The organism is Spirillospora sp. NPDC048819 (genome assembly GCF_040650055.1).
In the GTDB taxonomy this organism is placed as follows: Bacteria; Actinomycetota; Actinomycetes; order Streptosporangiales; family Streptosporangiaceae; genus Spirillospora.
On record NZ_JBEZGN010000002.1, the window covers coordinates 508,874 to 565,375 of the forward strand.

At 71.5% G+C, this 56,502-nt stretch carries 52 protein-coding genes and 2 pseudogenes (3 of these 54 cut by a window edge); 22 read left to right on the top strand and 32 right to left on the bottom strand.

Annotated elements, in window-relative coordinates; translation table 11 throughout:
• Together dxr and AB0C35_RS05475 are read right to left on the bottom strand one after the other, a co-directional pair.
• Positions 1-1,041, bottom strand: partial view of a 1-deoxy-D-xylulose-5-phosphate reductoisomerase gene (gene dxr / locus AB0C35_RS05470; RefSeq protein WP_358451125.1) — the 5' portion only. 219 nt of this gene lie to the left of the window's left edge; 1,041 of the gene's 1,260 nt are visible here — the first part of the coding sequence; its start codon is at positions 1,039-1,041; its stop codon lies off the left edge, out of view.
• Positions 1,042-1,098: 57 nt separating this feature from the next.
• Complete coding sequence (locus AB0C35_RS05475) at positions 1,099-2,151, bottom strand: ATP-binding protein (protein WP_358450927.1); 1,053 nt, start codon at positions 2,149-2,151, stop codon at positions 1,099-1,101.
• A gap of 265 nt (positions 2,152-2,416) precedes the next feature.
• Between AB0C35_RS05475 and AB0C35_RS05480 the strand changes: the two genes are divergently transcribed.
• On the top strand, positions 2,417-2,755 hold the full coding sequence (locus tag AB0C35_RS05480) for a hypothetical protein (RefSeq protein WP_358451131.1): 339 nt from the start codon (positions 2,417-2,419) through the stop codon (positions 2,753-2,755).
• 71 nt (positions 2,756-2,826) lie between these two features.
• Here the strand turns inward: AB0C35_RS05480 and AB0C35_RS05485 are convergent, their stop codons facing one another.
• From AB0C35_RS05485 to AB0C35_RS05500, 4 genes are all read right to left on the bottom strand, one after another.
• Positions 2,827-4,032, bottom strand: coding sequence for an ABC transporter substrate-binding protein (locus tag AB0C35_RS05485; protein WP_358450929.1), 1,206 nt, complete (start codon positions 4,030-4,032; stop codon positions 2,827-2,829).
• 493 nt (positions 4,033-4,525) lie between these two features.
• A complete protein-coding gene (locus AB0C35_RS05490) occupies positions 4,526-4,876 on the bottom strand; it encodes a hypothetical protein (RefSeq protein ID WP_358450931.1) in 351 nt (116 codons plus the stop codon).
• A gap of 398 nt (positions 4,877-5,274) precedes the next feature.
• Positions 5,275-6,780, bottom strand: a complete 1,506-nt coding sequence (locus AB0C35_RS05495) for a CoA-acylating methylmalonate-semialdehyde dehydrogenase (protein WP_358450933.1) — start codon at positions 6,778-6,780, stop codon at positions 5,275-5,277.
• Positions 6,777-8,084, bottom strand: a complete 1,308-nt coding sequence (locus tag AB0C35_RS05500; RefSeq protein WP_358450935.1) for an aspartate aminotransferase family protein — start codon at positions 8,082-8,084, stop codon at positions 6,777-6,779. Before AB0C35_RS05500 ends, AB0C35_RS05495 begins: the two co-directional genes overlap by 4 nt.
• A 148-nt stretch (positions 8,085-8,232) precedes the next feature.
• Here AB0C35_RS05500 and AB0C35_RS05505 point away from each other — a divergent pair, with 148 nt between their 5' ends.
• The 3 genes from AB0C35_RS05505 to AB0C35_RS05515 all read left to right on the top strand — a co-directional run bounded on the left by AB0C35_RS05505 (position 8,233) and on the right by AB0C35_RS05515 (position 11,933).
• Positions 8,233-9,849, top strand: coding sequence for a PucR family transcriptional regulator ligand-binding domain-containing protein (locus AB0C35_RS05505; RefSeq protein ID WP_358450937.1), 1,617 nt, complete (start codon positions 8,233-8,235; stop codon positions 9,847-9,849).
• Positions 9,850-9,908: 59 nt separating this feature from the next.
• On the top strand, positions 9,909-10,697 hold the full coding sequence (locus tag AB0C35_RS05510; RefSeq protein ID WP_358450939.1) for an alpha/beta hydrolase: 789 nt from the start codon (positions 9,909-9,911) through the stop codon (positions 10,695-10,697).
• A 105-nt stretch (positions 10,698-10,802) separates the two neighbouring features.
• Complete coding sequence (locus AB0C35_RS05515) at positions 10,803-11,933, top strand: glutamate--cysteine ligase (protein WP_358450941.1); 1,131 nt, start codon at positions 10,803-10,805, stop codon at positions 11,931-11,933.
• Here the strand turns inward: AB0C35_RS05515 and AB0C35_RS05520 are convergent, their stop codons facing one another.
• The gene (locus AB0C35_RS05520) at positions 11,934-12,749 is read right to left on the bottom strand and encodes a helix-turn-helix domain-containing protein (RefSeq protein WP_358450942.1); all 816 of its coding nucleotides are present in this window, start codon (positions 12,747-12,749) and stop codon (positions 11,934-11,936) included.
• 64 nt (positions 12,750-12,813) lie between these two features.
• Positions 12,814-13,311: a WYL domain-containing protein gene (locus tag AB0C35_RS05525; RefSeq protein ID WP_358450944.1), complete on the bottom strand. Its 498-nt coding sequence runs from the start codon at positions 13,309-13,311 to the stop codon at positions 12,814-12,816.
• A gap of 231 nt (positions 13,312-13,542) precedes the next feature.
• On the opposite strand from AB0C35_RS05525, the gene AB0C35_RS05530 reads away from it, so the two are divergent.
• From AB0C35_RS05530 to AB0C35_RS05565, 8 genes are all read left to right on the top strand, one after another.
• Positions 13,543-14,766: a hypothetical protein gene (locus AB0C35_RS05530; protein WP_358450946.1), complete on the top strand. Its 1,224-nt coding sequence runs from the start codon at positions 13,543-13,545 to the stop codon at positions 14,764-14,766.
• Positions 14,763-17,219 carry a tetratricopeptide repeat protein gene (locus tag AB0C35_RS05535; RefSeq protein ID WP_358450948.1) on the top strand — a complete coding sequence of 819 codons (2,457 nt, stop codon included), beginning with the start codon at positions 14,763-14,765 and terminating at the stop codon, positions 17,217-17,219. Before AB0C35_RS05530 ends, AB0C35_RS05535 begins: the two co-directional genes overlap by 4 nt.
• Positions 17,216-18,538, top strand: a complete 1,323-nt coding sequence (locus AB0C35_RS05540; protein WP_358450950.1) for a protein phosphatase 2C domain-containing protein — start codon at positions 17,216-17,218, stop codon at positions 18,536-18,538. The genes AB0C35_RS05535 and AB0C35_RS05540 overlap by 4 nt, the downstream gene beginning before the upstream one ends.
• Positions 18,535-19,875, top strand: a complete 1,341-nt coding sequence (locus AB0C35_RS05545) for a VWA domain-containing protein (RefSeq protein WP_358450952.1) — start codon at positions 18,535-18,537, stop codon at positions 19,873-19,875. Before AB0C35_RS05540 ends, AB0C35_RS05545 begins: the two co-directional genes overlap by 4 nt.
• Positions 19,876-19,877: 2 nt before the next feature.
• Positions 19,878-20,759: an FHA domain-containing protein gene (locus tag AB0C35_RS05550; protein WP_358450954.1), complete on the top strand. Its 882-nt coding sequence runs from the start codon at positions 19,878-19,880 to the stop codon at positions 20,757-20,759.
• Positions 20,756-22,273: a hypothetical protein gene (locus AB0C35_RS05555; RefSeq protein ID WP_358450956.1), complete on the top strand. Its 1,518-nt coding sequence runs from the start codon at positions 20,756-20,758 to the stop codon at positions 22,271-22,273. Before AB0C35_RS05550 ends, AB0C35_RS05555 begins: the two co-directional genes overlap by 4 nt.
• Complete coding sequence (locus tag AB0C35_RS05560; protein WP_358450958.1) at positions 22,261-23,157, top strand: glutamate ABC transporter substrate-binding protein; 897 nt, start codon at positions 22,261-22,263, stop codon at positions 23,155-23,157. The genes AB0C35_RS05555 and AB0C35_RS05560 overlap by 13 nt, the downstream gene beginning before the upstream one ends.
• 174 nt (positions 23,158-23,331) lie before the next feature.
• Positions 23,332-24,549: a hypothetical protein gene (locus AB0C35_RS05565; RefSeq protein ID WP_358450960.1), complete on the top strand. Its 1,218-nt coding sequence runs from the start codon at positions 23,332-23,334 to the stop codon at positions 24,547-24,549.
• Here AB0C35_RS05565 and AB0C35_RS05570 read toward each other — a convergent pair.
• Positions 24,513-25,172, bottom strand: coding sequence for a hypothetical protein (locus AB0C35_RS05570; protein ID WP_358450962.1), 660 nt, complete (start codon positions 25,170-25,172; stop codon positions 24,513-24,515). The two genes, AB0C35_RS05565 and AB0C35_RS05570, sit on opposite strands and share 37 nt — an antisense overlap.
• Positions 25,173-25,298: 126 nt before the next feature.
• Here AB0C35_RS05570 and AB0C35_RS05575 point away from each other — a divergent pair, with 126 nt between their 5' ends.
• The gene (locus AB0C35_RS05575) at positions 25,299-25,817 is read left to right on the top strand and encodes a PH domain-containing protein (protein ID WP_358450964.1); all 519 of its coding nucleotides are present in this window, start codon (positions 25,299-25,301) and stop codon (positions 25,815-25,817) included.
• A 19-nt stretch (positions 25,818-25,836) separates the two neighbouring features.
• Here AB0C35_RS05575 and AB0C35_RS05580 read toward each other — a convergent pair whose 3' ends face one another.
• The 6 genes from AB0C35_RS05580 to AB0C35_RS05605 all read right to left on the bottom strand — a co-directional run bounded on the left by AB0C35_RS05580 (position 25,837) and on the right by AB0C35_RS05605 (position 32,862).
• Positions 25,837-27,246: an FAD-dependent oxidoreductase gene (locus AB0C35_RS05580; protein ID WP_358450966.1), complete on the bottom strand. Its 1,410-nt coding sequence runs from the start codon at positions 27,244-27,246 to the stop codon at positions 25,837-25,839.
• Between the two features lie 52 nt (positions 27,247-27,298).
• On the bottom strand, positions 27,299-28,003 hold the full coding sequence (locus AB0C35_RS05585) for an ABC transporter permease (protein WP_358451126.1): 705 nt from the start codon (positions 28,001-28,003) through the stop codon (positions 27,299-27,301).
• 134 nt (positions 28,004-28,137) lie between these two features.
• Positions 28,138-29,001, bottom strand: a complete 864-nt coding sequence (locus tag AB0C35_RS05590; RefSeq protein ID WP_358450968.1) for an ABC transporter permease — start codon at positions 28,999-29,001, stop codon at positions 28,138-28,140.
• Positions 29,001-30,245, bottom strand: coding sequence for a spermidine/putrescine ABC transporter substrate-binding protein (locus tag AB0C35_RS05595; RefSeq protein WP_358450970.1), 1,245 nt, complete (start codon positions 30,243-30,245; stop codon positions 29,001-29,003). The genes AB0C35_RS05590 and AB0C35_RS05595 overlap by 1 nt, the downstream gene beginning before the upstream one ends.
• Entirely contained in the window at positions 30,242-31,393 is a 1,152-nt protein-coding gene (locus AB0C35_RS05600; RefSeq protein ID WP_358450972.1) for an ABC transporter ATP-binding protein, read from the bottom strand. The genes AB0C35_RS05595 and AB0C35_RS05600 overlap by 4 nt, the downstream gene beginning before the upstream one ends.
• A 35-nt stretch (positions 31,394-31,428) precedes the next feature.
• Positions 31,429-32,862 (bottom strand): gamma-aminobutyraldehyde dehydrogenase, encoded by a 1,434-nt coding sequence (locus tag AB0C35_RS05605; protein ID WP_358450974.1) that lies wholly within the window; start codon positions 32,860-32,862, stop codon positions 31,429-31,431.
• Between the two features lie 159 nt (positions 32,863-33,021).
• Between AB0C35_RS05605 and AB0C35_RS05610 the strand changes: the two genes are divergently transcribed.
• Together AB0C35_RS05610 and AB0C35_RS05615 are read left to right on the top strand one after the other, a co-directional pair.
• Complete coding sequence (locus tag AB0C35_RS05610; protein WP_358450976.1) at positions 33,022-33,483, top strand: Lrp/AsnC family transcriptional regulator; 462 nt, start codon at positions 33,022-33,024, stop codon at positions 33,481-33,483.
• 88 nt (positions 33,484-33,571) lie between these two features.
• Positions 33,572-33,832, top strand: a complete 261-nt coding sequence (locus AB0C35_RS05615) for a DUF1778 domain-containing protein (RefSeq protein WP_358450978.1) — start codon at positions 33,572-33,574, stop codon at positions 33,830-33,832.
• A 280-nt stretch (positions 33,833-34,112) separates the two neighbouring features.
• Here the strand turns inward: AB0C35_RS05615 and AB0C35_RS05620 are convergent, their stop codons facing one another.
• Positions 34,113-34,544 carry an HIT family protein gene (locus tag AB0C35_RS05620; protein WP_358450980.1) on the bottom strand — a complete coding sequence of 144 codons (432 nt, stop codon included), beginning with the start codon at positions 34,542-34,544 and terminating at the stop codon, positions 34,113-34,115.
• A gap of 1,917 nt (positions 34,545-36,461) precedes the next feature.
• On the opposite strand from AB0C35_RS05620, the gene AB0C35_RS05625 reads away from it, so the two are divergent.
• Entirely contained in the window at positions 36,462-37,115 is a 654-nt protein-coding gene (locus AB0C35_RS05625) for an ATP-binding cassette domain-containing protein (protein ID WP_358450982.1), read from the top strand.
• Positions 37,112-37,801 (top strand): hypothetical protein, encoded by a 690-nt coding sequence (locus AB0C35_RS05630; protein ID WP_358450983.1) that lies wholly within the window; start codon positions 37,112-37,114, stop codon positions 37,799-37,801. The genes AB0C35_RS05625 and AB0C35_RS05630 overlap by 4 nt, the downstream gene beginning before the upstream one ends.
• A 110-nt stretch (positions 37,802-37,911) precedes the next feature.
• On the opposite strand, the gene AB0C35_RS05635 is transcribed toward AB0C35_RS05630, so the two are convergent.
• From AB0C35_RS05635 to rlmN, 3 genes are all read right to left on the bottom strand, one after another.
• Positions 37,912-38,739 (bottom strand): DUF1963 domain-containing protein, encoded by an 828-nt coding sequence (locus tag AB0C35_RS05635; protein ID WP_358450985.1) that lies wholly within the window; start codon positions 38,737-38,739, stop codon positions 37,912-37,914.
• Between the two features lie 63 nt (positions 38,740-38,802).
• Complete coding sequence (locus tag AB0C35_RS05640) at positions 38,803-39,309, bottom strand: DivIVA domain-containing protein (RefSeq protein ID WP_358450987.1); 507 nt, start codon at positions 39,307-39,309, stop codon at positions 38,803-38,805.
• Positions 39,310-39,375: 66 nt separating this feature from the next.
• On the bottom strand, positions 39,376-40,521 hold the full coding sequence (rlmN, locus tag AB0C35_RS05645) for a 23S rRNA (adenine(2503)-C(2))-methyltransferase RlmN (protein ID WP_358450989.1): 1,146 nt from the start codon (positions 40,519-40,521) through the stop codon (positions 39,376-39,378).
• Between the two features lie 134 nt (positions 40,522-40,655).
• Here rlmN and AB0C35_RS05650 point away from each other — a divergent pair, with 134 nt between their 5' ends.
• The gene (locus AB0C35_RS05650) at positions 40,656-41,801 is read left to right on the top strand and encodes a suppressor of fused domain protein (RefSeq protein ID WP_358450991.1); all 1,146 of its coding nucleotides are present in this window, start codon (positions 40,656-40,658) and stop codon (positions 41,799-41,801) included.
• Positions 41,802-41,878: 77 nt separating this feature from the next.
• Here AB0C35_RS05650 and AB0C35_RS05655 read toward each other — a convergent pair whose 3' ends face one another.
• The 5 genes from AB0C35_RS05655 to rpsB form a co-directional block, all read right to left on the bottom strand.
• Entirely contained in the window at positions 41,879-42,958 is a 1,080-nt protein-coding gene (locus tag AB0C35_RS05655; RefSeq protein WP_358450993.1) for a phosphatidate cytidylyltransferase, read from the bottom strand.
• Positions 42,958-43,515, bottom strand: a complete 558-nt coding sequence (gene frr, locus AB0C35_RS05660) for a ribosome recycling factor (protein ID WP_358451128.1) — start codon at positions 43,513-43,515, stop codon at positions 42,958-42,960. The genes AB0C35_RS05655 and frr overlap by 1 nt, the downstream gene beginning before the upstream one ends.
• 89 nt (positions 43,516-43,604) lie before the next feature.
• The gene (gene pyrH, locus AB0C35_RS05665; RefSeq protein ID WP_358450995.1) at positions 43,605-44,306 is read right to left on the bottom strand and encodes a UMP kinase; all 702 of its coding nucleotides are present in this window, start codon (positions 44,304-44,306) and stop codon (positions 43,605-43,607) included.
• Positions 44,307-44,565: 259 nt separating this feature from the next.
• Positions 44,566-45,402, bottom strand: a complete 837-nt coding sequence (gene tsf / locus AB0C35_RS05670; protein WP_358450997.1) for a translation elongation factor Ts — start codon at positions 45,400-45,402, stop codon at positions 44,566-44,568.
• Positions 45,403-45,486: 84 nt separating this feature from the next.
• The gene (rpsB, locus tag AB0C35_RS05675; RefSeq protein ID WP_358450999.1) at positions 45,487-46,500 is read right to left on the bottom strand and encodes a 30S ribosomal protein S2; all 1,014 of its coding nucleotides are present in this window, start codon (positions 46,498-46,500) and stop codon (positions 45,487-45,489) included.
• Positions 46,501-46,892: 392 nt separating this feature from the next.
• Between rpsB and AB0C35_RS05680 the strand changes: the two genes are divergently transcribed.
• Complete coding sequence (locus AB0C35_RS05680; protein ID WP_358451001.1) at positions 46,893-47,588, top strand: M23 family metallopeptidase; 696 nt, start codon at positions 46,893-46,895, stop codon at positions 47,586-47,588.
• A 478-nt stretch (positions 47,589-48,066) separates the two neighbouring features.
• On the opposite strand, the gene AB0C35_RS05685 is transcribed toward AB0C35_RS05680, so the two are convergent.
• Positions 48,067-48,978, bottom strand: coding sequence for a tyrosine recombinase XerC (locus tag AB0C35_RS05685; protein ID WP_358451003.1), 912 nt, complete (start codon positions 48,976-48,978; stop codon positions 48,067-48,069).
• Positions 48,979-49,132: 154 nt separating this feature from the next.
• On the opposite strand from AB0C35_RS05685, the gene AB0C35_RS05690 reads away from it, so the two are divergent.
• From AB0C35_RS05690 to dprA, 3 genes are read left to right on the top strand one after another with little or no spacing between them, the layout of a single operon-like run.
• The gene (locus AB0C35_RS05690; RefSeq protein WP_358451005.1) at positions 49,133-49,486 is read left to right on the top strand and encodes a YraN family protein; all 354 of its coding nucleotides are present in this window, start codon (positions 49,133-49,135) and stop codon (positions 49,484-49,486) included.
• The gene (locus AB0C35_RS05695) at positions 49,487-51,037 is read left to right on the top strand and encodes a YifB family Mg chelatase-like AAA ATPase (RefSeq protein WP_358451007.1); all 1,551 of its coding nucleotides are present in this window, start codon (positions 49,487-49,489) and stop codon (positions 51,035-51,037) included.
• Complete coding sequence (dprA, locus tag AB0C35_RS05700; RefSeq protein WP_358451009.1) at positions 51,037-52,209, top strand: DNA-processing protein DprA; 1,173 nt, start codon at positions 51,037-51,039, stop codon at positions 52,207-52,209. The genes AB0C35_RS05695 and dprA overlap by 1 nt, the downstream gene beginning before the upstream one ends.
• On the opposite strand, the gene AB0C35_RS05705 is transcribed toward dprA, so the two are convergent.
• Entirely contained in the window at positions 52,203-52,517 is a 315-nt protein-coding gene (locus AB0C35_RS05705; protein WP_358451011.1) for a DUF2469 domain-containing protein, read from the bottom strand. The genes dprA and AB0C35_RS05705 overlap by 7 nt on opposite strands.
• Positions 52,514-53,236: a ribonuclease HII gene (locus AB0C35_RS05710; protein WP_358451013.1), complete on the bottom strand. Its 723-nt coding sequence runs from the start codon at positions 53,234-53,236 to the stop codon at positions 52,514-52,516. Before AB0C35_RS05710 ends, AB0C35_RS05705 begins: the two co-directional genes overlap by 4 nt.
• A 533-nt stretch (positions 53,237-53,769) precedes the next feature.
• Complete coding sequence (gene lepB / locus AB0C35_RS05715) at positions 53,770-54,675, bottom strand: signal peptidase I (RefSeq protein ID WP_358451015.1); 906 nt, start codon at positions 54,673-54,675, stop codon at positions 53,770-53,772.
• A 234-nt stretch (positions 54,676-54,909) separates the two neighbouring features.
• On the bottom strand, positions 54,910-55,260 hold the full coding sequence (rplS, locus tag AB0C35_RS05720) for a 50S ribosomal protein L19 (protein ID WP_089312872.1): 351 nt from the start codon (positions 55,258-55,260) through the stop codon (positions 54,910-54,912).
• A 118-nt stretch (positions 55,261-55,378) separates the two neighbouring features.
• Positions 55,379-55,924: pseudogene (locus tag AB0C35_RS05725) on the bottom strand (tRNA (guanosine(37)-N1)-methyltransferase TrmD); the annotation flags it as partial.
• Positions 55,925-56,257: 333 nt separating this feature from the next.
• A pseudogene (locus AB0C35_RS05730) lies at positions 56,258-56,502 on the bottom strand (tRNA (guanosine(37)-N1)-methyltransferase TrmD) (its annotated part continues 1 nt past the right edge of the window); the annotation flags it as partial.
• On the bottom strand, positions 56,500-56,502 hold the final stretch of the coding sequence (gene rimM, locus AB0C35_RS05735) for a ribosome maturation factor RimM (protein ID WP_358451017.1). 510 nt of this gene lie beyond the right edge of the window; the window shows 3 of its 513 coding nt (coding positions 511-513); its start codon lies off the right edge, out of view; its stop codon occupies positions 56,500-56,502. The gene rimM and the pseudogene AB0C35_RS05730, both read right to left, overlap by 4 nt.

Genomic DNA, 56,502 nt, shown 5'->3' on the forward strand with positions numbered 1-56,502 from the left:
CTCGTTCGCGGCGTTGTAAACGGCCGGGAACGTCCCGCCCAGCTCACCGGCGCGCCGCGCCAGCGCGACCGCGGGGAACGCCTCGTCGTCGAGCGGGAACAACTCCCAGGTGTGCGCCCTGGTCCAGTCGACGCCGGGCGCGGCGTCCGGGACGCGGTCCGGCCAGTCGATGCCGAGCGCGATCGGCAGCCGCATGTCGGGCGGGCTCGCCTGCGCCAGCGTGGAGCCGTCGGTGAACTCGACCATCGAGTGGATCACCGACTGCGGGTGCACCATGACCTCGATCCGGTCCATCGGCACGTCGAACAGCAGGTGCGCCTCGATGACCTCCAGCCCCTTGTTGACCAGCGTCGCCGAGTTGATCGTGACGACCGGGCCCATGTCCCACGTCGGGTGGTTCAGCGCCTGCTCGGGCGTGACGGCGGTCAGCTCGTCGCGGCTCCGGCCGCGGAACGGGCCGCCGCTCGCGGTCAGCACCAGCCGCCGCACCTCCTCGGCGCGTCCGCCGCGCAGGCACTGGGCGAGCGCCGAGTGCTCGGAGTCGACCGGGACGATCTGCCCCGGCCGCGCCCGTTCCTTGACCAGGGGGCCGCCGATGATGAGCGACTCCTTGTTGGCCAGGGCGAGCGTCCGGCCGGCGTCCAGCGCGGCCAGCGTGGAGGCGAGGCCGAGCGCGCCGGTCACGCCGTTCAGCACGACGTCGCACGGCCACGCCGCGACCTCGGCGACGGCGTCGGGGCCCGCGACGATCTTCGGGATGGCGAAGTCGCCGGAGGCGTAGCCGTGCCGCTTGGCTTCGGCGTAGAAGGCCAGCTGCAGGTCCTGCGCGGCGGACGCCCTGGCGACGGCGACGACCTCGGGCCGGAATTCCAGCGCCTGCTCGGCCAGCAGATCGACGCGCCCGCCGCCGGCCGCGAGGCCGGTCACCCGGAACCTGCCGGGGTTGCGGCGGACCACGTCCAGCGCCTGGGTGCCGATCGAACCGGTGGAGCCGAGCACGACCAGCTCGCGGACGGGCGCGTCGGGGCTTGAAGGAGACATCACCGTTCCATTGTCGGGCATGCCCGCGCCCCGGTCCCGTTCCGGCCGCGACTCGGCTCAGCGGAATCCGGTGAGGGGGAGGCGGAGGATGAGGCGGGCGCCGTGGACGCCGTCGCCGACGTAGAGGCGGCCGCCGTGGGCGGCGGTGATCTGCCGCGCGATCGACAGCCCGAGGCCGCTGCCGCCGTCGGCGCGGCTGCGGGCGGAGTCGAGCCGGGCGAAGCGCTCGAAGACCCGGTCGCGGTCGGCGGGCGGGATGCCGGGTCCGTCGTCGCGGACCTCGACGACCGCCTCGCCCGGCTCGGCCCGCACCTCGACCTCGATCAGCGTGACGGCGTGCCGCTCGGCGTTGGCGAGCAGGTTGAGCAGCACGCGGCACAGGTGCAGCCGGTTGGCCTCGACCATCAGGCCCGATTCCGCCTTCACCGTGATGGGCACGGACGGGTCGCGGCGGCCGACCTCGGCCTCGACCAGCGCGCCGATGTCCACCGGCTCGTGGGCGGGCGTGTCGCCGGAGTCCAGGCGGGCGAGGACCAGAAGGTCGTCGACGATCCGGTGCAGGCGTTCGATGTCGTCCAGCGAGTGCCTCAGCGTTTCGGCGGGGTCGCCGTCCTCCGGGGCGTCGAGGGCGAGTTCGATGCGGGTCCGCAGGCCCGTGATCGGGGTGCGGAGCTCATGGGAGGCGTCGGAGATGAACGCGCGCCGCCGCAGGAACGCGTCCTCCAGCCTGGCGAGGACCACGTTGACGCGGCGGGCGACGCCCTCGACGTCGTCTCCGGTGGACGGCACCCGGACCCGGCGGCTCAGGTCGGACCCTTCGAGCCCGTCCAGGTCCGCCTGGAGCCGCTCCAGCGGCCGCAGCGCGCGGCGGGCGGAGCCGCGGCCGCCCCAGCCGAGGATCGCGAGGGCGGCGGCGCAGAGGACCGCCATGACGGCCACGAGGACACCGGTGCGGGGGACGTCGGCGAGCAGGTGCAGCGCGACGGCCGCCACGGCGACCGCGGCCACCAGCAGGGAGCCGGCCGCGCCGATCGCCGTCAGCGTCCCGCGCGCCCGTGCGGAGCCGGGCCCGTGCGGCAGGACGCGCGACACGGCATTCCGGACCGACATGTCTCCTTTGTACGCAATATCATTCCAAGGAAGAGCAAAGCACCTGGTCGGCGACCGTATGCGCATGGTCTGCATACGCCCTGGACTTGCGGCGTCCCCGCTTCGCCCCGCGCAGGCCCCGTCTGGGCGGCATAGCTCAGATGACCTTGGACGGGTGGGCGACACGTAAGCCTTTGCCACCCTTTTCACCTTCGGTAGCGGTGACAACACCCTTCCCGGCCTATAAAGGAGGCACGTGACGTCGACTCCCGTCAGGGGGAGGGACATGGGCCAGACAGGCGAACCGACCGTGGACCCGGGCGGGCTGACCACAGCCCAGCGCCTGGGCGACGCGTGCGTCGTCTGCCGCAAGAAGTGGCCCCGGCCGCGCGTACGCGTCGGCCGCCTGCCGGATTCGACCGGGGTGTTCGCGTGCGATGACTGCGCACCCGCCCCGCCGGTACCCCGCGCACGGCGGGGCTCCCGGGGGCCCGTCACGGATGCCGGACGGCCGGCCGGGGAGCGGCCGCCCGAGCGGACGGCGGCGCTGGACGCCGTCGTCATGGAGGTCTCTCCAAGGAGAAGGGTGACCCGGGCATTCGGGGGGAAGTCCGGGACCACCTGACAGGCGCGCCCGGCTGGGGGCGGCCGGGCGCGCCGGAGAGACTCCTCACGATCGCCGAGGGACGCAGCGCACTAAAGCTTCGTGGCCTCGATCCACGTCTTCTTCCACTCGGCGTAGTCGGTGCAGTCGTTCTTGTCGGACTCGTCGTCGCAGTCCTTCGCCGGCGCGTGCGCGAACTCGATCTGGTCGAGGTAGTCGCGGTCGCCGACATGGTAGGCGGCGCAGAAGCCGGGCTTGAGCCGGTCGCCGGAGCACGCCTGCGGATTGGCGGGCGCCACCCCGGTCCACTCCGCCACCTGCTGCTGGACGTCCGGCGACGCGGTCCACTGCAGCCACTGGTACATGCAGTTGGGGTGCTCCACCCGTGCGCCGATCATCCACGCGTCCATCCAGCCGGTCACGCCCTCGGACGGGACGACGCCGCGCACGGGCCGGGCGGCGCGGTTCAGGACGTCCACGTGGTAGGGCCATCCCTGGCCCAGCACGGCCCGTCCGCCCGCGAACGCGCTGACGGCCTCGGCGGGCCGCTCCCAGTAGTCCCCGACGTGGGGGCGCTGCTCGGCCAGCACGCGCCCGGCCGCCTCGAGCTGCCCGGGGGTCAGCGAGTACGGATCGTCGATCTTCAGTTTGGGCCTCGCGCCCTTGAGGTAGAGCGCGGCCTCGGCGATGGACAGCGGGCTGTCGCGCATGATCAGCTTCCCGGAGTACCGGCGGGCCTGCCCGGGACCGAACAGCGCGGCCCAGCTCGCCGGCGGCGGGACGGCGCCGGTGTCGTACATGAGCAGGTTCGAGCCCCACACGTACGGGATGCCGTACTGCCTGCCGTCCCGCCTGAGCAGGCCGCGCAGCTTCGGCTCCAGCTTCTTGTAGCCGTCGACGAGGTCGGTGTTGACGGGGGCGACCTGGTTCTCGGCGATCAGCCGCCCGGCGACCTCGGGCGGCGCGGCGACGCCGTCGTAGCGGCGGTCCTCGTCGCGCATCAGGTCGGCCATCTCCTCGGGCGTCTGGACGACCTTCAGCCCGATCTTGCAGCCGGTGCGCTCCTGGAACGGGGTGACCCAGTCGACGCGCGGGTCGCTGGTGCCGCTCTCGATCGATCCGGGCATGGTGACGAGGTTGAGCATCCCCTCGCCCGGCCCGAGGGTGCTCGCCGCCTTGGCGACGCCGACCGGCTCGTCGTCCTCGCCGCTGCAGGCGGCGAGGCCCGCGGCGGCGAGCGCGGTGGCCGCCGCCAGGGCCGACCACATCCTGACCCGCGCCGTGGCCTTCAGCCGCATGTCGCTCCCGATCCGTGCCCGGGGCCCTCCCCCTCGTGAACGGGCCCGTCGGCGAGCGTAGCGTCTCCGCCGCGGCGGGGAGGCCCGTACCCGCCCCGGACGGCGGTCCGCGCCGCCCCCGGCCGCCATTCCGGCGCGTCCCGGCGCGCGGGCACGAGCCGATCGCCGGTTTTCTTCGATTTCCCCTCCGACTCGCGGCGGCGCGCACGGCGCTTACCGTTGATCGCGACCCGGTGTTTCCGGTTCCGTTTCTCAAAGGTAAGGCAAGTGTGTCCATTGACCGGCGATTCCCGCCCGAGTTTCCGCGGCCGATTGCCACATCGGTGTTTTCGGACGGGTTGTTAATGGAGAAACCGCCACGACCCCGGGGGACGGTGGGTGCCGGCGTCCGCGCCATACACGGAGGTTGCTGGAGAGGGATATGGCGGGGACTGCCGTCCTTCCCGGGGCCGCGGCGGCACCGGCGGGCGTGGCGAGGTTGGGGAACAGCGGATCACCTTGCAGTGCTGCCTGGCCACGCGATCGCCGGTACCCGGCCGAACGGCGACGGTGTGACGCCCTCGAGACGGAGGAGATTCGAGGGACGTCGCACGTCAGGCCGGGTGTCGCGGGACGTCCGCGGACGATCGTGCTCGATCAGGGGGCGGCTCGTTGCGGCGTGCTTGACCACCTCGATCCGTGCGATGAGCCGTTGCGGGGTGTCGGCTTCCAGGAAGTCGCCGACGTCGCGGTCCTTCGGCGGCAGTGCCCACCAGTGGCCGGTGAACAGGCCGAACCAAATGGTCCAGCCCGGAAATCGCCTTGCGAGCGCGTCCACCTCTGCTGCGTGGTCGGCTGCGGTCATAGCGCGGCTCTCCTGCACATCGGCCCCACCGGACTCGGGCGGCTCCGGACCTCATGTTTCTGACTGCGGACCCTGACTTATTATTTCGCCTCATTTAATGCAGACAGTCAGATTGTGTCGCCCGCCACAGAGCCCGTCAATGGGTGTTGGCATTATTCGTCGTCCGCCGCCGGACGAAAATTGACGACGAAAAGCGACGGGCGTGGGAAAATCCCGTACCTCCCCGACCTGGGCGTTCTCACGGTGGGCGAACGGTTCTCACGCCATGCGATCCCGGCCCGCTCGGTTTGATAGCTTTTGCCACTTTCTGGGCGATTCGCCGTTTTCCACACGGACGAACGTGCGGCCGGTCATGGCGACCGGCCGCACGTTCGGGCGATCCGCAGGAAGGACGGGGTTCAGCCGCTGGTGGGGAAGCCCAGGTTCACCCCGCCGTGGCTTGGGTCCAGCCAGCGCGAGGTGACCGCCTTCGTCCGGGTGTAGAAGTGGACGCCCTCCATCCCGTGGGCGTGGCTGTCACCGAACAGTGAGTCCTTCCATCCGCCGAAGGAGTAATAAGCCATCGGAACCGGGATCGGCACGTTGACGCCGACCATCCCGACCTCCACCTCGTTCTGGAAGCGGCGCGCCGCCCCGCCGTCGTTGGTGAAGATCGCGGTGCCGTTGCCGTACGGGTTGGCCGAGATCAGCTCCATGGCCTCCTCGTAGGAGCCGGCCCGCACCACCGACAGCACCGGGCCGAAGATCTCGTCCTTGTAGGCGTCCATCTCCGGGGTGACGTGGTCGAGAACGGTGGGACCAAGCCAGAACCCGTCCCCTGCGCCGCCGAGGACGTCCAGGGCACGGCCGTCGATGGCGAGCGCGGCGCCCTGCGCGACCCCGCCGTCCAGATAGGACGCGACCTTGTCGCGGTGCGCCTGCGTGACCAGCGGCCCCATGTCGGACTCGGGGTCGTCGCCGGGGCCCACCTTGAGCTTCGCGACCCGCTCGCGGACCTTGGCCATCAGCTCGTCCCCGACCGGGTCGACGGCGACGACGACGGAGATCGCCATGCACCGCTCCCCCGCCGAGCCGAACCCGGCCGACACGGCGGCGTCCGCGGCGAGGTCGAGATCGGCGTCCGGCAGCACGAGCATGTGGTTCTTCGCTCCGCCGAGCGCCTGCACCCGCTTGCCGTTCGCCGCCGCCGTCGCGTAGATGTACCGGGCGATCGGGGTGGAGCCGACGAAGCTGACCGCCTTGACGTCGGGGTGGTGCAGCAGCCCGTCCACCGCGGCCTTGTCCCCGTGGAGGACGTTGAACACCCCGTCAGGCAGCCCCGCCTCGGCCCACAGCTCCGCGATCCGGACCGACGCCGACGGGTCCTTCTCCGACGGCTTGAGGACGAACGTGTTCCCGCACGCGATCGCCACCGGGAACATCCACATCGGCACCATCGCCGGGAAGTTGAACGGGGTGATCCCGGCGGCCACGCCCAGCGGCTGCAGGATCGAGTAGGCGTCCACCCGCGTCGAGACGTTCTCGGAGAAACCGCCCTTGAGCAGGTGCGGGATCCCGCAGGCGAACTCGACGACCTCCAGGCCGCGGGCCACCTCGCCCGCCGCGTCCGAGACCACCTTGCCGTGCTCGGACGAGATCAGCCGGGCCAGCTCGTCCCGGTGCCCGCTCACCAGCTCGCGGAACCTGAACAGCACCTTGGTCCGCTGCGACAGCGAGGTGTCCCGCCAGGCGGGGAACGCGGCCTTCGCCGCGGCGACCGCGGCGTCGACCTCGGGCTGCGCGGCGAAGTCGACGGTCCCGGCGAGACGCCCGGACGCCGGCTCGTAGACGTCGCCGCGCCGCTCGGCCCCGCCGGCGTGCGGCTTGCCGCCGATCCAGTGCGTGACGTGCTTGTTCTCGGTCATGAGGTGGCTTCCCCGTTCACCGCGTCGAGGGACGCGGTCAGGATGCCGAGGCCCTCGGCGGCCTCGGCGTCGGTCAGGTTCATCGGCGGCGCCATGCGCAGCACGTTTCCGTACAGGCCGCCCTTGCCGATCAGCAGTCCCCGCTCGCGGGCCGCCTCCATCACCGCCGCGGTGATCGGCGGGCTCGGCTCCCCGGTCCCCGGGTCGGCCAGCTCGATCGCGAACATCAGGCCCTTGCCGCGCACGTCCTTGACGATGGGGAGGCGGCCCGCCGCCTCCTGCAGCCCGCCCATGATCGTGGCGCCCTGTCTCGCCGCATTGGCCTGCAGGTCGTGGTCCAGGACGTAGTCGAGGGTCGCGTTCGCGGCGGCCGTCGAGATCGGGTTGCCGCCGAACGTGGAGACGCCGAGGGCGTGCAGGGAGTCCATCAGCTCGCCCCGGGCGACGACGCCGCCGATCGCGAACCCGTTCCCGAGGCCCTTGGCGAACGTCATCATGTCCGGGGTCACGCCGTGGTTCTGGATGCCCCAGAAGCTCTGGCCCGTCCGTCCCCAGCCCGTCTGGACCTCGTCGGAGATGAGCAGGATCCCGGACTCGTCCAGGACGGTCTTGTACGCGGCGAACAGGCCGTCCGGCGGCATCGTGAACCCGCCGACGCCCTGGATCGGCTCGGCGATGAGCGCGGCGACGTCCCCGCCGGTCGCGGTGGCGAGGACGTGCCGGAGGTCCTGCACGCACGCGTCGATGTACGCCTCGTCCGACATGCCGGCGAACTGCGGGAGGTGCCGGTCGGCGCCGTGCAGGAAGTGCACGTTCAGCGGCGAGTAGGACACGTTCGTCCAGGCCCGGTTGCCGGTGATGCCCGTCGTGCCGAACGACCGGCCGTGGTAGCTCTGCCGCATCGCCAGGACCTGGTCGCTGCGGCGCGCGTACGCGGCCAGCAGCAGCGCCGTCTCGTTGGCCTCGGTCCCGGAGTTGGCGAAGAACACCTTCGCGTCCGGGATCCCCGACAGGCGGGCGATCTTCTCGGCCAGCTCGACCTGCCCGCGCAGCAGGTACGCGGTGGAGGTGTGCACGACGCCGGTGGCGAGCTGCCGCTCCACCGCCTCCCGCACCTCCGGGACGTCGTAGCCGAGCATGTTCGTCAGGATGCCGGTGAAGAAGTCGAGGTAGCCGTTGCCCTCGGCGTCGGTCACACGGCTGCCCTTGCCGCCGACGATCTCGATGGGTTCGGTGTAGTTGAGCGCCATCCACGACGGCAGGACCGCCTGGTGGCGCCGGAGCAGATTCGCATGTTCCGACATGCCTCAAGTCTCGTTCCCGCAGGCCGCCGGGGCCACCCGCAGAGTGTCACGACCCTGCGCCCGCGCTTAACGCTCTGCTGGCGGGCTGACATCCTGTAACGGCGGACCGGTCGCTCCTTGACATCCTGTCGGGATATCCTCGTGGTCGATGCTGCCTACCGTCGACGACGTGCTCCGGCTTGAGGCGGTCCGCCGCGGACAGCCTCGCGTCGTCGCGGGCGCCGACCGCACCGGCAACCGGGTCCGCTGGGTGCACGTCGCCGAGGTGACCGACATCGCGCACCTGCTGCACGGCGGCGAACTCGTCCTCACCACGGGGATCGCGCTGCCGGACGAGCCCGAGCCGCTGCGCGCCTACATCGGCGAACTCGCCGACGTCGGGGTGAGCGGCCTCATGATCGAACTGGGCCGCCGCTACGCCACCGCGCTGCCGCCCGCACTGATCGCCGCCGCCGAGGACCACGGCCTCCCCGTGATCGTCTTCACCCACGAGCCCGCGTTCGTGGACATCACCGAGTCCGTGCACGCCCGGATCGTGCAGGACCAGTTCGCCGAGCTGCGCGCCTCCGAGCAGCTCCACGAGATCTTCACCCAGCTGTCGGTCGAGGGCGCCTCCACCGACGAGGTCGTCCGGCAGGTCGCCGCGCTCGGCGGGCACCCGGTCGTGCTGGAGAACCTCGCCCACCAGGTGCTCGCCGCCGACGCGGGCGGCGCCGACCCGTCCGAGCTGCTGTCGGCGTGGGAGACCCGCTCCCGCCCCGTCCGGCCCGGCCGCCGCACCGGCTACGACGCGACGTCCGGCTGGCTGGTGACCATGGTCGGCGCGCGCGGCGAGGACTGGGGCCGGCTCATCATCGACCTCGGCGCCCCGCCGTCGCCCCGCGAGACCGTCCTGATCGAGCGGGCCGCCACCACCCTCGCCCTCGGCCGCCTCCTCGACCGGCACGCCGAGAGCGTCGAACGCCAGGCGCATGGGACGATCATCGCCCGCATCCTCGCGCACGCCTACTCCGACCCGCAGGAGGCCGCCGCCCGCGCCCGCGCGCTCGGCGTCCCGCTGTCCGGCCGGCGGCTGCTCGGCGTGGTGCTCAGGCACCGCGGCCCCGGCACGCCCGCCCCGCCGGTCGGGGAACTGTCCGCCCTCGCCGAGACGGCCGCCGCCGCCTGCAAGGACGCCCGGCTCGCCGCGCTCGTCGGCGTCCTGGACGAGGGCGGCCCGCACGCCCGCGTCGGCGTCCTGGCCTCGCTGCCCGCCCGCGCCGACGTGGAGACGGCGCTCACCGAGGTCGCCACCCGCGTCCGCAAGCGGTCCGGCGACACGGTGATGGCGGCCGGGTCCGTCGTCGAGACGATCCGCGACGTCCGCCGCTCCTTCCTGGAGGCCGAGCAGGTCGCCGACGTCGCCGCGCGCGGCTCCGGCGCCCGCCTGTACTACAGGCTCCCCGACCTGCGCCTGCGCGGCCTCCTGCATCTGCTCCGCGACGACGCCCGCGTCCAGACGTTCGTGGAACGCGAGCTCGGGCCCCTCCTGCAGTACGACGCCCAGCGAGGCAGCGACCTCACCCGCATCCTGGAGCTGTACCTCGAATCCGGGCGGAACAAGGCCGTCGCCGCCCAGCATGCCCACCTGTCCCGTCCCGCCTTCTACGAGCGCCTCCGCCGCATCGAGCGCGTCCTGGACGCCGACCTCGACGACGTGGATTCCTGCGTCTCCCTCCACGTCGCCCTCCTGGCCCTCAGCTCCGTGCGCTGGGAGCGCCCCTGACACCGGATTGGCCGGTGAAGGCCGTCCGGGACGGGCCTTCCCCGCATACGCTTCACTCCATGACGGACGCTGCGTTGCATGTTCATCGGTACGGGGATCCGTCGGGCCCCCCGGTCGTCGTGCTGCACGGGGTCAGCGGGCACGGGGCGCGCTGGCGGCGGACCGCCGAGCGGCATCTGGCGGACCGGCTGGTCCTGGCGCCCGACCTGCGCGGGCACGGGCGATCACCGCACGAGCCGCCGTGGACGGTCGAGCGGCACGTCGCGGACGTCCTCGCCGTCCTGGACGCGGAGGGCATCGAGCGGGCCGACCTCGTCGGGCACTCCTACGGCGGGATGATCGCGCTGCATCTGGCGCGGACGGCGCCGCGGCGGGTACGGCGTCTTGTCCTGCTGGACCCGGCGATCGGGCTGGACCCGGCGGAGGCGGCGAGGGAGGCGCGCGGCCACATGGCGCCGGTGTCGTTCGCCGACGTCGCCGAGGCCCGGGCCGCCCGCGCGGCGCGGTGGCCCGAGGCGCCAGGCGAGGCGGTGGACGACGAGGTCGCCGAGCACCTCGAACACGAGCCGGATGGCCGGCTGCGCTGGCGGTACGAGCCGGCCGCCGTCGTGACCGCGTACTCGGAGATGGCCCGCCCCCACCTGACCCCGCCCCCGGACATGCCCACGCACCTGGTGATCGCGACGCGGGCCGACCTGGTGCGGCCCGAGTTCGTCGTCGACTGCCGCGCGGCGCTCGGCCCCGGCCTGGTGATCACCGAGATCGAGGCCGGGCACATGCTCTACACCGACCGGCAGGAGGAGACCGGGACGCTGCTCGCCATGTGGCTGGGCGACGGCGTCCGGTGATCTCCGGCGCGGGGCGCCCGCGACCGGCCCGCCCCGGCCGGCGGCCCGGCCCGGACGTTGCCGTTCCGGGTTGTACATCGGCGCGCTGACGGGCAGGAACACCTGGTGACCGTTCACCTGGGTCCCCGTACGTTCGGGGTCGAGGAGGAGCTGCTCCTCGTCGACCCCGTGACGGGCGTGCCCCAGTCGATCTCCGGTTCCGTGATCCGGTACGCGCAGCGGCACGACGAGCTGTTCCTCACCGGCGGGCGGCGGTCGAAGCCGCTGGAGACCGAACTGCAGCGCGAGCAACTGGAGACGGCCACCCCGGTGTGCACCTCGCTGGGCGAGCTGTCCGACCACATCAGGTCCGCGCGGCTGGCGGCGGCGCAGTCGGCGGCCGGTGTCGGCGTCGCGGTGGCCGCCCTCGCGACGTCCCCGGTCGTCGTGCGCCCGTCGCTGACCCCGTCGCACCGCTACCGCCGGATGGCCGACGTCTACGGGACCACCGCCGACGAGCAGCTCACCTGCGGCTGCCACGTGCACGTCGGCATCGAGTCCCCCGACGAGGGCGTCGCCGTCCTGGACCGGATCCGGCCGTGGCTGCCCCCGCTGCTGGCCCTCAGCGCGAACTCGCCGTTCTGGCAGGGCTCCGACACCGGCTACGAGAGCTGGCGGCACCAGGTGTGGGGACGCTGGCCGTCCAGCGGCCCGACCGAGCTGTTCGGCTCGGCGAAGGCGTACCGGGCGACGGTGGAGGCCCTCCTCGCGACCGGCGCGCTGGTCGACGAGGGCATGATCTACTTCGACGCCCGGCTGTCGCGGCACTACCCGACCGTGGAGATCCGCGTGCCGGACGTGTGCCTGGACGCCGGCGACGCCGTGCTGATGGCGGCGTGCGTGCGGGCCCTGGTCGACACCGCCGCCGGCGCCTGGCACCGGGGCGAGCCGCCGGACCCGGTGCGGGCCGACCTCATGCGGCTGGCGATGTGGCGGGCCGGGCGGTCGGGGCTGCGCGGCGACCTCGTCCACCCGTCCACCCGGTGCGCCGCCCCCGCCCGCGAGGTCGTCGGCGCGCTCCTCGATCATCTGAGCCCGGCGCTGGAAAGGTCCGGCGATCTGAAGGCCGTCACCTCGATGCTCCACGACCTGCTGGAACGCGGCAACGGCGCGCAGGTCCAGCGGGCCGTGCACGCCCGGACCCGCGACCTCACCGCCGTCGTCGCGGCGGCCGCCGACCGCACCGTGGACGTGTAGTCAGCGCCTGCCGAGCAGCCGGCGCAGGCCGGGGTCCGCGGCGAACAGGCGGTCCAGCTCGGCGGCGCCGACCCGGTCGGCGAGGATCTGCAGGACGATGTCCTGCCGGACGTACTCGGCGGCCATCAGGGCGACGGCCGGGTCGGCGGTGTAGATGCCCCACGCCGCACCCTCCCCGAACCCGCCCACGACGGCCTCGCGCCGGTCGCCGACGACCACGATGAGCCGGTACCCGAGATCCTCCAGAACGGCCTCGGGCGCCGAGTAGCGGTGCTCGTGGACGTTCCCGGGCCCGTCGAACGGTTCCTTTCCGAACGACACGACCGACACCTCGACGTCCCGGTCGGCGGCCGCGAGCAGGGGGCCGCGCAGCACCCGCATCTCCTCCGGCCAGATCGACGCGAACAGGTCCCGGCGCGCGCCCGCGACGACGTCCCCGGCCCGGTCGAGCATCGCGTCGGCGTCCTTGAGGTTGTGGATCAGGTGCCCCTCGGGCGCGGCGGCGACCGCCGGCAGCGCCGACCGCAGCGCGGACACCGACCCGTCGAACTCGCGCCGCATGCGGTCCAGCAGGGACTCCGGAGGCAGCGGGAGGTACTCGGTGGCGTCGGACGACCCGCGCACCTCGTACGCCGCCCCGCGCGACACGAGCTTGCCGAGCGTCTCGTACACGGTGCTGCGCGGCACCCCGGAGCGCTTGGCGACCTCGTACCCGTTGACGGGCCGCCCCGCCCCCACCAGCGCCACGTAGGCCTTGGCCTCATACCCGGACATGCCGAGCCGCTGCAGATGAGCCAAGACATCCTGAACACTCACCGCCGCAATGCTACGCCCGCGGCGCGGCGGGGTTCCGCGCGCGCCGCGGGCCGGCCGGCGCGGCTCAGGCGGCCTTGCGCTGGAACGGCAGGTAGCGGTCGGCGCGGCGGGGGCGGGCGAGGAGGCCGGTGGACTCGACGGCGAGGATGCGGTCGAAGCGGAAGGCGCGGACGCCGCGGCGCATGCGGCACCAGCCGACGAGGTACCAGTGGTCGCGGTGGACGAGGCAGGTGACGGGCTCGACCTCGCGGATCGTGACGTTGGCGCCGGCGTCGCCGTAGCAGAGCCGGACGACGCGGTGCTCGGTGATGGCGGCGGCGATCACGCGGGCGCGGTCGGAGGTGGAGGCGTCCAGCGGCGTGGTGAGGGTGCCGAGCGTGGTGGTGACCACCTCGTCGGCGGGGGTGGCGTCGAGGAGGGCGTGCAGGGCCCGGCGCGCGGTCGTGGCCTGCGGGCCGGCGCCGAGGTGCGCGAGGGAGAGCGCGAGGGCGGCGATCTCCGCCGCGGTGAGCGCGGTGGGTGCGGTGGGCGCGGTCTGGGGGTGCGTCGCAACGTTCGCCATGGTTCGATCATACGTTCGAACACTGACATTTTGCAGCGTTCGGGCACGGCCGGATCGGGTCGTGTGACGCAGTTGGGGAGCCCGGGGGACGATGATCGGTTACATGGTTGAGAACGCGACCGCGCATGGTGAAAACTTGGACACCGAAACGTGCTCAACTTGGGGGAAACGGGGCGGACATGGGCCATCGGCGGACCGGCCTTGAGTGACGCGCGCATGGGCCGGCCTCCGATGAGCCGTGACGAGGTGGACCGCACGCTGGCGCGCCTCCGCGACGAGAAGGAGCGCATCAGCACGGCACTGCTCGAACTGGAGGTCCACCAGGGCTACCAGTTACTGGAAGGGGCGGCACTGGACGGCGAGACGTTGCGCGTGCAGTCCGAAGTGCGTGCGGGCATGGCCTCGCTGTGGGGCCTGTTCGATCTCTACGGGCGGGCGCTGGGCGCCGCCGAGGATCTCCGCGCCCGGCACCCCAAGCCGGGGCAGGCGCAGCTCACCGAGCTCACCCGGCTGCTCGCCGGTCCGTCGGTCGAGCTGCCCGTCACCGAGGTGCCGCTGGAACGGCGGACGCTGCTGTCGGTCCCCTCAGGGGAGAAGCTGACGCTGCGGGCCGCGGTCGAGCGGATGACCCCGCTGTACGAGGAGGTCGCGCAGGCGGTCGCGGCGCTCGACACGGTCTGGTCGGCGCTGCTGTCGCGGCTCGCCGAGGTGGAGGCCGAGCGCCGGGCCGCGGAGGACCTGCTTCACTCCCTCGGCGGGGCGGAGCCCGAGCTCGACCGGCTCCGCGCCGAGCTCGACGCCGTCGCCGCCCTCGTGCGCGGCGACCCGATGGCGCTGGCGCGCGGCGACCGCGCCGACACCGGGCGGCTGGACGTGATCCGCACCGGCCTGGCGGAGGTGCGCCGCGGCCTGGAGGAGGCGGAGCGGGTGCGCGACGGGTTCGCCGACCGCCTCCGCGGCGTCGCCGCCGTCCTGGACCTGCTGCGCGGCACGGAGGCGGAGGCCCGCCGCCTCCGCGACGAGGTGCTCGCCAAGATCGCCTCACCGGTGCTGCCCGACCTGCCCGACATGTCCGCCTCCCTCGCCGACCGGCTCGCCGCCGTCGGCCGTCCGGGACAGGGTGCGGCGGCGGCGCGCGGCGGCGGCTGGACCGATCTGGCGGCGCGGGTCGCCGATCTGGAGAAGGCGGCGAACGGCGCGCTGGAACGCGCCCGCGAGACCGCCGGTGTGATCCGCGGCCTGCTGGACCGGCGCGAGGAACTGCGCGGCCGGCTGGAGGCCTACCGGGTGAAGGCCGCGAGGCTCGGGCACGCCGAGGACGCCGAGCTGGCCCGGATCTACGACCGGGCCCGCGGAATGCTGTGGACCTCTCCCTGCGATCTCCGGAAGGCGACCGTGACGCTGTCGGAATACCAGCAGGCCATCAACGCGCGGGCGAAGGGAACGAATCGATGAGCCAGTGCGCCGAGCCGGGCTGCGGCGGAACCGTCGACGGCGGATACTGCGTCCTATGCGGCGTGGCCGCCTCCACGAGCCCGCCGTCCACCCCTCCCCCGCAGCCCGCTCCTACCCCGCCGAACGGGTGCATGCAACCCGGCTGCACCGGGACCATCTCCGACGGCTACTGCGACGTCTGCGGCAATCCCCCGGCGAGCGCCCCGAGCGTGCCCGCCCCGCGCCCTCCGGCCGCCGTGCCCGACGACGGGTGCCGCCAGCCGGGCTGCACCGGGACGATCATGGACGGCTACTGCGACGTGTGCGGCTCACCGCCCGCCCACACGACCCTCACGTCCCGCGGCGGCACCGCGGGCACGGCCGGAAGCTCCGCCACCGGCGCCACGCGGACGGGCAGCACCCGAACCGGGTCGGCGCGCTCCTCCGGACGCCGCGGAATGCTCGGCGCGGGGCTCGTCGAGGTGCCGCGCGTCCCGTACCGGGACCCGTCCACCGCGGTCATGAGCAACCCGCAGGTCGCCGAGGGCAAGCGGTTCTGCAGCAACTGCGGCGAGCAGGTCGGCCGGGGACGCGGCGACCGGCCGGGACGCACCGAGGGATTCTGCGCCAAGTGCGGCACCCGCTTCTCCTTCACCCCGAAGCTCAACCCGGGCGACCTCGTCGGCGGGCAGTACGGGGTGCTGGGCTGCCTCGCCCACGGCGGCCTCGGCTGGATCTACCTGGCCAAGGACAGGAACGTCAGCGACCGGTGGGTGGTGCTCAAGGGCCTGCTGGACAGCGGCGACGCCGACGCGATGGCCGCCGCGGCGGCCGAGCGCGCCTACCTCGCCGAGGTCGAGCACCCCAACATCGTCAAGATCTACAACTTCGTCCAGCACGACGGCGACGGCTACATCGTCATGGAGTACGTGGGCGGGCAGTCCCTCAAGGACATCCTGCTCCAGCAGCCGCAGGCGCGCGGCGAGAAGCACCTCCCCCTCCCGCAGGCCATCGCGTACGGGCTGGAGGTGCTGCGGGCGTTCGAGTACCTGCACGCCCAGGGCCTCGTCTACTGCGACTTCAAGCCGGACAACGTGATCCAGTCCGCGGAGGAGCTCAGGCTGATCGACCTCGGCGGCGTGCGGCGGCTGGACGACCCGGACGGCGCCATCTACGGCACTGTCGGCTACCAGGCCCCGGAGATCGCCGACGACGGTCCGTCCATCTCGTCCGACCTCTACACGGTCGGCCGCGCGCTGGCCGTGCTGAGCTTCCCGTTCCGGGGCTACACCAGGACGTACGTCGACTCCCTTCCGCCGCGCGCGGAGATCCCGCTGCTCCAGCGGTTCGAGTCGTTCGACCGCTTCCTGCGCCGCGCCACGCACAAGGACCCGGCGGAGCGGTTCCAGGACGCGGGGGAGATGGCCGAGCAGCTCACCGGTGTGCTGCGCGAGGTCCTGGCCGCGCAGGGCGGTGCGCCGCCTCCGGCGCCGTCCGGGCTGTTCGGGCCGGAGCGGTTCGCGACGCGGATGGCGGGCGGCGAGTCGGACGAGTCCGCGCTGCCGCCCGTCCCGCCGGCCGTGGCCGCGGCGGCGCTGCCGGTGCCGCTGGTCGACGGGTCCGACCCCGCCGCCGCGTTCGTCTCGGGGCTGTCGGCGCTGGAGCCCGAGCAGGCCGCCGAGGCGGCGGCGAACGCCCCGGTCCGCACCCCCGAGGTCAAGCTGGCGCAGGCCCGCGCCCAGATCGAGCTCGGCCGCCCCGACGAGGCGGGCGGGCTGCTGGACGAGGTCGCCGCCGACCGCCCCGGGGACTGGCGGATCGACTGGTACCGCGCGGTCGCGCTGCTCTCCCAGGGCCACGTCGACGCGGCCGAACCGCGCTTCGACCGGCTGTACGGGCTGCTGCCCGGCGAGGCGGCGCCCAAGCTGGCCCTCGCCTACTGCCGCGAGCCGAAGGCGCCGGCCGAGGCGGTCCGCCTGTACGAGATGGTGTGGCGGACCGACCAGAGCTACATCAACGCGGCGTTCGGCCTCGCCCGCGTCCATCTGGCGGCGGGCGACCGGCGCGCGGCGGTCGCCGCGCTCGACTCGGTGCCGAAGATCTCGATCCGGTACGTGCCCGCCCAGGTGGCGGCGGTCGCGACGGCGGTGCGGGGCCGTCCGGCGGCGGAGCTGACGGCGGCCGAGCTGGTCGCCGCGGGCGGGCGTCTCACCGCGCTCGACCTGGACGCCGAACGCCGCGACCGGCTCGCCGCCGAGGTCCTGGAGGCCGCGCTCGACTGGCTCCTGGACGGTCCCGGCGCCACGGGCGGTGCGCAGGGCGGCTCCCTGCTCGGCTCCCCGCTCGCCGAGGCGCCGCTGCGCCAGCTGCTGGAGGGGACGTACCGGGAGCTGGCACGGCGCACCAGGGACCGGGACGAATGCCGCCGGCTCGTCGACTCCGCCAACGCCGTACGCCCGAGGACGCTGCTGTGACAGACGATCAGAACGGGGCGGACCCGGTCGGGGCCAAGGCGGCGGAGCTGTCGTGCCCGTCCTGCGGCGAGATGGTGTATCCGGGGGAGATCTTCTGCGAGGAGTGCGGCCACCGGGTCGCCGACGCGCCGCCCGCCGAACAGGCCGGCACGGGCTCGGCGGAGGGACGACCTGACGCCACGATCAGGCAGAGCTCGTCGTCCGCGGGCCGGCGGGCGGGCGGGCGGCCGTGCCCGGGCTGCGGCGGGACGGCGATCGACGCGGACGGCTACTGCGAGACGTGCGGGCTGCGCCAGCCCGCGGAACGCGACCACGTCGAGATCGAGCTTCCGGCGGCCGGCGACGGGAACGGGGCCCGGCCGGTGATCGCGGCGGGCGCGAGCGATCGCGGCCGGCGCTACCCCCGCAACGAGGACGCGCTCGCCATCGCCGCCCACTCCGCCGGGGTCGCCGCCGTGGTGGCCGACGGCGTCGGCTCCTCGCAGCGTCCCGAGGACGCCTCCCGCACGGCCGCCGACACCGGCGCCGCCGAACTGGTGGCGCTGCTCGACTCCGGCGAGGACCCCGAGGACGCCACCCGCGGCGCGGCGCTCAGCGCGGCCGCGGCGGTCGCCGCGCTGGCCACGTCGCCGTCCGACGCGCCGTCGTGCACGTACGTGTCGGCGGTGACGCGCGGCCCTGCCGTCACCGTCGGCTGGATCGGCGACAGCCGCGTCTACTGGCTGTCCGCCGACGGCGCCGTGGACCCCGGCGAGGGCGGCGCGGACGGCGCGCGGGAACCGGGCCCGGACGAGGCGGCGGGCCCGGACGAGGCGGAGGTGAGCACCGGCGACATGGCCGAGCTCGGCCCGTCCCGCCGGCTCACCGAGGACGACTCGTGGGCCGCGTTCATGGTCGCCCAGGGCTCGCTGACCGAGGCGGAGGCCGAGGAGCACCCCAACGCGCACGTCATCACGGCGTGGCTGGGCGCCGACGCCGGGCAGGTCAGCCCGCACGTGGCGACGTTCCGCCCGGCGGGCCCCGGCACGCTGCTGGTCTGCAGCGACGGCCTGTGGAACTACTTCCCGGCGGCCCGCGACATCGCGGCGCTGCTGGCCGCCGGCCCCGGCGCCGTGAACGGGACGGGCGGTCCCGCACCGGATCCGGGGCACGACCCGGCGGCCGACCCGCTCGGCGTCGCGCGGGCGCTGGTGCGCCACGCCCTGGACGCGGGCGGCCGAGACAACATCACGGTCGCGGTGATCCCGCTGCCGTCCCCCACCGCCCCGCAGAGCCGCATCCATGAGAGCACCCCGCAGAGCACGGAGCAGCCCCGATGAGCGAGCAGCCACAGTTCACCGTCAAGATCGACCAGAACAAGTTCCTGCCCGAGGGCGGCCGCGAGGTGCACGCCATCGTGTCCGTGGAGGCGACCGCCGAGGGCGGCGTCGCGGCGGCGGCGTCCACCGCGAAGGCGTCCGAGGTCATCATCATCGACACCTCGGGCTCGATGTCCTACCCCGACACCAAGCTGCGCGCGGCGGTCGCGGCGGCGCAGGTCGCGATCGACACGCTCCGCGACGGCGTGGAGTTCGCGGTCATCTCCGGATCCAACACCGCCTCGATGGTCTACCCGCAGCACGGCGGCCTCGTCGCCGCCGACGCGCAGAGCAGGCAGAAGGCCAAGCGGGCGCTGAACGGACTGAAGGCGTCCGGCGGCACCGCGATCGGGTCGTGGCTGCGGCTGGCCGACGAGCTCTTCGACGACGACCGGGGCGGCATCCGGCACGCGATCCTGCTGACCGACGGCAAGAACCAGCATGAGACGCCCGAGGAGCTCGACGCGGTCCTGTTCCGCTGCGGCGGCCGGTTCGTCTGCGACTGCCGCGGCGTCGGCACCGACTGGGAGGTCGCCGAACTGCGCAAGATCGCGTCCGCGCTGCTCGGCAGCGTCGACATCGTCGCCGACCCGGCGGGCCTCGTCGCCGACTTCCAGGCGATGACGGAGGCGGCGATGGGCAAGGCCGTCGCCGACGTCGCCCTGCGGGTGTGGACGCCGCAGACGGCGAGCCTGCGGTTCGTCAAGCAGGTCATGCCCTCGGTGGAGGACCTGACCGGCAAGCGCGTCGAGTCGGCGCCGCAGGCGGGCGACTACCCGCTCGGCGCGTGGGGCGCCGAGAGCCGCGACTACCACATCTGCGTGGAGGTCCCGCCGGGCGAGATCGGCAAGGAACTGCGCGCCGCGTGGGTCAAGCTGGTCGTGCCGGGGGCGCCCGGCGAGGAGGCGCAGGTCCTCGCGAGCGGCAACGTCCTCGCCCAGTGGACGGACGACGAGGTCCAGTCCACGAGGATCAACCCGAGGGTGGCGCACTACACCGGGCAGGCCGAGCTGGCCTCCGTCATCCAGGAGGGGCTGCAGGCCCGCAAGGACGGCGACCTCGACACCGCGACCGCGCGGCTCGGCCGGGCGGTGGTGCTCGCCGACGAGGCCGGCAACGACGCGATCACCGCGATGCTGCGCAAGGTCGTGGACGTCGTCGATCCCGCGACCGGCACCGTCCGGCTCAAGCGCAACGTCGACAAGGCCGACGAGATGGAGCTCGACACCCGTTCCAGCAAGACCGTCCGGACACGTAAGGACGAGACCCTGACCACTCCGCGCCCGGGCAAGCACTGAACATGGCGAACTGCCCCAACGGACACACCTCACAGTCGCCGGACTACTGCGACGTCTGCGGCGAGCGCGTCAGCGCCGCCTCGTCCGGCCCCGGCTCCGGCTCCGGCCCGGGCGCCTCGCCCGGCCCGCCCGTACCGCATGCCCCGCCCGCCCCGCCCGGCGGAGGCACCGGCGGCGGAGCGACGGCCTGCCCGGACTGCGGGACGCCCGGTACCGACCGCTTCTGCGAGGCGTGCGGCTACGACTTCGCCACGGGCGGCGGCAAGCCCACGCCGAAGACGGCCCCGGCGAGGCCGTCCCAGCCGGCAGCACACGTCCCGGGACCGCCCGGCCCCGGGCCAGCACCCGGTCCTCCGCCGCCCGCGCCTCCCGTCCCGCAGCCGCCCGTCCCCGCCCCGCCGGTACCGGCACCGCCCGTGCCCGCGCCTCCGGTGCCGGCTCCGCCGATCCCCGCGCCGCCCGTCCCCGGGACGGCCTGGACGGCGGTCGTGACGGCCGACCGCGACTACTACGACCGGGTCATCGCCGAGGAGGGCCCCGACTCGGCGTCGCTCACGTTCCCGCCGTACGCGCCCCCGAGGAGCATTCCCCTCGTCGGACAGCAGATCCGCATCGGCCGGCGCAGCTCCTCCCAGCCGTCCCCGCCCGAGATCGACCTGCGCGAGCCGCCCGAGGACCCCGGCGTCTCCCACGTCCACGCGGTCCTGCTGGCCAAGCCGGACGGCACCTGGACGCTGGTCGACCCCGGATCCACCAACCGGACCTGCATGAACGGGTCGACCGAGCCCATCCCCTACAACGTGGAAGTCCGGCTCTCCGACGGAGACAGGATCCACGTGGGCGCATGGACCACCATCACCATCACCCGAGGCGAGGCGACATGACGGCCGTTCAGCCGGCTCCCGCGACGGGCCGGCAGCCCGCCCCCGCCCCGCAGCCGGGCCCGCCCGACCGGCGGCGCCCGTCAGGGCTGCTCAGGCGGGCCCCCGGCGCGCCGCCGTCGCGTGTCGCCAGGATGCTGCCGCGCACGGTCGCGACCCGCCTCCGGACGCTGACGGCGCTGGCGATCGTCCTGCTGGTGGCGCTGCTGGCGATCACGTGGGCGGCGATCGCGAACGCGCGCGATGGCGTGCGGGTGATCGGGCACGACGCCGGCCCGCAGGTCGTCGCGACCGGCGACCTCTACTTCCAGCTCACCGACATGGACTCCCAGCTCGCCAACGCGCTGCTGATAGGCGGCGCGGCGGGCGACGGCCGCGAGAAGGCGCTGGCCCGCTACGACGACAACCGGCTGAAGGCGGGCGACGCGCTGCTCAAGGCGGCCAAGCTCGCCGACGAGAGGACCGAGGAGAACACGGCCCGCGACGTGCTCGACGCGCTGGGCCGCTACGAACGGCTCGCCGGGCAGGCCCTGATGCTGGACCGGCAGTCCGACCGCGCGTCCGGCCCGCCGTCCAAGGAGGTCATCGACCTTTACCGGCAGGCGACCGACCTGATGAAGCTGGATCTGCTGCCCAAGGCGTACAACCTCACGCTCGACAACGGCACCCTCGTCCGGCACACCTATGAGGACAAGCGGTCGGCGGTCCTCAGCGGGCGCACGTGGATCATCGCGATCGGGCTGGCGCTGCTCGCCACCCTGGCCGGTTTCCAGTTGTACCTGTCCAGGCGTTTCCGCCGGCTCATGAACATTCCGCTGGCGCTGGCCACGCTCGGCTCACTCGTCCTGGTCGTCGCGGGCGCCACCATGCTGTCCGGTCAGGCGGACCATCTCCGCAAGGCCAAGGAGGACGGCTTCGACTCGATCCTCGCCCTCGCGCGGGCACGCGCCATCAGCAACAGCGCGAGCGCCGACGAGACCCGTTTCCTCCTCGACCCGGAACGGGCCGACGCCTACGAGCAGGTCTATCTGAGCAAGTCCCAGACCGTCCTGTACCTGAAGGCCGGCAATCTGACCGAGTACAACCAGGCCGTGCAGAACAAGCTGTCCTGGGAGCCCGGACGTGCGCCGTTCCTGGGCTTTCTCGGCACCGAGGCCAACAGGCCCACGGAGCCTGGAAAGGAGCGGGCCGAACTGGTGGACGGCCTGAACAAGGTGCTGCGCGACTACCAGAAGGTGCAGGCGAACGACCGGCGGATGAGGGACCTCGTCCACAACGAGCAGGGCGCCCAGGCCGTGGCCGCGCGCAATACGGCCGCGGCGGACTTCGCCAAGTACGACCGGTCCCTGCAGGAGCTGATCGGGATCCACCAGAAGGCGTTCGACGAGGCCGTGAAGGACGGGGACGACGGGACGAGCGGCTGGTACGCCGTCCTCCCGGCCGCGGGCGTCATCATCGCCCTGCTCGTGCTGGTCGGAGTGCGTCCCCGCCTCGCGGAGTACCGGTGGTCGAGGTGACGACACCGGCCGCACGTCCCGCCGGCTCGGTGAAGCGGGCGGCGGCGGCGGTGCTGGCGGCGGCGTCGGTCGTCGCCGCGGCGGCCTGCGGCACGGCGGACGCCGCGGCGGGCTCCCTCGTCGGCGAGGAGTTCCTCACCATCGGCGTCCAGACGGACCAGCCGGGCCTGGGCCGCCAGATCCCCGGGGCCGTGTCCGGCCGCTACGACTCCTACGACGGCTTCGACGTCACGGTGGCCAAGGAACTCGCCAGGAATCTGGGATTCCCCGCCAGGAAGGTGTCGTTCTCGCCGGTGCCTTCGGAGAAGCGTGAGGAGGCGATCGTGTCCGGTGAGGTCGACCTCGTCGTCGGCAGCTACTCGATCACGCCCGAACGCAAGACCATGGTGGGGTTCGCGGGGCCGTACTACGTCGCCCACCAGGACATCCTCGTCCGCAAGGCCAATCCCGCCTCGATCCGGAACCTGCACGATCTCGGCGGAAAACGGCTCTGCTCGGTCGCGGGGTCGCAGTCGTTCCACCGCGTGCGCACCGAGCAGAGCGTCTCCGCGGTGCCCGTCCAGGCCAAGGGGTACACCGACTGCCTGAACAAACTGATCGCGGGCGAACTCGACGCCGTGTCCACCGACGACCTGATCCTCGCCGGCCTCGCCTCCATGGCGGCCAAGACGGGCGACTACATGAAGCTCGTGAACGAGCCGTTCTCGGACGAGCGGTACGGCGTCGGCCTCGAGAAGGACGACGTGGACGGCTGCGAGGCCGTGAACGAGGCGATCACGAAGATGTACCAGGACGACACGGTCCGGCTGCAGCTGAACCGATGGTTCGGCCCCACCGGGCTTGAACTCACCACCACCGTCCCGCAATTCGAAGGCTGCATCTGAACCGGCCGTCACCGACGGCACGGAATTGCTCACGGAATGGCGTGAGAAGGGCCGTGAGACCGGCCGGTCACTGAGATCAGTCGGTTACGTAAGTTCCGGTCGGCCCGCGTGATCGTAAGTTATGGTCGCGATCAAAACCCGGTCCGGTAATCACCGTCACGCCCGAGGAGTGCAATGACGACGGTCATCCTGGTGGTGATGTGCGTCGTGGTGGGGGCGCTCGAACTGTACGCGGGCAAGCAGAGCCGGGATCAGTCGAACGCCTTCACCCGCCGGATCGACGAGCTGAACGAGCAGGTCACCAAGCAGAACAACGTCCTGGTCACGGTGGGCGAGCAGCTCACCGCCGAACTGTCGCGGGTCAAGCAGGACGTGCTGCCCGCGCTCGACACCCGGCTGCGGCAGAACACCGGGCAGGTGGAGGAGCTGGCGGGCCTCGTCCACCAGGCCGACGACTTCCTGCGGACCCAGGCGGGCCGGCTGCGCGACCTGGAACAGCAGCGGATCACGCTCGCCGCGCTGCGCCGCAAGCTCGGCGACGTGGAGACGTCGGTCCGCGCCGTCACCCGGGCGGGCGGCGACGAGGTCGAGGGCAAGGTCGACACCGCCCTCGACCGGCTGGCCGACCTGGAACGCGGCGGCGAGGAGATCCTGGCGCTGCAGCGCACCCTCACCCGGACGCTGGAGGACGTCGAGGACGTCGTCGCCGAGCTGCTGCAGTTCACCGAGGGCGAGCTGGACGAAACCGTCACGGCGGCGCTCACCGGCCGTCCCCGCGCCCACGGCGACGCCGTCACCGCCACCGGGCGGCTGTGGACGCGCGACGACCAGCTCGACGACATCCTCGGCGAGATGTACGAGCGGTGCGTGCGGGCGAGCCGGCTGAACGTCCGCTTCCGCACGGCCGAGGGGTCCGACGGCCCCGCGCCCGGCTCCCCCGAGCGCCGCCGGTACTTCCTCGGCGGCCAGGCCGCCGAGGACCTCGCGGGGTCGTTCAGCGCGCTGCTCATCTCGACCGGCGCCGACCTGCCGCGCAACGGGCTGCGCAACGGCCTGCAGGAGGGCGCGCCGGGCGGCGGGTCCAGACGCGGGCCGGCCAGGGTCGAACCGGGCGTCCCGCCGGGCGTCGAGCCGGCCCGGCCGCCCGAGGACGAGGCGGCCCTCAAAGCCCTGCTGCGGACGCTGTCGGAGTGTTCGGGCGCCGTCGCGCAGATCGGCCCGCTCATGGCCGTCAGGACGCGTGAGGAGCTCCTGTGCGCCGTGCTGACCGCCGCGCAGTCACTGGAGCTGGAGAGCGACGAGGTGTTCTGGGACCCGGCCGCCGCGACCGTCCGGCTGCGGCGCCTGCCGTCCCATCAGCTGTGGGACCTCACCGGCTGGGCCGCCCCATAAGGCGTGGCGCCCCCGTAGACCCGCACGGTCCGCTCCGCCGGGCCGCCAAGCCGCACGTACAGCGGGCAGGTGAGGTCGCGCGTCACCGGGTCGACCTCCGCGCAGAGCCCGATCCCGGCCGCGCGGTCGAGGAACACCGCGTTCTCCACCGCCCGCGCCCCCCGGACCGCGTACGGGACGGAGTCGGCGTCGCCGGTGTCGAACAGCTCCTCGAACGTCAGCCGCCGCGCGAACCGCATCAGCCCCCCGGCGTCCACGACGCGGCTGCCGATCGCCGCCGCCGGGCCCGCGACGACGATGCCGAAGCTCGGGTTCTCCCGGCCGCGGACGTAGATCTCCCGGTCGGGCTCCAGCCCCTTGCGCCGGTCGGGGACCTGCACACCGAACCCGGCGTCGCCGTTCAGGTACGCGGGCGGCCCGAACCCGGGCGCCGCACCGTCCCGGACGCGCAGCGCGCCCGCCGGCATCTCCCAGCCGGGCAGGTACACGCCGAGGCCCCGCAGCAGCAGCCGCCAGATGGGACGTCCCGTCACGTCCGGCGCGAACTCGCCCCGCGCCCCCCGCGTCCCGCCCGCGTCCGCCCGGCCGTGCGGCTCCGCCGCGGGCTCCCTGACGCCGTCCATGCCGATCATCATCAAGCCGCCGATCCCCCTTCGACAAGGCCCCGAATCCCTTACCGCGCGGCCCCTGCGGCGGCGGGACCGCGTCGGCTACCGTTGGACCAACCGGATCATGACGAGGACGCCGCCGTGAATCTGCAGGACATGATGGTGCAGCACGACAACTCGTCGCGCACCGTCGACAAGTACCTCATGTCCCATGAGGGGCGCGTCATCGCGGTCCGCCGCCACCCGGCGGTCCTCATCCCGCCGGTCGCGATCGTCGTCGCCGGGCTCGTCCTGTGCGGCGCGGCGGGCGCGGTCGCCGGCCTGATGTGGATCTGGTGGCTCTGGCTGCTCACGATCGGCTACCTGCTCTGGAAGGTCATCGCCTGGTCGCTGGAGTTCTTCCTGGTCACCGAGCACCGGGTGATGGTGATCAAGGGGGTGCTCAACCGCAGCGTCGCGATGATGCCGCTGTCCAAGGTCACCGACATCACACTGAACCGCTCCATGGCCGGGCGGATGCTCGGCTACGGCGAGTTCGTCACGGAGTCCGCGGGCCAGAAGCAGGCGATCCGCAACATCGGGTTCATGCCGTACCCGGAGCAGCTCTACCTCGAGGTGTCGTCCGTCATCTTCGGCACCATCGACGAGTCCCCCGACTAGCCCTCGAGTTCGCCGCCGATCAGGAGTCGAAGCCCAGGCCGAGGCGGTCCAGGGTGCGGAGCCAGAGCCCGCGGCGTCCGGCGTTGCGGTCCGCGCGGGCGATCTCGCGGCGGGTCAGTTCGATGACGCCGTACCGGAACGGCTCCGGCGGAAACGGGACGGGCTTGGAGCGCACCATCTTCAACCGTGTCCGCTCGGTCTCCTCGCCGGGCGCCAGCCCGACGTGCAGAAGGTCGAGCATGACGTCGGCCCCGAAGCGGGTGGCTCCGACACCGAGGCCGGTGTAGCCCGCCGCGTATGCGAGCCTGCCGTCGTAGGCCGTCCCGAAGAACGCGCAGAAGCGGCTGCACGTGTCGACCACACCGCCCCACGCGTTGGTGAAGCCGACGTCTTCGAGCTGGGGGAACGTGCTGAAGAAGTGCCGGGCGAGAGTCGCGTACGTCGCGGGGCGGCGTTCCAGGTCGGGACGGAGCCCGCTGCCATAGTGGTAGACGGCGTCGTAGCCGCCCCACAGGATCCGGTCGTCCGCGGTGAGCCTGAAGTAGTGGAACTGGTTGGCGCTGTCACCGAGTCCCTGACGGTGCTGCCAGCCGATGGCCTTGCGCTGGGCGGCGGTGAGCGGTTCGGTGACGAGGGCGTAGTCGTAAACGGGGACGACGAAGCCCCGAACGCGCCTCAGAAGCGACGGATACGGGCCGGTGCCGAGGGCGACGCGCCGGGCGGTGACCGTCCCGTGCCGGGCGGCCAGCCGCAGCCCGCCACCGTCGGAGCGCAGACCCGTGACGCGGGTGTTCTCGAAGACGCGCACGCCGAGGGAGCGGCAGGCGTCCGCGAGGCCCCAGGCGAGCTTGGCGGGATGCACCATCGCGACGGCGTCGCGGTCCCACAGCCCGGCGAGGAAAGCCGGCGAGTCGACCTCGGCGCGGACGGCGTCGGGGCCGAGGAGAATGGGCTCCCAGCCGAGTTCGTACGCCTTCTCCGCCTCCTCTTCGAGCGCGGGGACCTGCCACTCCTCGGTCGCGACGCTCATCTCGCCGGTGGGTTCCCACTCCGCGTCGATGCCGTACCTCGCCAGTGCGTCGGCGATGGCGCGCAGGTTGTCCCAGCCGAGGCGTTCGAGCGTGTGCATGTCGTCCGGCCAGCGTCCGAGGCCGTTGTCCAGCCCGTGGGTGAGGCTCGCGGCGCAGAACCCGCCGTTGCGCCCGGACGCGGCTCCGCCGATCCGGCCCGCCTCCAGGACGACGACGTCCAGGGACGGGTCGCGTTCCTTCGCGAGCAGGGCCGTCCACAGGCCGCTGTACCCGCCGCCGACGACGGCGAGGTCGCACGTCCGCGCACCGGCCAGGGCGGGGCCGGCTTCGGGACGGGCCGGGTCCTGGAGCCAGAACGGCTCCGGACCGGCGTCCGCGAGCGCCTTCACCACGTCCACGTCGTCCTCCGCTCCCCCACGATGATGCCTCTGCTCCGTCGCCTGCGGTCCATCAGCGGGACGCGCGGAACGTGCGCCGCGCCGAGAGGACCGCGATCACGACGCCGACCGCGAAGATGAGCGTCCCCATCACGTTGACCTGCGGCGGCGTCCCGGTCCTGGTCGAGCCGTAGATCCACAGCGGGAACGTCACGGTGGCGCCGCTGGTGAAGTTGGTGATGATGAAGTCGTCGACGGACAGCACGAAGGCGAGCAGCGCACCCGCCAGCACCCCCGGCATGATCATCGGCAGGGTGACGAGGCGGAACCGCGTCCACGGCCCCGCCCCGAGGTCCTGCGCCGCCTCCTCCACCGCGGGGTCGAGGCCGACGACGCGGGCGCGGACGGTCACGGCCACGAACGCGACGGAGAACATCACGTGCGCGACGAGGATCGTCAGGTAGCCGCGCGGCAGGTTGAACGTGACGAACATCGACAGCAGCGACGCCCCCATCACGATCTCCGGGCAGGAGATCGCCATGAACAGCAGGAGGTTGGTCGAGCCCTTGCCGCGGAACCGGTACCGGCCGAGCGCGAGGCCCGCGAACGTCCCGAGGACCGTGGTGATGAGGGTGCTGAGCAGCGCGATGGTCAGGGAGTTGACGACGGCGGCGGTGAGGTCGCTCCTGTCGAACAGCCGCGCGTACCACTTGAGCGTGAAGCCCTGCCAGCGGAAGTTCTGCTTGCCCTGGATGTCGTTGAACCCGAACAGGATCATGATCGCGATGGGCAGGATCAGCCAGGCGATCAGCAGCAGCGTGTACAGGTGCAGGCCGGAGATCCGCGTCCAGCCTCTCCGGCGCGTTCGCGGCGCGGCGGGACGTTCCGGCGCGGCCTTCCCGAGTGTCGTCGTCATCGTCTCGCCGCCTCCAGGACGTCCTGCGTACCGAGGGTGCGCGCGTAGAGGAAGATGCCGACCAGCAGGATCGCCATCAGCGTGAACGACAGCGCCGACGCCGTCGGGTAGGCGCTGTTGTTGAAGTACTCCGTCTGGATCACGTTGCCGATCATGGTGTTCTGCGGGCCGCCGAGCACCTCGGCGTTGACGTAGTCGGACGACACCGGCACGAACGTCATGATCACGCCGGCGAACACGCCGGGCAGCGACAGCGGCAGGATGATCCGCGCGAACGCCTGGACGCGGCTCGCGTACAGGTCGTAGGCGGCCTCCACGACGCGCGGGTCGATCCGTTCCAGCGCCACGTAGATCGGCAGAAGCATGAACGGGAGGAAGTTGTAGGTGAGCCCGGACACGACCGCGACGCCGGTGTCGAGCAGGTGGAAGTCCTTCGGGAGGATGCCGTGGTTGCGCAGCGGTCCGAGTATCGGGCCGTTGTCGGTCAGGACGAGCTTCCAGGAGACCGTCCGCAGGATGAACGACACGAAGTACGGAAGCAGGAGCAGGAACAGGTACGTCGACTTGTGGCGGCCGCCGCGGAACGCGATCCAGTACGCGGCCGGGTAGGCGATCGCGATGCAGGCGACCGTCGCCAGCAGCCCGTACCAGAGCGACCGGACGAACTTGTCGCCGTAGGTGCTCAGGCCGTCCGCGTAGTTCTGCCAGTGGAGCGTCTGCCGGAACCCGTCGATGAGGTTCCCCGTCTGCAGCGACAGCGACACCATCAGCACCATCGGGACGAGGAAGAACGCCGCCAGCCACAGCCCGCTCGGCAGGATCATGAGGTACGGGGCGAGCCGCCCCCGCCCTCGCGCCATCACGAGCCCTTGGAGATCGGCTCGAAGATCTTCTGGTACTCGGCCTCCTCCGCCTGGGTGAGCCGCCGGTAGTGCCGCAGCCGGGCCAGATCGGCCTCCGTCGGGAAGATCAGCGGGCTGGTGCTGAGCCTGGTCAGGTCCTTCTTCTCCTCGCCGGCCGCCTTCGCCGCCTTCTGCGCGAGGATCCGCTGGGTCGCGGGGACGGGCGGCATGTAGTTGATGTACTCGGTCAGCGGCGCGTTGTTCGCCGGGACGTAGAGCCAGTCCATGAGGGTCAGCGCGTCGACCGGGTTCTCCGCGGTCTTCGGGATGCACAGGTTGTCGGTCCAGATCGTGCCGCCCTCCTCGGGCACGACGAACTTCACGTCCGGGCTCGTCAGGCTGTAGACGTCGCCCGACCACGCCATCGTCAGCCACACGTCGCCCTTGCTGACGGCGTCGACGTAGTCCTGGCTGTAGTACTTGCGGACGATGCCGCCGTCGCGCTGCTCGCGCAGCTTGGCGGCGGCCTTCTCCCAGTCGGCCTTCGTCGACTTCTCCGGGTCGATGCCGAGCAGGAACATCCCGAAGTTCCCGAGTTCCTGCGAGTCGCCCATCATGCCGACCCGGCCCTTGTACTTGGCGTCGAACAGCTGGGCGATGCCGGTGATCTCGTCCTTGACGTACTTCGTGTTGTACGCGATGCCGGTGATGCCCGACTCGTACGGGACCGTAAAGGTGTTGCCGGGGTCGTAGGACGGGTTCTTGAAGCGCGCCCCCGCGTTGGCGGCGAAGTTCTTCAGCCTCGAATGATCGAGCGGGGCCAGGTAGCCGAGCTGGCGGGCCTTCTCCAGCTGGATCCCGTTCGTCATGACCATCAGGTCGAAGTCGATGGACTGCCCCGCGGCCAGCGGCGCCTGGATCTTGCCGAACCACGGGCCCATCTCCTGGATGACCTCCTTGTAGGTCACCTTGATGCCCGTCTCCTTCTCGAACGCCTTGATGGTCTCGCGGTCGTCCTGCATGTATCCCGGCCAGTTCGCCCAGTTCAGGCTGCCGTTCTTGACCTTGCCCGACCAGTACTCCTGGACGTCGTTCCTGCTGACCTTCTCCTTGCCGCCCTGCCCCTGCACCCCGCAGGCCGACAGGGCGAGACCGGCGCCCGCGGCGCCCATCAGCCGCAGGACGTCCCGGCGGGACGCCTCGGAGAACGCGGAACGCGGCCGTGTGAGTCCGCGCAGGAAGGCGGGGTCGATGTGGCTCACTGGGGGGCTCCTATGGCGTACGAGTGGCGCGGATCCCACGACAGCCAGACGCTGTCGCCGCGCACGGCGATGTCGTCGGCGGACGTGGCGTTCTGCAGGAACACGACGACGTCGGCGCCCGCGGAGGTGGTGATGTTGTAGTTCGTCGACGTCCCGAGGTAGACGACCTCGGTCACGGTCCCCCGGACGCCGCACAGATCGTCCTTCGGCTTCGCCATCCCTATGCCGATCTTCTCGGGACGGACGGTCAGCTCTAGCCGCTTGCCCGCCGCGACGTCCAGGCCGTCCCGCACGGGCACCTCGATGCGGCCGTCCGGCCCGTAGGAGATCACCGCGCTCTCCGGCCCGGTCTCGGTGACCTCCCCGCCGAGCAGGTTGGACGTCCCGATGAACCCCGCCACGAAACGCGTCGCGGGATGCTCGTAGATCTCCCTCGGCGTGCCCAGTTGCTCGATCAGCCCGTCGTTCATGACGGCGATGCGGTCCGACATCGTCAGCGCCTCACCCTGGTCGTGCGTCACGTACACGAACGTGATGCCGACCTCCCGCTGGATGCGTTTCAGCTCCACCTGCATGGCCTGGCGGAGCTTCAGGTCCAGCGCGCCGAGCGGCTCGTCCAGCAGCAGGGCGCTGGGCCGGTTGACCAGCGCCCGGGCGAGCGCCACCCGCTGCTGCTGGCCGCCGGACAACTCGGCGGGACGGCGCCGCTCCCGTCCCGCCAGGTCGACGATGCCGAGCATCTCCGCGACCCGCCGCGTGATGTCCGCCTTGGGGACGCCGCGCCGGCGCAGGCCGAACGCGACGTTCTCGAAGACGCTCATGTGGGGGAACAGCGCGTACGACTGGAACACCATGTTCACGTCGCGCCGGTTGGGGGGCACACCGGTGACGTTCTTCCCGTGCAGGTGGATCTCGCCGGCCGTCGGCTCCTCGAAGCCGGCGATCATGCGCATGGTCGTCGTCTTACCGCAGCCGGACGGGCCGAGCAGCGAGAAGAACTCCCCCTGCGCGATCGTCAGGCCGATGCCGCGGACCGCTGCCACGGTCTCGCCATAGGCGTGGTAGGCCTTCTCCACTCCCGTGAGCTCGATGGCGGGAACTGCGCGCCCCTGATCGTCGCGTGCCGGGGCGGGCTGGGTCTCGGTCATGGCCGGGTTCCTTCACGGACTCGGTTCGGCGGTGCTCAGCCGCCGATGTAGTGCATGACGTGCTTGACTCGGGTGTAGTCCTCGATTCCGTACATCGACATGTCCTTGCCGTAGCCGGAGTGCTTGAAGCCGCCGTGCGGCATCTCCGACACCAGCGGGATATGGGTGTTGACCCATACCGCGCCGAAATCCAGGGCCTTGCTCATGCGCATGGCACGACCGTGGTTCTGCGTCCACACACTGGCGGCGAGGCCGTAATCGACGCCGTTGGCCCACTCGATGGCCTGCTGTTCGTCCGTGAAGCTCTGGACGGTGATGACCGGTCCGAACACCTCGTTCTGGACCATCTCGTCGTCCTGCTTGAGGCCTCCGACGACGGTCGGCGCGAAGAAGTAGCCACGGTCCCCGACACGCCCGCCACCGGTCAGGACCCGTGCGTGGCTGGGCGCCCTGTCGATGAACCCCTGGACGCGTTCAAGCTGCCCTTGGCTGTTCACCGGCCCGTAGAAGGCGTCGGTGTCACTGGGAGGACCGACCACGGTTCCCTTGGCCGCCTCCGTGAGCGCTTCGGTGAAATCCTCGTGCAGCCGCTCTGCGACCAGGACACGCGTCGCGGCCGTACAGTCCTGCCCTGCGTTGAAGTACCCGGCCTCCGCGATGCCCGCCGCCGCCGACTCGATGTCCGCGTCATCGAACACGACCACCGGAGCCTTGCCGCCCAACTCCAGATGGACGCGCTTGAGGTCCTTGGCCGCCGCCGCGGCGACCTCCATCCCCGCCCGCACGCTCCCGGTGATGGACACCATCTGCGGTGTCGGATGCTCGACCAGGGCCCGTCCCGTGTCCCGGTCGCCGCAGACCACGTTGAACACGCCGGGCGGCAGGAACTCGGCCGCGATCTCGGCCAGCATCAGCGTGCTCGCCGGCGTCGTCTCCGATGGCTTGAGCACAACGGTGTTTCCCGCCGACAACGCCGGCCCGATCTTCCACACCGCCATCATCATGGGGTAGTTCCAGGGCGTGACCTGCGCGCACACACCCACCGGCTCCCGCCGGACCGAAGACGTGTGGTCCGCCATGTACTCACCGGACGCCCGGCCCTCCAGCACACGCGAGGCCCCCGCGAAGAACCGGAGGTTGTCCACCATCGCGGGCATTTCCTCGTCCAGGGTCATCTGGAGCGGCTTGCCGGTGTCGCGGCTCTCCACCGCAACGATCTCCCTGGCCCGCGCCTCCACCGCGTCCGCGAACCGCAGCATCGCGAGGCTCCGCTCCCCCGGCGTGGCGTCCCGCCACGCGGGGAACGCCTCGGCGGCCGCACGGAACGCCGCGTCGACGTCCTCGGCACCGGACACGGGCGCCTCCGCGTACGCCTCACCGGTGCTGGGGTCGGCCACCTCCAGCATCCGCGCGTCCTTGGCGTCCACGTACCCGCCGCCGATAAAGTTGCGCAGCCGCTCGCCACTCATGCTCAGGTCCCTTCTGGGCACCGCCGTGCCCTGTTGGCCCGACCCTTACAGACGATTCCCTCCAGTACAAGTGATTCCGTTGTTACGATCGAGTTTCACAACTAATTCACTTGACCCAGCAGCCTCATACCCTCGATGCCGCAGCTAGGAGACCCACCGATGGAACGCGCAGCCCGCGTCCAGCTGGACGAGACCGCCAAGCAGATCATCGAGCAACTCCAGCAGGACGGCCGCCGCTCCTACGCCGCCATAGGAAAGGCCGTCGGGCTCTCCGAGGCCGCCGTCCGCCAGCGCGTCCAGAAACTCCTCGACACCGGCGTCATGCAGATCGTCGGCGTCACCGACCCCCTCATGCTGGGCTTCTCCCGCCAGATGATGATCGGCGTCAAGTGCGAGGGCGACCTGGAGAAGATCGCCGACGAGCTCGCCGGCCTCGACGAGATCGACTACGTCGTCATCACCGCCGGCTCGTTCGACATCCTCCTCGAACTCGTCTGCGAGGACGACGAACGCCTCCTCGAACTCCTCGGCCGCATCCGCGCCGTCCCGGGCGTCGTCTCCACCGAAAGCTTCGTCTACCTCAAGCTGCGCAAGCAGACCTACTCCTGGGGCACCCGCTGACGGCACCCGGCGATTCTCCTTCTCAGTGGGGATGTTCTGACAACACCTCCCGGCGTACTTTTAGATGCCGCAAGGAAGGAGACCGGCCATGTCTGAGTCGGTTCGCCAGGACCTTCCCGCCAGCCAAGCCGACGACCACATCGCCTTCCGGACATCCGCGGAACAGATCCTCGTGATCCGTAAGGCGGCCGAGCTGATCGGCTGGACGGTCACCGACTACGTCCTGTCCGCTGCCCTGGACCGGGCCGAACGCGACCTGTACGAACACGCCGCCGCCCTGGAGGCCGCGGCCCCCGCCGACCCCGACCCGACCGACCCCTACGTAGCCCTACTACTGGCCCTGACCTGACCCACTCACACAGCCCAAAGCGCACCACCCACCCAGTACCACCACGGCAACACCACCGACCCATGCCAGCTCGGACCGTCGTGCTCGTTCGAGGCATCATGCCGATCCGCGACGTCAAAACGATCCGGGACGCCATACCGGTCCGGTGCGTCAAGGCGATCCGGGGGGTCATGACGTGTGGGTCGGGACGCGACGGTGACGCGATTACTGCGCGTGGTTCATCGACTCTCGCGTCAGATGACAGGGCGCCGCTTCACACCTGTGCGATCCAGCCACGCCATCATGCTGGGCCGGCGACGGCGCCGGACAGGCGCGCTGCGTACTCGGCGGCTTCGGCATCCGAGTCGTATTTCTGACGCGGCCAGAAGAACCCGCGGAGCCCGTCCTTGCGGTTGCGCGGCACCACATGAACATGCAGGTGCGGAACGCTCTGACTGATCCGGTTGTTCATCGCCACGAACGACCCGGCGGCACCGAGCACCGACTCCATCGCCACCGCGAGCCGCTGCGCATGCCCGAAGAACGAGCCGAGCGATTCGGCGGGCAGGTCGGTGAGCGTCTCGATGTGCGTGCGCGGAACCAGCAGCGTGTGCCCCTTGAACAGCGGCCGCATATCCAGGAACGCCACCACGTCCGGCGCGTCCATCACCACATGCGCGGACCGCTCCCCCTCAACGATCTCGCAGAACACACAACCCACCGCACCACCCATACCGACATTCTCCCCGCCTCTCCCACCCCCCGACCACCCAAACCCGCCCACCCGACACCAAGCACGGAGCGCGGGACACAAAGCGCAGCCACGAAGCACAGGAAACCGGCCACCGGGAAGCGCGGCACGGACCTAGCGGCATGCACCCTCGAGCGCGGACCTCACGGCACGGACCTCACGGCACGGACCTCACGGCACGGACCTCACGGCACGGACCTCGAGCGCGGAGCGCGAGGCGCGGACGTCGCGGCGCGGACGTCGCGGCGCGGACCTCGAGCGCGGAGCACGGAGCAAGGGACATGAAGCGAGGAGCGCGAGGCGAGGAGCGCGAGGCGCGAGGCGTAGGGACCGGGGTCACAGCACGGAGAGCCGGGCGACGAAGTGCGGGGGCGGGGCACAGGAGGCGCGGCACGGAGCACAGGGCACGGGGCCCGAAGCACCGCATTAGGGCGCGCGGCACAGAACGCGCGGCACGCGGCACAGAACGCGCGGCACAGGACGTGAAGCGCGCGGCGCGGCCACGGAGCGCAGGGCAGAGGGCGCGGCACGGGGCGCGGGACGCGGGGCACGGGCGCGGAACACGGGCGCGGAACACGGGCGCGGAACGCAAGGCGCAGGGGGCGCGGGGCGCGGCACGTGGCATGGGGGCTCGCCTTGGGCACGTGCCGCGAAGCGCGGGCGCGGGGCGCGGAACACAAGGCACAGCGGGCACGGCGGGCACGGCGGGCCAGGCGGGGACGCGCGACGCGTGGCGCCGGGTGCGGGACACGGGCGCGGGGGCGCGCGGCGCAGGGCACAGGAGGGCGGGCGCGGGCATGGAGCGCGGAACGCAGGGCACAGGAGCCACGGCACGCAGCACGGGACGCGAAGCGCACAGCACGGGACGCGAAGCGCACAGCACGGGACGCGAAGCGCACAGCACGGGACGCGAAGCGCACAGCACGGCCACGGAGCGCAGGGCACAGAGGGCGCGGCACGGGACGCGGAGCGCGGGAACAAAGCGCTGGGCACAGGAGCGCGTACACGGGCACGGAATGCAGGGGCACAGGAGCCACGGCACGCGGCACGAGACGCGAAGCGCACGCACGGGACGCGAAGCGCACGCACGGGACGCGAAGCGCACGCACGGGACGCGAAGCGCACGCACGGGACGCGAAGCGCACGGCACGGGACGCGGAGCGCACGGCACGGGCAGCGGAGCGCAGGGCACAGAGGGCGCGGCGCGGGACGCGGGGCGCGGGAACAAAGCGCTGGGCACAGGAGCGCGTACACGGGCACGGAATGCAGGGGCGCAGGAGCCACGGCACGCGGCGCGGGACGCGAAGCGCACGGCAAGGCCGCGGAGCGCACGGCACAGAGGGCACGGCACGGGACGCGGGACCCGGGACGCGGGCACCGGGCGTCGGACGTCGGACGCGAGGCACGGGGCGCCGGGTCGCCAAACGTAGGCGCGGGGCGCGGAGCACGGGCCACGAGACGCGGGCACCGGGCGCGGGGCACGGGGCGCCGGGACGCCAAACGTGCGTGCGGAGCACGGGCACCGGGCGCGGGAGGCGAAGCGTGGCACGGAGCGCGGGACGCGGAGCGCGGGGCACGGGACACGGGTGCGGCACGCGGCACGGAGCGCGGGACGCGAGGCACGGAGCGCCGGGACGTCAAATGTGGGTGCGGTGCGCCGAACGCGAGGCGTTGGGGGCACGGCGCGCGGCATGGGGCGCGGAGCATGGGCACGGAGCGCGGGGGTGCCGGGGGTGCGCGGCACGGGGTTAGGGGCCGGGTGACGGGGGCGCTGGAGGGCAGGGTGGGGGTTGGTGGTTAACGGGGTTCTTACGTGTGGGGCGCTAGTCTGCGGGTCTCATGCGGTTGGAAGGTGTGGCCTTTCGTTACCGCCGGCGGAGTCCCTGGGTGCTCAGGGACGTGACGTTGTCACTCCCTCCCGGCGGCGTCACCGAGGTGACCGGACGCAACGGCGCCGGAAAGTCCACCTTGCTACGCGTGATCGCCGGCCTGCGCAGGCCGCGCAGAGGCGTCGTCAAGGACAGACCCGGCCGGGTGGGATACGCGCCCGAGCGCTTCCCGGTGGACCAGCCGTTCACCGTCCGCGCCTACCTCGGCCACATGGCCGCGATACGCCGCGTCCCCGCTGATGCCGTCGGCACATGGGTGGAGCGGCTCGGGTGCGGTCACCTCCTCGATGTGCGGCTCCCCGAGCTTTCGAAGGGCAGCGCGCAGAGGGTCGGGCTCACACAGGCCCTCATGGGCGCCCCGGATCTCCTCATCCTGGACGAGCCGTTCGCCGGACTGGACGCGGCGACACGCGACGCGTTGCCCGCGTTGATCTCCGAACTCGCTGCCGGAGGCACCACCGTGGTCGTCAGCGACCACCAGCGCTGCATCGAAGCCCTCCCCGGCATCGACCGGCTGCACGTGGCCGACGCAACGGTCACTTACCACCCGTCCGCTGGGACCCCATGGACCCTGCTGGAAGTCGAGGTCCCCGAGGACGAGGCCGATACCGTGGAGACCAAGCTGCGCGCGGACGGCTACCGGGTGCGAAGGCCCGAGCGATGATCGCGCTCGTCCGGTTTCAGGTCGCGGGCTACGTCCGCTCGCTGCGCGTTCTGCACCCTCTGATCGTCGTGGCGCTGGTCGTGGTGCTGGTCCTCGCCCATGGCCCGGGCGGGCCGGACGCCGCAGACCTCGCCGTCGGGACGCTCGGGGACGTGGCGGCGTTCATGTTCCCGATATGGGCATGGGCGGCGCGCGCCCTCCTCGACACGCAGCCGGACGAGCAGCGACTCCTGACGGCCACCGCGGCACGCCGCCCTTCCATGCCAACGTGGGCCGGGCTGCTATCGGCCTACAGCGTGAACGTTTGCCTGAGCGTCGTCGCATTGGCGGTTCCTCTCATGCAGGCGATTCAGGTGGGTTCGCCCGGTCACGCCATCCTGATGGGTTGTGTTCTCAACCTCCTGGTCGCCGTCCCGGCCACACTGGTGGGCGCGTGGACGAGCAGGGCGCTGATCCCCGATCCCGGTATCTCCCTGCTCACCCTTCTTGGCGCTGTCACGGCCCTGGTGCTCCTCGGCATCGGACGGTTGGCCTGGTTCTCCGTCCCGATGATCGAGTGGCTCCGCGCAGCGCATGCCGGCCCCCGCGAGTTCACCTCGGACTTCCCCTCCATCGCCCTCCACTTGGCACTCTGGTCCGGGATCGTCGGCGCCGCCTACATCGCAGTCGCCCGCCAGCGTCCCTAACCCCCTCAGTGCGCCGACAACGCCCGCCACCGCCCCCAATCCCCCCACGCCGCCAACATCGCGCCACCCCCGGCGCCCCTGATGCGGCCAAGCACCTGACGACTGGTCCCTCATATGGCTTGGAGGGTCAGCCAGGCTTGTTCCAGGGGGTCGTCCGGGCGGGCGCAGAAGTAGACGCGGCCGGGGTCGCCCCAGTACCAGCCGAGACGGTGGTCGGAGTCGAGTTGGAGTAGGAGGCGCCAGTCCTCTACGGCGCGTTCTTCGTCCGGGGACAGTGGCGGAGGGCCGAGGGTGTTCAGGGGACGTCCCGTCGAGGCGTACAGGCAGTCGGGGCCGATCGGGCGCTGGACGAGGGTCGGCCAGCCGCCCAGTTGGTGAGCGGGCAAGTCGTTGGGCCAGCTGTGCTGCAACCAGACGGCGTGCAACTGCTCGTAGACAGGCAGGAAACCGGTGTAGACGGCCTCCAGGCGGCGCACGGCGGGTTCCTGGGGTGAGGGCAGGGAGAGGAAGGGGGTGGCGTGGAGGCGCGTTTGCGGATACGTCAAGGCGCCGGATGGCGGAGCGGCTCCTCTGAGGTCACCGGTGAAGATGCGCCAGCCGTCCCGCTGCGTGGCCGCGTCGCCCCAGGGGCGGGGTGTTTCGCTCGCGTAGTAGAACGCGGCCTTGCCGGACGTCGGGACGCCGGCGATCTCACCGAAGCGGACGAGGCCGGCGAAGTCGATCGCGCCGAGGAAGTCGAGGGGACGGCCGTTCCACTGCGGCCAGGGCTCGCCGGCGGGCAGCATCGGGGCGCCGCCGAGGTGGACGGGCACGTCGCCGTCGGGACCGAGCCGCAGCGCCGGCCTGGTCAGGGACACGAGGGCGGCGATGATCTCAGGGGTGAGGAAGACGGCGAAGAGGGACCGGAGCCGGCGGTAATGTGCCGCGAGATGTTCCATGCACGTAGCGTTGCGCGGCGGGGCAGCGGCCCGCCGTGTGCGGCGAAATTGTGGATAACTTCGTCAGCGGCGTTCGAGGGCGCTCGCGAGCTGCAGGAGGAAGCGGTCGACCTCCTGCTCGTCGTAGCCGGGCCCGAGGCGGACGACGCGGAACGCGCTCTCCCGCACGTCGCGGGCGGTCACCGGCGGCGCTATGCCGCGCAGGCCGGCGACGATCCGGTCCAGGAACGCGTCCACGTCCCGGACGTCGTAGCCGGAGCGCAGGCCCGCGCCTGAGAAGCGGGCGTTCTGGATCCAGTTGATCAGCCAGGCCGGTTGCGCGCGGGGACGGCCGGGACGTTCGCCGATCGGGGCCATGGCCTGCAGTTCCCTGATGCACTCGCGCACCAGTTCGTCGACGGCGCGGGGCTCGTAGCCGCGCAGCACGACGTCGAAGCGGGTCTCGCGCACCTCGTCCGCGGACATCCGCGGTCCGCCGTTCAGCGCCTGCGAGATCCTGCGCAGCAGCGCGTCCACCTGGTTGCGGTCGTAGCCGCGCAAGACCACCGGCAGCCGCGTACCCGTCTTCACCGGCACCGTGCTCCTCAGCCCGCATCCCCGCGGCCGCGAGGCGCCAGCGACACGCCCGCGGCGCGCTCAGTCCTTGGTCGCCGCGGCCAGCTGGCCGCAGGCCCCGTCGATCTCCCTGCCCCGAGTGTCGCGCACCGTGACCGGGATCCCGTGGGCCTCAAGGCGCCGGACGAACTCGCGCTCGTCCTCGGGCCGCGAAGCGGTCCACTTGGAACCCGGCGTTGGGTTCAACGGGATCAGATTGACGTGTACGAGATTCCCGCGCAAGAGCCTGCCGAGAAGATCGGCCCGCCACGCCTGGTCGTTGATGTCCTTGATGAGGGCGTACTCGATCGACACTCGGCGTCCGCTGCGGCCTGCGTAGGCCCATGCGGCGTCCAGGACTTCGGCGACCTTCCAGCGGTTGTTGACGGGTACGAGGTCGTCGCGAAGCTCGTCGTCGGGCGCGTGCAGGGACACTGCCAGCCGCACGGACATGTCCTCGGCGGCGAGTTTCTCGATCGCGGGGACCAGCCCGACCGTGGAAACGGTCACCGAGCGCTGGGAGATGCCCAAGCCGGCGGGCGCCGGATCGGTGATGCGGCGTACCGCGCCTATGACGGCCTTGTAGTTGGCCAGCGGTTCCCCCATCCCCATGAAGACGATGTTGGAGACACGTCCGGGACCGCCTGGGATGCGGCCACGGGCCAGTGCGCGCGCGCCGGCGGCGACCTGTTCGACTATCTCGGCCGTGGACAGGTTGCGGGTGAGTCCTGCCTGGCCGGTCGCGCAGAACGGACAGTTCATGCCGCATCCCGCTTGGGACGAGACGCACATCGTGGCCCGGTCCGGATAGCGCATCAGCACCGATTCGAACAGCACGCCGTCGAACGCCTTCCAGACGGTCTTCAGCGTGGTGCCGTCGTCGCAGTCCATCTCGCGCACCGGTGTCAGCAACGGCGGCAGCAGCTCGGAAACGAGACGATCGCGGACGGAGGCGGGCAGGTCGGTCATCTTCGCCGGGTCGTCGACCAGGCGGGCGAAGTAGTGGCGCGACAGCTGGTCGGCGCGGAACGGTTTCTCGCCCAGCTCGGCGACCGCCGCGCGGCGTTCCGCGGAGGTGAGGTCGGCGAGATGCCTCGGCGGCTTGCCGCGCCTCGGGGCGGCGAAGACGAGCTTCGCCGGTGTCTTCTCGGGCGCGGAGCCGGTGGCGGCGGGCTGGGTGCTAGACATGGTCCTTCCAGTGTCGCAAACACCGGCCCGTGCCTCGTCCGTCTGCCCCGTGCACCGTCCGTCCGTAGGCACGCATCTTTACCCGTACCACGACATTCCTGCACATGACCTTGTCTGCGACTAAGGTCTCGATCATGTCGGTTTTGCGCAGGGGTTCCGCCTCGTCCCGGGGATCCGCGGCGACGGTCGTCCACGCCGCGGCCAGCCCGTACGGCAGCCGACGGCTCACCATCGAGACCGACGGCGACGTCACCGCCGCCTACCTGAAGGACGCGCGAGACTCGGTGGTCGGGGCGGCCTGGGTCGGGAACCACCGCAAGGCCCCGCCGGAACTGGACCAGTCCCGCCTGGACGCCGGCCGCGCCCCCCTCCTGCCCGAATCCCATGTTCGCCACCCCGCCGGACGCAAGGCCCTGGACGCCGAGAGCCTTGAGGTCGTCTGGTTCGAGGAGGGCGACGGCGTCGCCGTCCTTGAGGCAGGGGACCCGCTTTTCGTGATCCCCGGCTGGTCCGACATGGGACGCGGCATCCCCGGCTACGCACGTGACGCCACGCGGCAGAGCCCGTTCGCCTTCCCCCTGGACGAGGAGATCGAGGACTTCGGACCCCGCATCGACCGGGCCCGCGAGCACTGGAAGATGTGCCGCGCCGACGACGCCTGGGCGGAGTTCCAGCAGTCGGTGCTCGGCCACCTGCTGCAACGGCTCGGGCCAGGTGGCCACTACTGGCACGACGTCGGCCGGCAACTTGGCAGCGGACGTACGGGCGTGGCACCGACGGTGGGCGTGTCCGAACGTCCTGCGCGGGGCGACCGTGCGTTCACCGTGCTGAGCACGGTCGGAATGTGCCGCCAACGGATGCCCACCGTCGAACTGTACGAGGACGACGTCGCCCCATACGGGCGGATCGAACTGGCGGTCGCGAGCACTCTGCCCAGCCAGCGGGCGGGCAGCATCTTCCCGTGGCTGTCCCAGTACCCATGGCGGTCGGTGACGTGGTTCGCCCCCGGAGACGTCGTCAAGTGGTACCACGAGGCCCGCACCTTCCCTCTCGGCAACGACGAGACGAAGTGGGAGGGTGTGCTCCTCCTGGACGATCCGAGCCGTATGGCGGGCCCTGAGGCTCCCGGGCTGACCGGCATGAACATCAACGGCGACCCCGTCCGGTGGCTGTGGCTCGTGCCCATCACCGGCGAAGAACACCGCTACGCCAAGAACGAAGGGTCGGACGCGCTCATCCGGCGTCTCGCCCAGCAGGGCCGTTCCTGGGTGGTCTCCTGAGGGACAACGCGTCGGGCTCCGAGCGAACGGCCCGGCTCCAACGCTCCAAGTGAACGGCAGGACTCCGGACGAGCGTCCTAGCTGGGGACGAACAGTTCCAGGAGAAGCCACACGACGGGGGCCGTCGCGACGAGGGAGTCGAGGCGGTCCATCACTCCGCCGTGGCCGGGAAGGAGCGTTCCCATGTCCTTGATCCCGAGGTCCCGTTTGACCATCGACTCGACGAGGTCGCCCGCGGTCGCGGTGACCACGGCGGCGAGGCCGACCAGCACGCCCTGCCAGATCTGGCCGCCGTCCAGCAGCCACCACACCAGCCACCCGCCGACGAGCATGCACATGAGCGCCGAGCCGGTGAGGCCTTCCCAGGTCTTCTTCGGGCTGATGGTGGGCGCCATCTTGTGCTTGCCGAGGAACGACCCCGCGAAGTAGCCGCCGGTGTCGCTGGCGACCGTGATGGCGATGAAGATGACGGTGCGGTGGTCACCGTCGTCCGGGCGCATGAGCAGGGCGACGATCCCGCCCATCAGCACCAGATAGCCCGTCAGGAGAGCCCCGGCGGCGACGTCCCGCACGTATCCGTCGGCGCCCTCCATCATCCGCGTCATCAGCAACGCGAGGATCGTGAGGGAGACCGCCGCGACAGTGGCGGTGGGCCCCCACACGTAGGACACGACCGGGGTGCCGACCATGCCCGTCGCGACGGGGATGAACGGGACGCCGATGTCGCGGCTCTTGAACGCGTCGGTCAGCTCACGTATCCCGAGGAAGAGGAACACGATCATCACGGCAAGGAAGATCTCCTTGACCGTGTAGAGAGAGAGCAGCACCAATGCGCCGAGAGCGGCGCCCACGACGATGGCGAGCGGGAGGTTACGGCCGGTCTTGCTCTCGCGCTTCTCCTCGGGCGCCGCAGAGGACGCACCTTCGGAAGCCGCATCGTCAGACGCCGCGTCAGCGGGAGACTCGTGCGCGCGGGACACGCCGGCGTTGGACGGGTGTGCGCCCGCAGAGGGGGTGGGACCGGAGGGATCGGGGCCGGAGGGGGTGGGGCCGGAGGGCGAGGTGTCCTCGGGGGAGGCGCCAGGTACATGCCCGGCCATGTCGGCCTCCGGCTCATCCGGGGAACCCGAGGGCTCCCCGGCGTCGTCGATTTTCATCAGACTTCGAGCAGTTCGGCCTTCTTGTGCTCGAGCAGTTCGTCGATCTGCGCCACGTAGCGGTGCGTGACGTCGTCGAGCTCCTTCTCGGCACGGTGGACCTCGTCCTCGCCGGCCTCGCCGTCCTTGGCGAGCTTGTCGAGCGTGTCCTTGGCACGCCGGCGGACGTTGCGGATCGCGATCTTGCTGTCCTCGGCCTTGCCGCCCGCGACCTTGACGTACTCCCGCCGGCGCTCCTCCGACAGTTCGGGGAAGACCACCCGGATGACGTTGCCGTCGTTGGTGGGGTTCACGCCCAGATCACTGTCGCGGATCGCCCTCTCCACCGCCTGCATGGACGACTTGTCGAAGACCTGGACGATGACCATCCGCGGCTCCGGCAGCGTGAACGACGCGAGCTGGTTGATCGGCGTCTGCGTCCCGTAGTACTCGGCGGTGATCTTGTTGAACATCACGGGGGTGATGCGGCCGGTGCGGATGGCCTGGAAGTCCTCCTTGGCGACCGCGACCGCCTTCTCCATCTTCTCCTCGGCTTCGAGGAGGGTCTCGTCGATCACTGTGACTCCCATGTCATCTGGTCGGCCCTGATCCTACGGTTCCACATTGCGTTCCGTGCCGCGTCACGCATTGCGGTTCCAGGCTGTGGTCAGCCCTCCGCCGGGCTGACCAGCGTGCCGATCTTCTCACCCCGGACTGCCCGGACGATGTTGCCTTGCCCCATGAGGTCGAAGACCACGATGGGGAGCGCGTTGTCCATGCAGAGGCTGATGGCCGTGGCGTCCATGACCTTCAGACCCCGCTGTAGAACTTCACCGTAATCCAAGCGGTCGAACTTGACCGCGTCTGGATTTTTCCTTGGATCTGCATCGTAGACACCGTCCACCTGAGTGGCCTTCAGTACGGCTTCGGCGCCTATCTCCAGCGCGCGCTGGGCGGCCGTGGTGTCGGTGGAGAAGAACGGCTGTCCGAGACCCGCCCCGAAGATGACGACGCGGCCCTTCTCCAGGTGCCGGATGGCGCGCCGCGGAATGTACGGCTCGGCCACCTGGCTCATGGTGATGGCGGTCTGCACGCGGGTGTCGAGGCCCAGCTTCTCCAGGAAGTCCTGCAGGGCCAGGCAGTTGATGACGGTGCCGATCATCCCCATGTAGTCGGCACGGCCGCGGTCCATGCCGCGCTCGGCCATGACGGCGCCGCGGAACATGTTGCCTCCGCCGCAGACGACCGCCACCTGCACGCCGTCGCGTACGGCCTCGGCGATGGCCTCCGCCACATGCTGGACGACCTCGGGATCGATGCCGAGCGGGTCACGGCCGGCGAAGGCCTCCCCCGAGAGCTTCAGCAGCACCCGTTTCCAGCCCGCGCGTGGCGCATGCTGGGCGGACGCGTGCCCGCCGGTCTCACGCCGCCGACCGGTCTCGCGCGTACCCGACGAGGTGCCGCCGGACGCGGCGCCGCCGGACCCGTTCCGGTCGGACGCGCCCTGATCGGCGACGTCCCGATCGGACGACGAGGCCGCCGTCGCGCTAGTGGTCGTCTTGTCCGGCACGTCGGCGGCCTCCTCGTTGCTTCGCGGTATCTGTCGGGTACCCGTCTCCAGAGTGCCCCTACGCCTGCCCGACCTTGAACCGGGCGAAGCGCACGACCTTCACGCCGGCCTCGTCGAGAACCTTCGCGATCGTCTTCTTGTTGTCCTTCACGAAGGTCTGCTCCGGGAGCACGAGGTCGCGGAAGTAGGCGTTCACCCGGCCCTCGACGATCTTCGGGATGGCCTGCTCGGGCTTGCCCTCGTCGCGGGTGAGCTGCTCGGCGAGCGACCGCTCCTTCTCGACCACCTCGGCGGGGATCTCGTCGCGGGTGAGGTACTTGGGGGCCATCGCCGCGATCTGCTGGGCGACGTCCTTGGCGACTTCGGGGTTCTCGGCGTCCAACTCGACCAGCACGCCGGTGGTCGGCGGCAGGGACGGGTCGGACTTGTGCAGGTAGCTGGCCACGTACGCGCCCTGGAAGTGGGCGAAGTGGCGCAGCTCGACCTTCTCGCCGATCGTGGCGCTGTTCTCCTCGATCAGGGCCTGGACGGTCTTGCCGGGCTCGATCTCGGCGGTGAGCAGTGCCGCGGCGTCGGCGGCGCCGCTGCCCGCGGCGAACTCGACCAGCCGGTTCGCCAGCTCGATGAACTGCTCGTTCTTGGCGACGAAGTCGGTCTCGCAGTTGAGCTCGAGGAGCGCCCCGTCACCGGAGTTCGCAAAGTGCTCGGTGACCAGGCCGTTGGCGGCGGTGCGCTCGGCACGCTTGCCGACGTCCTTGGCACCCTTGAGACGCAGCAGCTCCGTGGCCTTCTCGAAGTCGCCGTCCGCCTCGGTGAGGGCGTTCTTCACGGCCATCATGCCGGAGCCGGTCAGTTCGCGTAGCCGCTTGACGTCAGCGGCGGTGAAGTTAGCCATCGCTCTCTATCGCTTCTCTCGTCGTTGGTCGTGGGACCCGCGACGGTCCGGCGGCGCCCGGGCGGCGGCCGCCGGACCACGGGATCAAGCCTGCTCGGCCTCGGCGGGCTTCGGGGCCTCCTGCTCCGGCGCCTCGGCCTCGGCCTCGGGGCTCGCGGCGGGCTCGGCGGGAACCTCTGCAGCGGCCTCCGCAGGGGCCTCCGCAGGGGCCTCCGCAGGGGCCTCCGCAGCAGGCTCGGCCGGAGCCTCCGCGGGAGCCTCTGCCGGGGTCTCCGCGGGAGCCTCTGCGGCACCCTCGGCCGGCTTGTTCTCCAGCAGGTCGCGCTCCCACTCGGCCAGCGGCTCGGCGGAGCCGGCGGCAGCGGCGCCCTCAGCCGGCTTCTCGTCGCCACCGGGGGCGGCGCCGGCGCGGGCGATCAGGCCGTCGGCGACGGAGTCGGCGACGACACGGGTCAGCAGGCTGACACTGCGGATGGCGTCGTCGTTGCCCGGGACCGGGTAGTCGACCTCGTCGGGGTCGCAGTTCGTGTCGAGGATCGCCACGACCGGGATGCCGAGCTTCTTGGCCTCGTTGACCGCGATGTGCTCCTTCTTGGTGTCCACGATCCAGATGGCGCTCGGAACCTTCGCCATGTCGCGGATACCGCCGAGGGTGCGCTCCAGCTTGTCCTTCTCGCGGCGCAGCCCGAGGAGCTCCTTCTTGGTCATGCCGGAGCCGGCCACGTCGTCGTAGTTGATCTCCTCCAGCTCCTTGAGCCGGGTGAGCCGCTTGTGGACGGTCGAGAAGTTGGTGAGCATGCCGCCCAGCCAACGCTGGTTGACGTAGGGCATGCCGACCCGGGTGGCCTGCTCGGCGATGGACTCCTGTGCCTGCTTCTTGGTGCCGACGAACAGGATCGTCCCGCCGTGGGCGACCGTGGCCTTGACGAACTCGAACGCGCGGTCGATGTAGGACAGCGACTGCTGCAGGTCGATGATGTAGATGCCGTTGCGCTCGGTGAGGATGAAGCGCTTCATCTTCGGGTTCCACCGGCGGGTCTGGTGACCGAAATGAACGCCGCTCTCAAGGAGCTGCCTCATGGTGACGACGGGTGCCATTGCCCGTGCTCTCCTTCTCTGGCCCTACTGGGCCGCATTTGGTTGGTCTCCTACGCCCGGGTGCCGTCCCACCGTCGCCGTTGCGACGGACCGAGGGACGGCGCCCCACCATGTCTGCGGTGGCATGCGGACGCGTGAAATCAGCCGCCGGGGAACCCCAGGCGGCTGTGACCCGTTCCCGGGTCTGTGACTCCTCCGCTCACCGGGAGCGGCTTCTCATCTCTCCGCCCTGGGGACGGATCGGTGACGGCCTGGCCCTGGCCGGTGTCCTCTCGGGCACTCCTACAGATTATCAGGGCGCGGAGGCGTCCGGGAATCAACGGTCCCGGGAGTTATCCACAGTTCGCGGACCCGGCTGCGGGCCCCGGTGCCGGACCGGCAGGGTTCCCTCCATGACGCTGCTGACGATGCTCCTCACCTGCGTGATCGCCACCGGGACGCCGGGCCTGGACGCCTGGAGGTGGCCCTTAGGACCACCCGCCCCCAAGGTCGTCCGGGCTTTCTCTCCGCCCGCGTCCGCGTGGGGTGCGGGCCACCGCGGCGTTGACCTCGCGGCCCACCCGGGGCAGCCCGTCTACGCCGCCGGCCCAGGGCGCGTCTCCTACGCCGACCGGCTGGCGGGACGTGGCGTCATCGCGATCGATCACGGCGCGCTGCGGACCACCTACCTGCCCGTCCGCCCCAGCGTCCGCGCCGGCCGCCGGGTCGTCTCCGGCACTCGGATCGGCGTCCTGGAGGACGGCCTGGTCCACTGCCCGGCACCGTGCCTGCACTGGGGGCTGCGCCGCGGCTCCCTCTACCTGGACCCGCTCAGTCTCGTCCGGCGCCAGGTACGCCTGCTCCCTCTCTGGTCGCGCCCCTCACCATCGGCGACCGACCGCACTCCCGCGCCTTCGCCGGAGCCGAGGATGACCTTGCGTGACGCCACCACTGCGACGGGTGGAGCACTGACCGGCATGGCCTTGGCCTTCACCCTGGCCTTCGCCTGGCGCCGCACCCGCGTGCGCTACCGCCTGCGCGGCCGGCGCCGCCCACCCCCGGGCGTCGTCGACCTATCCCGCGAACGCCGCCTCCGCCGCACCCCCTGACCCACCGCCGACGACCCCAGCCAACCCGGCGGGACCGAACAGCAACTCAACTGAACCGCAGACGCGCACCCAAGCCACTAGAGCGACAGCTCAACTGAACACCACCTGCACCGCAAAACTCGACCCCGTCCCTGCCACCCGCCCGGCATCCAACCAACGCGCCGGGCCCGGCAACTCGGCACGCGCGTCTCCAGCCGCTAGCGGCCATTCGGCTGAACTCGACCTGCACCGCCACCGCTGGCACCGCTGGCACCGCAAGCACCGCCTGCACCCCCCGCACGCCCGCGCCGCCCGCCGCCCGCGCCGCTCGCCGCCCGCGCCGCCCGCCGCCCGCGCCGCCTGCGCCGAGAAGCCCGACGCCGTTGTGGCCGCACCGCCTCGGGATTGAGTCGACGGGGTGGGTTGGTGGCTCCGCGCGAGGGGCAGGCCGTAGCGGGCGGGTGTGGGTGGGGTGGGGTGAGGCTCGGGTTCTGGCCTATTAGTCGGTCTGGGCGCCGCGGGGGTGTGCCTGGCGGTGGACTTGTTTGAGCCGCTCCGCGGAGACGTGGGTGTATATCTGCGTGGTCTGCAGGGAGGCGTGGCCGAGGATCTCCTGGACGCTCCGCAAGTCGGCTCCGCCTTCGAGCAAGTGGGTTGCGGCAGTGTGGCGCAGCCCGTGTGGGCTCAGGTCGGGCACTTGGCCGACTTGGGAGATCCGCTCGTGGACGATGCGGCGCGCACTGGTCGGGTGGAGGCGGCCCCCGCGAACCCCCAGGAAGAGGGCAGGGCCACTGTCCTCTGCCACCAGGGCGGGCCGTCCCGCTCGCAACCAGTCCTGGACGGCGCGGGTGGCGGGTTCGCCCACGGGGACGGTGCGTTCCCGTCCGCCTTTGCCGAGGACGCGCATCGTCCTGCGGCCGGTGTCCAAGTCGTCGATGTCGAGGCCGCAGAGTTCGCTGACTCGGACACCGGTCCCGTAGAGCGTCTCCAGAACGGCCAGATCGCGAAGCCCCAGGGGGCCTTGGGCGTCCACGTTGTCGAGCAGGCGTGCGGCATCGTCCTGGGTGAGGACCCCGGGCAGATCACGTTGGCGTTTGGGAGTGCCCAGCAGCAGACCTGGATCGTCCTGGAGCAGGCCACGCCGGTGCAGATGCCGGGTGAATGCGCGTGCGGCGGCCGTGCGGCGGGCCAGGGTGGCGCGGGACCGTCCTAGAGCGTGCTGGCGGGCGAGCCAGGCACGTAGGAGCGGCACGTCCAAGCCAGCGGGTTCCGTCACGCCGCTGTCGGCGGCGTAGCCGGTCAGGTCGCTCAGATCACCGAGATAAGCCCGCAGCGTATGCGGCGAGACGTCGCGTTCGGCGCGCAGATGCCGCTCGAAGTCGGCGATGGCGTCCTGAAGCGCGTCGGTCACAGCGTCACGCTCCGCCAACCTCCCGGCCGAAGCAAGCACCGCCGACCGGTTTCAAGCGAATCGCCGCTGATGTTCGCCGAGTTATCCACAGGCAGTCGTTTTCCGGATGCGCACGGTGACGCTCCGGCACCGTCGAAGTCCGGAGGTGAGGCCCATGAACGCCCACATCACTCTCGGCCGGCGCGGTGAGGACGCCGCCGCCGACTACCTGGTCGGACTCGGCTGGACGATCATCGAACGCAACTGGCGATGCCGCGAGGGCGAACTCGACATCGTCGCCCATGACGGCCGCGGGCACGTCGTCTGCGAGGTCAAGACCCGCGGCTCCGCCCGCTTCGGCGATCCCCTCGAAGCGATCACCACGGACAAGGCGGCCCGGCTGAGGCGGCTGGCCTGGAGGTGGGCCGCCGCGCGCGGCGTCACCGGCGCACCCGTGAGGGTGGACGCCCTCGGCCTGGTCGCCGATGGCGACGGCTTCTCGGTCGATCACCTGCGGGAGGTGTGCTAGATGACGCTCGCGAAGACCCGCTCGGTGTCCCTGGTCGGGGTCGACGGCTTCGTGGTGGACGTGGAGGCGGCCATCACCAGCGGTGTCCCGGGCCTGCACCTGGTCGGCCTCCCGGACACGGCGCTCAGCGAGGCCCGCGACCGGGTCCGCGCCGCGATCTTCAATTCGGGCGAGGAATGGCCCAATAGACACGTCACAGTGTCGCTGTGCCCGGCGAGCATGCCGAAGAAGGGGTCGACCTTCGATCTCAGCATCGCGATCGCGCTTCTCGCGGCCGCCGAGGCGGTTCCGGCACGGGCCTGCGCCGAGCTCGTGCTGATCGGCGAACTCGGCCTTGACGGCCGTCTGCGTCCCATTCAGGGCATCCTGCCCGCCGTGCTGGCCGCGGCCAACCAGGGCTGCCACACAGTCGTGGTCCCCCGCTCGAACGCCGCCGAGGCGGAGCTCGTCCCCGGCATGAAGGTGGTGTCCGCCAGCACACTGCGCGGTCTCCTGTGCCTCCTGCGCGACGAGCCTCCTCCCCTGGAGGAGGACGAGGACGGCGACCCTCACTCCCCCACGAACGGGTTCGCCGTACGGCAGCAGGACATCCCGCCCGATCTCGACCTGGCCGACGTCCGGGGGCAGGCCGAAGCGCGCAGGGCACTGGAGATCAGCGCCGCGGGTGGCCACCATCTCTTCTTCGCCGGTCCGCCCGGCTGCGGGAAGACGATGCTCGCGGAGCGGCTGCCGACGCTGATGCCACCCCTGGAGCCCGACATCGCGCTGGAGGTCACCGCGATCCACTCCGTCGCGGGGACCCTCCGGCCCGGCCAGCCGCTGATCACCCAGCCGCCGTTCTACGCGCCCCACCACACCGCCTCACGCGCCTCCATGGTCGGCGGCGGCTCGGGCCGCGTCCTGCAGCCGGGCGCCGTTTCCCTCGCCCACCGGGGGATCCTCTTCCTCGACGAGGCCCCGGAGTTCTTCGCGGGAACGCTCGACGCCCTCCGCCAGCCGCTCGAAGAGGGCGAGGTGCGGATCAGCCGGATCGAGGGCATGGCTCGCTTCCCAGCTCGGTTCACGCTCGTCCTGGCGGCGAACCCGTGCCCGTGCGCCGCGGCCAAGCAGGTCGACTGCTCCTGCGCACCCGGCATCCGCCGTAGGTACGCCTCCCGCTTGTCCGGGCCGCTGCTCGACCGCATCGACCTCAAGCTCGAACTATCGCCGGCGAGCCGGGCCGAACTCCGCTACGACCTGGAGTTCGCCGAATCCAGCAAGGTCGTGGCCGAACGCGTCCTGCTCGCCAGGGAACGGACGCTCAGACGCCTGGCCGACACCCCGTGGCGCTCCAACTCCGAGATTCCCGGGCCGGAGCTGCGGCGCCGCTTCACGCCCACTTCCGAGGCGATGCGCGGAGCCGACGAAGCCCTGCAGAGAGGGACGCTCAGCGCACGCGGCCTCGACCGCATCCTGCGGGTCGCCTGGACGATCGCCGACCTGGCCGGCCACGACGAACCCTGCCCGGACGACGTCGGCGGCGCGCTCACCCTGTGGTCGGCGGGGCGCTGATGAGCGATGAACGAACCGCCCGAGCCACCCTCACCGCCGTGGCGGAGCCCGGCGACACCTTCCTCAACCGGATCATCGACCACTCCGGCCCCGAGCGGGCGCTCGAATCGATCCGCACCGGCGGGCTCCCCGACGGCGTATCCGCCGACGCCAAGGAGGTCCAGCGGCTCGACCACTGGCGGATCCGGCTGATCGCCGCGGAACCCGATCAGGACATGGCCGTCTGCGCCCGGTTCCGCGGGCGCCTCATCTGCCCGGGAGATCCCGAATGGCCGACGACCCTCGACGACCTCGGCGGCGGACGCCCTTACGCCCTGTGGCTGCGCGGCCCCGGCGACCTGCGCAACGGATGCCTGCGTTCGGTCGCCATCGTCGGTTCCCGCGCCGCGTCCCCGTACGGCCTGCGCACCGCCGCCGACTTCGCGTCGGACCTGGCCGACGAGGGCTGGACGGTGATCTCCGGCGGCGCCCTCGGGATCGACGCGGCCGCCCACCGCGGCGCCCTGGCCGCCGACGGATCCACCGTCGCGGTCCTCGCCAACGGCGTCGACGTCCCCTACCCGGCCTCCAACGAGGGGCTCTTCGCCGAGATGGCCCGACGTTCACTCCTGGTCAGCGAGTCCCCACCGGGCACCCACCCGCACCGTCTGCGGTTCCTGGTCCGCAACCGGGTGATCGCCGCGCTGTCCCGGGGGACGCTCATCGTCGAAGCGGAGGCCCGCAGCGGCGCCCTCAACACCGCCGGCTGGGCGGCGAAGCTCGGCCGCGTCGTCATGGCCGTGCCCGGGCCCATCACCAGCCGGTCATCGGTCGGCAGTCACCGGCTGCTCCGCGAGGAGGGCACCACCCTCATCACCCGCACCGAGGAGATCATCGAGGCGGTGGGACGCATCGGCGCCGACCTCGCCCCGCCCCCGCAGACACCCGTCCTGCCCCGCGACCGCCTCGAACCGGTCACCCGGTCCGTCCTGGAGGCGTTCCCCGCCCGCGGCGCGACCGGCCCCGCGCAGCTCGCCGTCAAAGCGGGAGTAGATCTGACGGCGGTCAACGCCAAACTGGGTCTCCTGGCCGCCGCCGGTTTCGTCGAACGCGCGCCCGCCGGGTGGCGCCTCACCAAATCCGCGAAGGCGCCCCGCGAACCGTCCGGGAACCGGGCGCCGCCCCATCACTGATCAGCGGGGAGTTCGAAGTCGCTCTTGGCGAGTTCTTCGACGTTGACGTCCTTGAACGTGACGACACGCACGTTCTTGACGAACCGGGCAGGACGGTACATGTCCCAGACCCAGGCGTCCTGCATCGTGACCTCGAAGAAGATCTCGCCGTTGTCGGCGCTGCGCACCTGGAGGTCGACCGAGTTGGTGAGATAGAACCGGCGCTCGGTCTCGACGACATAACCGAACAGCCCGAGAACGTCGCGGTACTCGCGATAGAGCTGCAACTCCATCTCGGTCTCGTACTTCTCGAGATCCTCCGCGCTCACGCCCGTGCCCCTTCCGTGCGGTCCTCGCCGGGGACCTCCCCTTCGGTCTCCTCCACGTCCACCTCTCCATTGTTACGCAAGGCACGCTCGACATTGACGTAGGAGAAACGATGCTCTGGACAAGGTCCGTGGACGGCGAGCGCCCTGCCGTGCGCACGGGTCACATACCCCTTGTGGAGGTCGAATCCGTACTCGGGATACCGCTCATGAAGGCCCACCATGATCCGGTCTCGGGTGACCTTCGCGACGATCGACGCCGCCGCCACGCAGGCCGCGACCTGATCCCCTTTGATCATCGCGAGCCCGGGAACATCCAGGCCGGGCACCGGGAACCCGTCACTGAGCACGTACGCGGGCCGCTTGTCCAGCGCGGCCAGAGCCCGCCGCATGCCGGTGACGTTGCAGCGGTGAAGGCCGATCCGGTCGATGTCGTGGCACGGGATGACCACGGCGCTCCACGCGTACGCGTGCTCGACGATCTCCGCGTACAGCTCCTCGCGGCGCGCGGGCGTGAGCAGCTTGGAGTCGGTGAGGCCGTCGATCCTGCGCCGTCCGCCCTGAAGGATCACCGCCGCGACGACCAATGGCCCCGCGCACGCCCCCCGCCCCGCCTCATCGACGCCGGCGACGGGGCTGAACCCGGCATGATCAAGGGCACGCTCATACGCGTGCATCCCCGCGTCGCGGCGCGGCGTGAAGCGAAGCGGACGACCCTTCATGCCCGCAGCGTACGTCCCCACAACCTCCCACCGCGCCCCGAACGCCCCGTTCCCGTCATGTCCCAGACCTCCCGGACGAGCACGAGGCCGCCCCCGCCACCCTGGCGCCGCCTCCCGTTACCGCAGGCGACAGCCTCAACCGGCTTGCACCCACGGTTCATCAACCAAGTGCCCAAGACCGCCCCGGGCTGCGGCAGGTCCGCGCCGACCTGGCCTGAACCACGGAACACTCGCTGGACGGCCTCCACCCGCGGGTGTGTCCAGTTAACGCCGTTGAATGAGCCAGGCCGTTGAATGAGCCGGCCGGAGGGCGGCAGGTGTAACTGGAGCGACCCCGGCCACAGCCTTGTTGATCTTGGCTGCAGACCGCGATCGACGCCACCGATCCAACGAGTCGGTGTAGCTCGATCTCGCGGAGGTCCGTTGCGGGCGGCGGTGAGGCGGCCTTCGAAGGCGACGTGGATACGCCTTCGGGGCAAGGGCGTCGCGGGTGGTCTCGGTGGCCCGGCCCGGGGTGGTGGCGGGTTGGTGGGTCAGGTGGTCTTCAAGCGGCGGCGGCGTCTGAAGTGGGCCAGAGGGAGGGTGCAGATGACGCCTAGTGCGTAGGGGGTGGCGGGAAGGGCCGCGGCGGTGGTTTTCTGCAGGCCGCTTTGTTTGAAGGTGTCGGGGATCGGGAGAGTGCCGACGCGGTCCAGGGGCCAGACGATGACGAAGGCGCGGCCGATGACGCGGTCGATCGGGATGGTGCCGCCCCCCGGGTCGCCTCGGTGCGAGCGGGAATCGTAGGAGAGTTCGCGATGGTCGCCCATGACCCACAGCTGGCCCGGCTTCACGGTGACGTCGAACGGGTCGTTGGACGGCTTGTTCCGCTCGTGCGTGAACGGATCGCTGTAGAGGTAGGAGCTTTCGTCCAGAGGGACGCCGTTGACGGTGACCCGGCCCTGCGCGTCGCAGCATTTGACGTGGTCGCCCGGGATGCCGATGACGCGTTTGATGTAGTCCTTCTCGTTGGGCGCGACGCCGAAGGCGGTGCCGATCGCGCGCAGCACCTTGGACACCGGGTTGCCGGGCTCCTCGACCTGGACCTCCGGGTCCCAGGAGTCGAGGCCGTTGAAGACGATGACGTCGCCGCGGGCGATGTCGCGGGTATGGTAAACGATCTTGTTGACGAGGACGCGGTCACCGACCTGGAGGGTGTTCTCCATGGAACCGGACGGAATGTAGAACGCCTGAACCGCGAATGCCTTGATGACGAGGGCGAGGACGACGGCGACCACGATGAGGACGGGGAGTTCTTTCCAGAACGAGCCCTGCTTCTTCTTCTTTTTGCCGTCGTCTTCGGAGTCTTCGGCCGTCTCCTCGGAGTCTTCGGCCGTCTCCTCCTCCGAGTCCACGGGCTCCTTCTCTTCGGGCACCGCGCCCTCGGCTTCGGATCGCACGTCTCTCCGATCGTCCTCTTCAGTCATCAGAGCGAAAGCCTAGCGGCGCGGGGCCCGCGGGACGCCTCCAGTGGGCGTGTCGCCAGCGGACAAGGCGGCCGACTCGCTCCGAAACGCCCAACGCCCCGGTCACCGTTACGGGTTTCCGGGGCGTCGTGGTTCATCCGCTCAGCGAGCCCTTCTCATCCTCGGCGGGCACATGGATCGCGGTCTCGGCGGCGGAGGAGACGGGGCTCAGTGGTCGCGCTTCTCCTTGATGCGCGCGGCCTTGCCGCGCAGGTTGCGCAGGTAGTAGAGCTTGGCGCGGCGGACGTCGCCGCGGGTGACGACCTCGATCTTGTCGATGGAGGGACTGTTGATCGGGAACGTCCGCTCGACGCCGACGCTGTAGCTGACCTTGCGGACGGTGAAGGTCTCGCGGGCGCCGCCGCCCTGCCGCCGGATCACCACGCCCTGGAAGACCTGGATTCGGCTCCGGTTACCCTCGGTGACACGCACATGCACCTTCAGCGTGTCGCCCGGACGGAAGTCCGGCACGTCGGCGCGCATCGCGGCCTTCTCGATCTCCTGGATCAGGGTGTGCATCGCTGCGGTTCCTCATGGTCGAACGCGGGCGTCGAGAGGCCCCGGTGGATCTTTCGTGGGGGCGTCGCGCCGCGGAAAGTGGTCGTGGGGTGCCGTGCGATCTGGACGCACGGACGCTTTAGTCTGCCATACCTTCGCCGTCAACCGGAAAACCGGCCTCGCGCAGCACGGCGCGATCCCGCTCGTCGAGGTCCTCCGGGGCGAGGCGGGCGAGCAGTTCGGGACGGTGCCGCGCGGTGCGGCACAGTGCCTCGTCGCGGCGCCAGCGGGCTATCGCGCCGTGGTGTCCGGACAGGAGGACGTCCGGGACGGGGCGATCACGCCAGACGGGAGGCTTGGTGTAAACGGGGCCCTCCAGCAGCGACTCCATCGCGCCCGGCGCGAACGAGTCATCGGCCACCGAGTCGGCGTTGCCGAGCACTCCCGGCACGAGGCGCCCGATCGCCTCCACCATGACCAGGACGGCGACCTCTCCGCCGGCGAGCACGAAGTCGCCGAGGCTGACTTCGTCCACGGGCATCCGGGTACGCGCCTCCTCTGCGACGCGGGTGTCGATGCCCTCGTAGCGGCCACAGGCGAACACCAGCCAGGGTTCGGCGGCGTAGCGGGCCGCGTCGGCCTGGGTGAACGGCCGCCCGCTCGGCGTCGGAATGATCAGCCGCGGCACCGCCCCGGGGCCCGCCCGGCCGGTCGCCGCCCCGCTGGAAACCGTCTCAGAAGTTCCCGGTCCAGGGGCCGCGATCGAAGCCGAGAAATCCGCACCGGAGGACGTCGCGCTCCAAGACGGCGCGCCCGAAGGCGCCGCATCGGGGGACGCTGGATTCAGGGACTGTGGGGTCGAGGGCGCCGCACCCCGAGGCGGCATGCCTGAAGGCGCCGCGGCGGAGGGCGGTGGGGCGGAGGATGCTCCGCCGGAGCCTGTTGGGTGCTGGGACGCCGGACCGGAAGGGAATGGAGGCGTCCGGGGATCGTTCGCGTGCGGCGGTGGTGATGAAACCGGTGTGCCCGACGGTGAGGGCGGGACGATCGTGTCCAGGGCCTCGCCCCAGGGTTCGGGTTTCATGACCATGCCGGGGCCGCCGCCGTACGGGGTGTCGTCCACCGTGCGGTGCCGGTCGTTGGTCCAGTCGCGCAGGTCGTGGACGTGCACGTCCAGCAGTCCGGCCCGGCGGGCCTTGCCGAGGAGGGAGATGTCCAGGGCGGCGAAGTACTCGGGGAAGATCGTGACGATGTCGAGTCTCA

Bases quoted from the DNA above. Each gene is read 5' to 3' on its own strand.
- AB0C35_RS05475 (WP_358450927.1), bottom strand. From the start codon at position 2,151: ATGTCGGTCCGGAATGCCGTGTCGCGCGTCCTGCCGCACGGGCCCGGC.
- AB0C35_RS05480 (WP_358451131.1), top strand. From the start codon at position 2,417: ATGGGCCAGACAGGCGAACCGACCGTGGACCCGGGCGGGCTGACCACA.
- AB0C35_RS05485 (WP_358450929.1), bottom strand. From the start codon at position 4,032: ATGCGGCTGAAGGCCACGGCGCGGGTCAGGATGTGGTCGGCCCTGGCG.
- AB0C35_RS05490 (WP_358450931.1), bottom strand. From the start codon at position 4,876: ATGACCGCAGCCGACCACGCAGCAGAGGTGGACGCGCTCGCAAGGCGA.
- AB0C35_RS05495 (WP_358450933.1), bottom strand. From the start codon at position 6,780: ATGACCGAGAACAAGCACGTCACGCACTGGATCGGCGGCAAGCCGCAC.
- AB0C35_RS05500 (WP_358450935.1), bottom strand. From the start codon at position 8,084: ATGTCGGAACATGCGAATCTGCTCCGGCGCCACCAGGCGGTCCTGCCG.
- AB0C35_RS05505 (WP_358450937.1), top strand. From the start codon at position 8,233: ATGCTGCCTACCGTCGACGACGTGCTCCGGCTTGAGGCGGTCCGCCGC.
- AB0C35_RS05510 (WP_358450939.1), top strand. From the start codon at position 9,909: ATGACGGACGCTGCGTTGCATGTTCATCGGTACGGGGATCCGTCGGGC.
- AB0C35_RS05525 (WP_358450944.1), bottom strand. From the start codon at position 13,311: ATGGCGAACGTTGCGACGCACCCCCAGACCGCGCCCACCGCACCCACC.
- AB0C35_RS05530 (WP_358450946.1), top strand. From the start codon at position 13,543: ATGAGCCGTGACGAGGTGGACCGCACGCTGGCGCGCCTCCGCGACGAG.
- AB0C35_RS05535 (WP_358450948.1), top strand. From the start codon at position 14,763: ATGAGCCAGTGCGCCGAGCCGGGCTGCGGCGGAACCGTCGACGGCGGA.
- AB0C35_RS05545 (WP_358450952.1), top strand. From the start codon at position 18,535: ATGAGCGAGCAGCCACAGTTCACCGTCAAGATCGACCAGAACAAGTTC.
- AB0C35_RS05550 (WP_358450954.1), top strand. From the start codon at position 19,878: ATGGCGAACTGCCCCAACGGACACACCTCACAGTCGCCGGACTACTGC.
- AB0C35_RS05555 (WP_358450956.1), top strand. From the start codon at position 20,756: ATGACGGCCGTTCAGCCGGCTCCCGCGACGGGCCGGCAGCCCGCCCCC.
- AB0C35_RS05565 (WP_358450960.1), top strand. From the start codon at position 23,332: ATGACGACGGTCATCCTGGTGGTGATGTGCGTCGTGGTGGGGGCGCTC.
- AB0C35_RS05570 (WP_358450962.1), bottom strand. From the start codon at position 25,172: ATGGACGGCGTCAGGGAGCCCGCGGCGGAGCCGCACGGCCGGGCGGAC.
- AB0C35_RS05585 (WP_358451126.1), bottom strand. From the start codon at position 28,003: ATGATCCTGTTCGGGTTCAACGACATCCAGGGCAAGCAGAACTTCCGC.
- AB0C35_RS05590 (WP_358450968.1), bottom strand. From the start codon at position 29,001: ATGGCGCGAGGGCGGGGGCGGCTCGCCCCGTACCTCATGATCCTGCCG.
- AB0C35_RS05600 (WP_358450972.1), bottom strand. From the start codon at position 31,393: ATGACCGAGACCCAGCCCGCCCCGGCACGCGACGATCAGGGGCGCGCA.
- AB0C35_RS05605 (WP_358450974.1), bottom strand. From the start codon at position 32,862: ATGAGTGGCGAGCGGCTGCGCAACTTTATCGGCGGCGGGTACGTGGAC.
- AB0C35_RS05610 (WP_358450976.1), top strand. From the start codon at position 33,022: ATGGAACGCGCAGCCCGCGTCCAGCTGGACGAGACCGCCAAGCAGATC.
- AB0C35_RS05615 (WP_358450978.1), top strand. From the start codon at position 33,572: ATGTCTGAGTCGGTTCGCCAGGACCTTCCCGCCAGCCAAGCCGACGAC.
- AB0C35_RS05620 (WP_358450980.1), bottom strand. From the start codon at position 34,544: ATGGGTGGTGCGGTGGGTTGTGTGTTCTGCGAGATCGTTGAGGGGGAG.
- AB0C35_RS05630 (WP_358450983.1), top strand. From the start codon at position 37,112: ATGATCGCGCTCGTCCGGTTTCAGGTCGCGGGCTACGTCCGCTCGCTG.
- AB0C35_RS05635 (WP_358450985.1), bottom strand. From the start codon at position 38,739: ATGGAACATCTCGCGGCACATTACCGCCGGCTCCGGTCCCTCTTCGCC.
- rlmN (WP_358450989.1), bottom strand. From the start codon at position 40,521: ATGTCTAGCACCCAGCCCGCCGCCACCGGCTCCGCGCCCGAGAAGACA.
- AB0C35_RS05650 (WP_358450991.1), top strand. From the start codon at position 40,656: ATGTCGGTTTTGCGCAGGGGTTCCGCCTCGTCCCGGGGATCCGCGGCG.
- AB0C35_RS05655 (WP_358450993.1), bottom strand. From the start codon at position 42,958: ATGAAAATCGACGACGCCGGGGAGCCCTCGGGTTCCCCGGATGAGCCG.
- tsf (WP_358450997.1), bottom strand. From the start codon at position 45,402: ATGGCTAACTTCACCGCCGCTGACGTCAAGCGGCTACGCGAACTGACC.
- rpsB (WP_358450999.1), bottom strand. From the start codon at position 46,500: ATGGCACCCGTCGTCACCATGAGGCAGCTCCTTGAGAGCGGCGTTCAT.
- AB0C35_RS05680 (WP_358451001.1), top strand. From the start codon at position 46,893: ATGACGCTGCTGACGATGCTCCTCACCTGCGTGATCGCCACCGGGACG.
- AB0C35_RS05690 (WP_358451005.1), top strand. From the start codon at position 49,133: ATGAACGCCCACATCACTCTCGGCCGGCGCGGTGAGGACGCCGCCGCC.
- AB0C35_RS05695 (WP_358451007.1), top strand. From the start codon at position 49,487: ATGACGCTCGCGAAGACCCGCTCGGTGTCCCTGGTCGGGGTCGACGGC.
- dprA (WP_358451009.1), top strand. From the start codon at position 51,037: ATGAGCGATGAACGAACCGCCCGAGCCACCCTCACCGCCGTGGCGGAG.
- AB0C35_RS05710 (WP_358451013.1), bottom strand. From the start codon at position 53,236: ATGAAGGGTCGTCCGCTTCGCTTCACGCCGCGCCGCGACGCGGGGATG.
- rplS (WP_089312872.1), bottom strand. From the start codon at position 55,260: ATGCACACCCTGATCCAGGAGATCGAGAAGGCCGCGATGCGCGCCGAC.